The sequence below is a fragment of the Ruegeria sp. C10 genome (assembly GCF_056537805.1).
Genome location: NZ_JBQFSC010000001.1, coordinates 1,420,078 through 1,475,983, shown reverse-complemented (window position 1 = coordinate 1,475,983; position 55,906 = coordinate 1,420,078). Strand labels below are relative to the sequence as shown.

At 57.0% G+C, this 55,906-nt stretch carries 55 protein-coding genes and 1 tRNA gene (2 of these 56 running past the window's edge); 29 read left to right on the top strand and 27 right to left on the bottom strand.

The window, feature by feature from the left end; all coding sequences use genetic code 11:
• From ACR0DE_RS07060 to ACR0DE_RS07045, 4 genes are all read left to right on the top strand, one after another.
• Window positions 1-299 carry the end of an ABC transporter permease gene (locus ACR0DE_RS07060; RefSeq protein WP_170392259.1) on the top strand. The gene continues 658 nt to the left of window position 1, outside the view, so the window shows 299 of its 957 coding nt (coding positions 659-957); its start codon lies off the left edge, out of view; its stop codon occupies window positions 297-299.
• Window positions 299-1,114: an ABC transporter permease gene (locus tag ACR0DE_RS07055; protein ID WP_170402849.1), complete on the top strand. Its 816-nt coding sequence runs from the start codon at window positions 299-301 to the stop codon at window positions 1,112-1,114. Before ACR0DE_RS07060 ends, ACR0DE_RS07055 begins: the two co-directional genes overlap by 1 nt.
• Window positions 1,111-2,748, top strand: coding sequence for an ABC transporter ATP-binding protein (locus ACR0DE_RS07050; protein WP_170801947.1), 1,638 nt, complete (start codon window positions 1,111-1,113; stop codon window positions 2,746-2,748). Before ACR0DE_RS07055 ends, ACR0DE_RS07050 begins: the two co-directional genes overlap by 4 nt.
• Window positions 2,749-2,910: 162 nt before the next feature.
• A complete protein-coding gene (locus ACR0DE_RS07045) occupies window positions 2,911-3,747 on the top strand; it encodes an alkaline phosphatase family protein (RefSeq protein WP_480752393.1) in 837 nt (278 codons plus the stop codon).
• A 6-nt stretch (window positions 3,748-3,753) separates the two neighbouring features.
• Here ACR0DE_RS07045 and ACR0DE_RS07040 read toward each other — a convergent pair whose 3' ends face one another.
• From ACR0DE_RS07040 to ACR0DE_RS07030, 3 genes are all read right to left on the bottom strand, one after another.
• On the bottom strand, window positions 3,754-4,677 hold the full coding sequence (locus ACR0DE_RS07040) for an alpha/beta hydrolase (RefSeq protein WP_480706815.1): 924 nt from the start codon (window positions 4,675-4,677) through the stop codon (window positions 3,754-3,756).
• Window positions 4,678-4,689: 12 nt separating this feature from the next.
• Complete coding sequence (locus ACR0DE_RS07035) at window positions 4,690-6,579, bottom strand: acyl-CoA synthetase (protein WP_480752392.1); 1,890 nt, start codon at window positions 6,577-6,579, stop codon at window positions 4,690-4,692.
• A 160-nt stretch (window positions 6,580-6,739) separates the two neighbouring features.
• The gene (locus ACR0DE_RS07030) at window positions 6,740-8,560 is read right to left on the bottom strand and encodes an ABC transporter transmembrane domain-containing protein (protein ID WP_170392269.1); all 1,821 of its coding nucleotides are present in this window, start codon (window positions 8,558-8,560) and stop codon (window positions 6,740-6,742) included.
• Here ACR0DE_RS07030 and ACR0DE_RS07025 point away from each other — a divergent pair.
• Window positions 8,554-8,748, top strand: a complete 195-nt coding sequence (locus tag ACR0DE_RS07025; RefSeq protein ID WP_170392271.1) for a hypothetical protein — start codon at window positions 8,554-8,556, stop codon at window positions 8,746-8,748. The genes ACR0DE_RS07030 and ACR0DE_RS07025 overlap by 7 nt on opposite strands.
• Here the strand turns inward: ACR0DE_RS07025 and ACR0DE_RS07020 are convergent.
• Window positions 8,717-8,790: transfer RNA gene (locus ACR0DE_RS07020), tRNA-Gly, on the bottom strand. The genes ACR0DE_RS07025 and ACR0DE_RS07020 overlap by 32 nt on opposite strands.
• Window positions 8,791-8,925: 135 nt before the next feature.
• On the opposite strand from ACR0DE_RS07020, the gene ACR0DE_RS07015 reads away from it, so the two are divergent.
• Together ACR0DE_RS07015 and ACR0DE_RS07010 are read left to right on the top strand one after the other, a co-directional pair.
• Window positions 8,926-10,458 carry a hypothetical protein gene (locus tag ACR0DE_RS07015; RefSeq protein WP_480752391.1) on the top strand — a complete coding sequence of 511 codons (1,533 nt, stop codon included), beginning with the start codon at window positions 8,926-8,928 and terminating at the stop codon, window positions 10,456-10,458.
• 142 nt (window positions 10,459-10,600) lie between these two features.
• Window positions 10,601-12,490 (top strand): PhoX family protein, encoded by a 1,890-nt coding sequence (locus ACR0DE_RS07010; RefSeq protein WP_170647887.1) that lies wholly within the window; start codon window positions 10,601-10,603, stop codon window positions 12,488-12,490.
• Between the two features lie 61 nt (window positions 12,491-12,551).
• Here ACR0DE_RS07010 and ACR0DE_RS07005 read toward each other — a convergent pair whose 3' ends face one another.
• Both ACR0DE_RS07005 and ACR0DE_RS07000 read right to left on the bottom strand, forming a co-directional pair.
• Entirely contained in the window at window positions 12,552-13,112 is a 561-nt protein-coding gene (locus ACR0DE_RS07005; RefSeq protein WP_480752390.1) for a tetratricopeptide repeat protein, read from the bottom strand.
• Window positions 13,113-13,152: 40 nt separating this feature from the next.
• Window positions 13,153-13,629, bottom strand: a complete 477-nt coding sequence (locus tag ACR0DE_RS07000; RefSeq protein WP_170392279.1) for an Lrp/AsnC family transcriptional regulator — start codon at window positions 13,627-13,629, stop codon at window positions 13,153-13,155.
• A 103-nt stretch (window positions 13,630-13,732) separates the two neighbouring features.
• Here ACR0DE_RS07000 and putA point away from each other — a divergent pair, with 103 nt between their 5' ends.
• The gene (putA, locus tag ACR0DE_RS06995; RefSeq protein ID WP_480752389.1) at window positions 13,733-17,131 is read left to right on the top strand and encodes a bifunctional proline dehydrogenase/L-glutamate gamma-semialdehyde dehydrogenase PutA; all 3,399 of its coding nucleotides are present in this window, start codon (window positions 13,733-13,735) and stop codon (window positions 17,129-17,131) included.
• Window positions 17,132-17,173: 42 nt separating this feature from the next.
• Window positions 17,174-17,917, top strand: a complete 744-nt coding sequence (locus ACR0DE_RS06990) for a rhomboid family intramembrane serine protease (protein ID WP_480752388.1) — start codon at window positions 17,174-17,176, stop codon at window positions 17,915-17,917.
• Between the two features lie 7 nt (window positions 17,918-17,924).
• Here ACR0DE_RS06990 and ACR0DE_RS06985 read toward each other — a convergent pair whose 3' ends face one another.
• Window positions 17,925-18,746: an IclR family transcriptional regulator gene (locus ACR0DE_RS06985; RefSeq protein ID WP_480752387.1), complete on the bottom strand. Its 822-nt coding sequence runs from the start codon at window positions 18,744-18,746 to the stop codon at window positions 17,925-17,927.
• A gap of 202 nt (window positions 18,747-18,948) precedes the next feature.
• On the opposite strand from ACR0DE_RS06985, the gene bhcA reads away from it, so the two are divergent.
• The 4 genes from bhcA (at window position 18,949) to bhcD (ending at window position 23,335) form a co-directional block, all read left to right on the top strand.
• Complete coding sequence (gene bhcA / locus ACR0DE_RS06980) at window positions 18,949-20,139, top strand: L-aspartate--glyoxylate aminotransferase BhcA (RefSeq protein ID WP_480752386.1); 1,191 nt, start codon at window positions 18,949-18,951, stop codon at window positions 20,137-20,139.
• An 11-nt stretch (window positions 20,140-20,150) separates the two neighbouring features.
• Window positions 20,151-21,122 carry a beta-hydroxyaspartate dehydratase BhcB gene (bhcB, locus tag ACR0DE_RS06975; protein ID WP_480752385.1) on the top strand — a complete coding sequence of 324 codons (972 nt, stop codon included), beginning with the start codon at window positions 20,151-20,153 and terminating at the stop codon, window positions 21,120-21,122.
• Between the two features lie 11 nt (window positions 21,123-21,133).
• The gene (gene bhcC / locus ACR0DE_RS06970; protein ID WP_480752384.1) at window positions 21,134-22,297 is read left to right on the top strand and encodes a 3-hydroxy-D-aspartate aldolase BhcC; all 1,164 of its coding nucleotides are present in this window, start codon (window positions 21,134-21,136) and stop codon (window positions 22,295-22,297) included.
• Between the two features lie 72 nt (window positions 22,298-22,369).
• Window positions 22,370-23,335: an iminosuccinate reductase BhcD gene (gene bhcD, locus ACR0DE_RS06965; protein WP_480752383.1), complete on the top strand. Its 966-nt coding sequence runs from the start codon at window positions 22,370-22,372 to the stop codon at window positions 23,333-23,335.
• 59 nt (window positions 23,336-23,394) lie between these two features.
• On the opposite strand, the gene ACR0DE_RS06960 is transcribed toward bhcD, so the two are convergent.
• Window positions 23,395-24,180 (bottom strand): inositol monophosphatase family protein, encoded by a 786-nt coding sequence (locus tag ACR0DE_RS06960; protein WP_170392295.1) that lies wholly within the window; start codon window positions 24,178-24,180, stop codon window positions 23,395-23,397.
• A gap of 215 nt (window positions 24,181-24,395) precedes the next feature.
• Between ACR0DE_RS06960 and ACR0DE_RS06955 the strand changes: the two genes are divergently transcribed.
• The gene (locus ACR0DE_RS06955; protein ID WP_170420658.1) at window positions 24,396-24,755 is read left to right on the top strand and encodes a hypothetical protein; all 360 of its coding nucleotides are present in this window, start codon (window positions 24,396-24,398) and stop codon (window positions 24,753-24,755) included.
• Window positions 24,756-24,826: 71 nt separating this feature from the next.
• Here ACR0DE_RS06955 and ACR0DE_RS06950 read toward each other — a convergent pair whose 3' ends face one another.
• Window positions 24,827-25,732 (bottom strand): LysR family transcriptional regulator, encoded by a 906-nt coding sequence (locus tag ACR0DE_RS06950; protein WP_170420656.1) that lies wholly within the window; start codon window positions 25,730-25,732, stop codon window positions 24,827-24,829.
• Window positions 25,733-25,826: 94 nt separating this feature from the next.
• On the opposite strand from ACR0DE_RS06950, the gene metF reads away from it, so the two are divergent.
• Window positions 25,827-26,693, top strand: coding sequence for a methylenetetrahydrofolate reductase [NAD(P)H] (gene metF / locus ACR0DE_RS06945; RefSeq protein WP_170661853.1), 867 nt, complete (start codon window positions 25,827-25,829; stop codon window positions 26,691-26,693).
• Window positions 26,694-26,896: 203 nt separating this feature from the next.
• Entirely contained in the window at window positions 26,897-27,559 is a 663-nt protein-coding gene (locus ACR0DE_RS06940) for a J domain-containing protein (RefSeq protein ID WP_170401705.1), read from the top strand.
• Between the two features lie 61 nt (window positions 27,560-27,620).
• Here the strand turns inward: ACR0DE_RS06940 and ACR0DE_RS06935 are convergent, their stop codons facing one another.
• The gene (locus ACR0DE_RS06935) at window positions 27,621-28,139 is read right to left on the bottom strand and encodes a YHS domain-containing (seleno)protein (RefSeq protein ID WP_170392303.1); all 519 of its coding nucleotides are present in this window, start codon (window positions 28,137-28,139) and stop codon (window positions 27,621-27,623) included.
• Between the two features lie 242 nt (window positions 28,140-28,381).
• Between ACR0DE_RS06935 and yghU the strand changes: the two genes are divergently transcribed.
• Complete coding sequence (gene yghU, locus ACR0DE_RS06930; protein WP_480752382.1) at window positions 28,382-29,257, top strand: glutathione-dependent disulfide-bond oxidoreductase; 876 nt, start codon at window positions 28,382-28,384, stop codon at window positions 29,255-29,257.
• A gap of 9 nt (window positions 29,258-29,266) precedes the next feature.
• On the opposite strand, the gene ACR0DE_RS06925 is transcribed toward yghU, so the two are convergent.
• Both ACR0DE_RS06925 and ACR0DE_RS06920 read right to left on the bottom strand, forming a co-directional pair.
• Entirely contained in the window at window positions 29,267-30,055 is a 789-nt protein-coding gene (locus ACR0DE_RS06925; protein WP_480752381.1) for an SseB family protein, read from the bottom strand.
• Window positions 30,048-30,635 (bottom strand): uracil-DNA glycosylase family protein, encoded by a 588-nt coding sequence (locus ACR0DE_RS06920; RefSeq protein ID WP_170636042.1) that lies wholly within the window; start codon window positions 30,633-30,635, stop codon window positions 30,048-30,050. The genes ACR0DE_RS06925 and ACR0DE_RS06920 overlap by 8 nt, the downstream gene beginning before the upstream one ends.
• A gap of 208 nt (window positions 30,636-30,843) precedes the next feature.
• Here ACR0DE_RS06920 and ACR0DE_RS06915 point away from each other — a divergent pair, with 208 nt between their 5' ends.
• Genes ACR0DE_RS06915 through ACR0DE_RS06900 form a run of 4 tightly spaced genes read left to right on the top strand, consistent with a single transcriptional unit; the run spans window position 30,844 to window position 35,418 of the window.
• Entirely contained in the window at window positions 30,844-31,503 is a 660-nt protein-coding gene (locus tag ACR0DE_RS06915) for an ABC transporter ATP-binding protein (protein WP_170392311.1), read from the top strand.
• Window positions 31,481-33,067 carry a KpsE/RkpR family capsule polysaccharide export protein gene (locus tag ACR0DE_RS06910; RefSeq protein ID WP_480752380.1) on the top strand — a complete coding sequence of 529 codons (1,587 nt, stop codon included), beginning with the start codon at window positions 31,481-31,483 and terminating at the stop codon, window positions 33,065-33,067. Before ACR0DE_RS06915 ends, ACR0DE_RS06910 begins: the two co-directional genes overlap by 23 nt.
• A 5-nt stretch (window positions 33,068-33,072) precedes the next feature.
• Entirely contained in the window at window positions 33,073-33,906 is an 834-nt protein-coding gene (kdsA, locus tag ACR0DE_RS06905) for a 3-deoxy-8-phosphooctulonate synthase (RefSeq protein WP_170420645.1), read from the top strand.
• 15 nt (window positions 33,907-33,921) lie between these two features.
• Window positions 33,922-35,418, top strand: a complete 1,497-nt coding sequence (locus ACR0DE_RS06900) for a phosphomannomutase/phosphoglucomutase (protein WP_170512447.1) — start codon at window positions 33,922-33,924, stop codon at window positions 35,416-35,418.
• 51 nt (window positions 35,419-35,469) lie between these two features.
• On the opposite strand, the gene ACR0DE_RS06895 is transcribed toward ACR0DE_RS06900, so the two are convergent.
• On the bottom strand, window positions 35,470-37,398 hold the full coding sequence (locus tag ACR0DE_RS06895; protein ID WP_480752379.1) for an AsmA family protein: 1,929 nt from the start codon (window positions 37,396-37,398) through the stop codon (window positions 35,470-35,472).
• Window positions 37,399-37,491: 93 nt separating this feature from the next.
• Here ACR0DE_RS06895 and rimO point away from each other — a divergent pair, with 93 nt between their 5' ends.
• Entirely contained in the window at window positions 37,492-38,889 is a 1,398-nt protein-coding gene (rimO, locus tag ACR0DE_RS06890; protein ID WP_223116836.1) for a 30S ribosomal protein S12 methylthiotransferase RimO, read from the top strand.
• Between the two features lie 16 nt (window positions 38,890-38,905).
• Here the strand turns inward: rimO and ACR0DE_RS06885 are convergent, their stop codons facing one another.
• Both ACR0DE_RS06885 and ACR0DE_RS06880 read right to left on the bottom strand, forming a co-directional pair.
• Entirely contained in the window at window positions 38,906-39,262 is a 357-nt protein-coding gene (locus ACR0DE_RS06885) for a diacylglycerol kinase (RefSeq protein ID WP_170420629.1), read from the bottom strand.
• A gap of 135 nt (window positions 39,263-39,397) precedes the next feature.
• The gene (locus ACR0DE_RS06880; RefSeq protein ID WP_255611743.1) at window positions 39,398-39,586 is read right to left on the bottom strand and encodes a hypothetical protein; all 189 of its coding nucleotides are present in this window, start codon (window positions 39,584-39,586) and stop codon (window positions 39,398-39,400) included.
• A gap of 215 nt (window positions 39,587-39,801) precedes the next feature.
• Here ACR0DE_RS06880 and ACR0DE_RS06875 point away from each other — a divergent pair, with 215 nt between their 5' ends.
• Window positions 39,802-40,044 (top strand): CDGSH iron-sulfur domain-containing protein, encoded by a 243-nt coding sequence (locus tag ACR0DE_RS06875; RefSeq protein WP_170401738.1) that lies wholly within the window; start codon window positions 39,802-39,804, stop codon window positions 40,042-40,044.
• Between the two features lie 3 nt (window positions 40,045-40,047).
• Here the strand turns inward: ACR0DE_RS06875 and ACR0DE_RS06870 are convergent, their stop codons facing one another.
• The 5 genes from ACR0DE_RS06870 to ACR0DE_RS06850 form a co-directional block, all read right to left on the bottom strand.
• The gene (locus tag ACR0DE_RS06870) at window positions 40,048-40,305 is read right to left on the bottom strand and encodes a DUF6455 family protein (protein WP_170512454.1); all 258 of its coding nucleotides are present in this window, start codon (window positions 40,303-40,305) and stop codon (window positions 40,048-40,050) included.
• A gap of 4 nt (window positions 40,306-40,309) precedes the next feature.
• Window positions 40,310-40,573, bottom strand: a complete 264-nt coding sequence (locus ACR0DE_RS06865; RefSeq protein WP_480586821.1) for a DUF6455 family protein — start codon at window positions 40,571-40,573, stop codon at window positions 40,310-40,312.
• An 18-nt stretch (window positions 40,574-40,591) separates the two neighbouring features.
• Entirely contained in the window at window positions 40,592-40,843 is a 252-nt protein-coding gene (locus ACR0DE_RS06860; RefSeq protein ID WP_170420623.1) for a DUF6455 family protein, read from the bottom strand.
• Window positions 40,844-40,911: 68 nt separating this feature from the next.
• Window positions 40,912-41,280 carry a YigZ family protein gene (locus ACR0DE_RS06855; protein WP_170392333.1) on the bottom strand — a complete coding sequence of 123 codons (369 nt, stop codon included), beginning with the start codon at window positions 41,278-41,280 and terminating at the stop codon, window positions 40,912-40,914.
• On the bottom strand, window positions 41,280-41,981 hold the full coding sequence (locus tag ACR0DE_RS06850) for a M48 family metallopeptidase (RefSeq protein ID WP_170420619.1): 702 nt from the start codon (window positions 41,979-41,981) through the stop codon (window positions 41,280-41,282). The genes ACR0DE_RS06855 and ACR0DE_RS06850 overlap by 1 nt, the downstream gene beginning before the upstream one ends.
• Window positions 41,982-42,102: 121 nt before the next feature.
• On the opposite strand from ACR0DE_RS06850, the gene ACR0DE_RS06845 reads away from it, so the two are divergent.
• The 3 genes from ACR0DE_RS06845 to ACR0DE_RS06835 all read left to right on the top strand — a co-directional run bounded on the left by ACR0DE_RS06845 (window position 42,103) and on the right by ACR0DE_RS06835 (window position 43,761).
• On the top strand, window positions 42,103-42,351 hold the full coding sequence (locus ACR0DE_RS06845; RefSeq protein WP_170392337.1) for a hypothetical protein: 249 nt from the start codon (window positions 42,103-42,105) through the stop codon (window positions 42,349-42,351).
• Window positions 42,352-42,487: 136 nt separating this feature from the next.
• Window positions 42,488-43,066, top strand: a complete 579-nt coding sequence (locus ACR0DE_RS06840) for a nitroreductase family protein (protein ID WP_170512462.1) — start codon at window positions 42,488-42,490, stop codon at window positions 43,064-43,066.
• Entirely contained in the window at window positions 43,063-43,761 is a 699-nt protein-coding gene (locus tag ACR0DE_RS06835) for an EI24 domain-containing protein (RefSeq protein WP_480752378.1), read from the top strand. The genes ACR0DE_RS06840 and ACR0DE_RS06835 overlap by 4 nt, the downstream gene beginning before the upstream one ends.
• Window position 43,762: 1 nt before the next feature.
• Here ACR0DE_RS06835 and ACR0DE_RS06830 read toward each other — a convergent pair whose 3' ends face one another.
• The gene (locus ACR0DE_RS06830) at window positions 43,763-44,038 is read right to left on the bottom strand and encodes a DUF1467 family protein (RefSeq protein ID WP_170392343.1); all 276 of its coding nucleotides are present in this window, start codon (window positions 44,036-44,038) and stop codon (window positions 43,763-43,765) included.
• 5 nt (window positions 44,039-44,043) lie between these two features.
• Window positions 44,044-44,448, bottom strand: coding sequence for a methylmalonyl-CoA epimerase (gene mce, locus ACR0DE_RS06825; RefSeq protein ID WP_010441821.1), 405 nt, complete (start codon window positions 44,446-44,448; stop codon window positions 44,044-44,046).
• 134 nt (window positions 44,449-44,582) lie between these two features.
• Between mce and ACR0DE_RS06820 the strand changes: the two genes are divergently transcribed.
• Window positions 44,583-45,299, top strand: a complete 717-nt coding sequence (locus ACR0DE_RS06820) for a response regulator (protein WP_170512463.1) — start codon at window positions 44,583-44,585, stop codon at window positions 45,297-45,299.
• Between the two features lie 232 nt (window positions 45,300-45,531).
• On the opposite strand, the gene aspS is transcribed toward ACR0DE_RS06820, so the two are convergent.
• The 4 genes from aspS to ACR0DE_RS06800 form a co-directional block, all read right to left on the bottom strand.
• A complete protein-coding gene (gene aspS, locus ACR0DE_RS06815; RefSeq protein ID WP_170392347.1) occupies window positions 45,532-47,307 on the bottom strand; it encodes an aspartate--tRNA ligase in 1,776 nt (591 codons plus the stop codon).
• A gap of 79 nt (window positions 47,308-47,386) precedes the next feature.
• Window positions 47,387-48,058 (bottom strand): CPBP family intramembrane glutamic endopeptidase, encoded by a 672-nt coding sequence (locus ACR0DE_RS06810; RefSeq protein WP_480752377.1) that lies wholly within the window; start codon window positions 48,056-48,058, stop codon window positions 47,387-47,389.
• Entirely contained in the window at window positions 48,055-48,702 is a 648-nt protein-coding gene (locus tag ACR0DE_RS06805; RefSeq protein ID WP_170625209.1) for an aminotransferase class IV family protein, read from the bottom strand. The genes ACR0DE_RS06810 and ACR0DE_RS06805 overlap by 4 nt, the downstream gene beginning before the upstream one ends.
• Complete coding sequence (locus ACR0DE_RS06800) at window positions 48,657-49,784, bottom strand: aminodeoxychorismate synthase component I (protein WP_480752576.1); 1,128 nt, start codon at window positions 49,782-49,784, stop codon at window positions 48,657-48,659. The genes ACR0DE_RS06805 and ACR0DE_RS06800 overlap by 46 nt, the downstream gene beginning before the upstream one ends.
• Window positions 49,785-49,961: 177 nt before the next feature.
• Between ACR0DE_RS06800 and carB the strand changes: the two genes are divergently transcribed.
• Window positions 49,962-53,306, top strand: coding sequence for a carbamoyl-phosphate synthase large subunit (gene carB / locus ACR0DE_RS06795; protein WP_480752376.1), 3,345 nt, complete (start codon window positions 49,962-49,964; stop codon window positions 53,304-53,306).
• Between the two features lie 102 nt (window positions 53,307-53,408).
• Complete coding sequence (locus ACR0DE_RS06790) at window positions 53,409-53,819, top strand: VOC family protein (RefSeq protein ID WP_170512511.1); 411 nt, start codon at window positions 53,409-53,411, stop codon at window positions 53,817-53,819.
• Here ACR0DE_RS06790 and ACR0DE_RS06785 read toward each other — a convergent pair whose 3' ends face one another.
• Window positions 53,820-55,906, bottom strand: partial view of an efflux RND transporter permease subunit gene (locus ACR0DE_RS06785; RefSeq protein ID WP_480752375.1) — the 3' portion only. The gene runs 955 nt beyond the window's last position; the window shows 2,087 of its 3,042 coding nt (coding positions 956-3,042); its start codon lies off the right edge, out of view — the gene reads right to left on this strand; its stop codon occupies window positions 53,820-53,822.

Sequence of the window (55,906 nt, the reverse complement as noted above, 5' to 3'; positions counted from 1 at the left end):
AATTGAAAGGCCTCAGCACATTTCAGGTTATTGCCCGCCATGCCTTTCCCAACGCGATTTCACCGATCGTGAACGTCGTCATGCTGAACCTGGCCTATCTGGTCGTGGGTGTTGTCGTGGTCGAGGTTGTGTTCGTCTATCCAGGTATGGGGCAATACCTTGTGGATGCCGTGACCAAACGTGATGTGCCGGTTGTTCTGGCCTGCGGCGTGGTGTTTGCGGCCGTTTATATCGGTCTGAACATGGTTGCAGATATCGTGTCGATCCTTGCCAACCCAAGACTGAGGCATCCGAAATGATAAAGAACATTCCTCTTTCGGCTCTGATTGGCCTTATCTTCACCTTCGCTTATTTCTTCGTGGCGATCGCCGCCCCGTTGATTGCACCCTATGGAATGGCAGAAGTCGTCGGCGACGTCTGGGAGCCGAGCAGCCCCGAACATCTGCTGGGCACTGACAATATCGGTCGCGATCTGCTGACCCGCATGATCTATGGCGGGCGCACGACAATCTTCATCGCGGCAGCGGCGACGCTGCTCAGCTTTCTGACCGGTACGTCGCTGGGCTTGCTGGCTGCTGTACTGGGCGGATGGGCTGATCAGGCGCTCAGCCGTACGGTGGATCTGATCATGTCAATCCCGACTCTGATCCTGGCACTGGTCATTCTGGCCATCGTTCCGGTGACCGTCCCGATCCTGATCCTTGTTATGGGCTTACTGGATGCCACCCGCCCGTATCGCCTATCGCGATCTGTAGCGGTGGACATCAACGTGATGGACTATGTTGAAGCCGCCAAGCTGCGCGGTGAAGGGCGCGCCTGGATCATCTTCCGGGAAATCCTGCCCAATGCGCTGTCGCCACTTGTGGCCGAATTCGGGCTACGGTTCATCTTCATGGTTCTGTTCATCTCGACCCTGTCGTTCCTGGGACTGGGCGTCCAGCCACCGCTGGCTGACTGGGGCGGTATCGTGAAGGAAAACAAGGATGGCATCGTCTATGGTATCGGCGCAGCGCTTTATCCCGCTGTGGCCATTGCGACGCTGGCAATCTCGGTCAACCTGGTGGCTGACTGGGTCCTGAATCGTACCACATCGCTGAAAGGAGGCCGGGGATGAGTGATATCCTTCTCAAGGTCCGCGACCTCAAAATCGGCGCGACCGTCTATCCGCCGGGTGAAAAGCCCCATGACATCGAGATCGTGCACGGGGTCAGCTTTGACCTCGCTCCAGGCAAGGTGCTGGGTCTGATCGGCGAATCCGGGGCTGGCAAATCTACCATCGGTCTGGCCTCGATGGCCTATGGCCGTGGCGGTGTGAAAATCACCGGGGGCGAGGTTTGGGTAAACGGGCGTGATATCCTCAAGACATCTCATGGGGACATCCGCAAACTGCGCGGTGGTGAGGTAACATATGTTTCCCAATCCGCCGCCGCATCGTTCAACCCCGCAAAGAAGATCATGGATCAAGTGGTCGAGGCCGCAGTTGAGCAGAAGAAGTTTTCGCGCAAAGAGGCTGAATCCCGCGCGCGTGAGCTTTTTGCCAAGCTGGGTCTGCCCGACCCTGACAATATCGGTGATCGTTACCCGCACCAGGTTTCGGGCGGACAGCTGCAGCGCTGCATGACGGCGCTGGCGCTTTGCCCTGAGCCTGATCTGGTGGTTTTTGACGAACCTACCACGGCACTGGACGTGACTACCCAAATCGATGTGCTGATGGCCATCAAAGACGCCATTCGCGACTCGGGCGTTGCCGCCTTGTATATCACCCATGATCTGGCAGTTGTGGCCCAGGTCAGTGATGACATCATGGTGCTGCGGATGGGCGATACGGTCGAATACGGAAATACCGACCAGATCATCAACCGCCCGCAAGAAGAGTACACACAGGCGCTGGTTTCGGTCCGCTCAATCGAGCACGAAGAGAAAAAACCAACTCCTGAACCCGTGCTGAGCGTCGATGGTATCACCGCGCGCTACAAAGGCTTGAACTTCGACGTGCTGCATAATGTCAACGTCGAGCTTCATCCGGGGCAGACACTGGCGGTTGTGGGTGAATCCGGGTCGGGCAAGTCTACGCTGGCACGGGTCATCACCGGGCTTCTTCCGCCCCGCGATGGTGAGATTACCTTTGCGGGCCGCAAGCTCAGCTCTGATCTGAAAGGCCGCACGCGTGAAGACCTGCGTGAGCTGCAAATGATCTACCAGATGGCCGACGTGGCAATGAACCCGCGTCAGACCGTCGGTACGATTATCGGCCGCCCACTCGAGTTCTACTTCAACATGCGTGGCGCCGAGAAACGCAAGCGGATCGTTGAGCTGCTGGATGAGATCGAACTGGGCGAGAAGTTCATCGATCGTTATCCGGCGGAACTGTCAGGTGGTCAAAAACAGCGTGTCTGTATCGCGCGATCGCTGGCAGCCAAGCCAAAGATGATCATCTGTGATGAGGTCACCTCGGCGCTCGACCCGCTGGTCGCGGACGGTATCCTCAAGCTGCTGCTGGATCTGCAAAAGATCGAGGATGTGGCATACCTGTTCATCACCCACGATCTGGCGACAGTCCGTGCGATCAGCGATAGTATCGCGGTGATGTACCAGGGTCGGGTGGTTCGCTACGGTCCCAAGAGCCAGGTGCTAAGCCCTCCATTCGACGACTATACAGACTTGCTGCTTAGCTCGGTGCCTGAGATGCATCTTGGCTGGCTGGAAGAGGTTGTCGCTCACCGCAAAATGGAGAGCGCGGGGAACTGATCCGCGCCCTTCTCATAGAAACACCGAAGACCATTCAAATTCCCGGCGCTGTGAACACAAGCAGACGTCGGGATTTTGCTATTTGAGGCGCAAATGCGCAGCCATAGCCGGACGAATCTCATAGGTTCGCCGGAACGAATACTCAGAAACAAGGGCCGGAACATGGACCGCAAACTGCTTTTGATCATCCTCGACGGCGTCCCCTGGCGCAACTTTCGTCGACTGTTTGGCAATCTTGAAGGATGGATCGACAGCGGTGCTGCCCGGGTTTGGAAACTCCGCTCTGTACTGCCTTCGACCTCTGCCAGTTGCTATGCGTCGATCCATACCGGCGTCACACCGCAAGAGCATGGCTGCACCGGCAACGGCAACGTCTTCCGGCTAAGCCACAAGGATGTGTTCAGCCAGGTGCGTGAGGCAGGCGGCATAACCGGCGCGGTCACCCACAGCTATTGGTCTCAATTCTTCAATCGCCACCCATTCGACTACGTCCGCGACGTTGAATATGACGAGCCCGACAGCCTGACCATCAACCATGGTCGATTTCATTCGATGACGGGATACGGCAAAGCGAACCAGATGACGCCCAGTGATGTCGATCTGTTTGCCTCGCTGACCAATCTGTGTCTGCGCTTTGGGCTGGATTATGGCATCCTGCACACCTGCACACTGGATAGTATGGGGCATCGTTTCTTCCACGATTGCGCCGAGATGGACCATGCCTGTTTTGTCATGGACGAAATGCTGGCCCCGTTCATTCCGCGCTGGCAGCAGTTGGGCTATGACGTCATCGTGACGGCTGATCATGGACAAGACGAACGTGGCCACCACGGAGGGCGCAGCCCGTTGCAGCAGGAAACAGCGCTTTACTACTTTGGAGAGGCCAAAGGCCCTGATCCCGATACCGTGATAGACCAGCTACAGCTTGCACCAACCATACTTCAGCGCATGGGCGCACCGGTGGCGGATACGATGAAAGCCAAGCCCTTCCTGACCTGACGCGGTTCAGTCGTAGGACCAAATCCCCTGCCCCAAAGCCTCAATCGCCACGGAAATCCGCTCAAAGCTGTCAGCGGCGCGCCTGACCGATGTTCGGGCGCGCAGGTATCCGTGGACCAAACCGGCCTCGTTGATGCAATGTGCTTGCCCACCTGCGGCTGTGATCCGGTCACAGTAAGCTTGCCCGTCATCGCGCAGCGGATCGCAATCGGCGGTCACCACCACCGTCGGCGGTAGCCCCGAGAAATCGACGTCATGCAACGGTGCATAGGTAGGATCGTTCTGGGGCGTGGTCCCTTGATACCGAACAGTCTCATAAAACCGGATATCGTCCAATGTCAGCAGCGGGGCATTGGCATGTTCGATATACGACCCCTGCGACATATCTCCGCCTAAGCCGGGATATATGAGGACCTGCCCCAGCACATTTTCCAACCGCCCCCGACCATGGTGCGAAACGGCTGCTGCCAGATTGCCACCCGCGCTGTCACCGGCCAGCACGATCGGCTCTCCGTATTCCTGAACCACCCAGTTCGTGGCGGTCCAGCTATCCTGAAACTGCGCCGGGTGCACATGCTCAGGGCACAACCGATAGTCGACCGAAACGATCCGATAGCCCGTCTGGGCGCAGAGTTCCGCACAGACATCATCGTGGCTATCCAAGCCCCCGACGACGAACCCACCACCATGTATATAGATGACGGTCCGGGTGGGGTCACCGGCACTATAGATGCGAACAGGTACGCCATCGGCGGACCTGTCGCGCACCTCGATGCCAGGTGGGCGCGGCTGGCGGAAGTCCTGACACATCGCGTCATAGACCCGGCGTTGGTCAGCAATGGACATCTCTACTGTATCATCCGGATAGCTCTCGGCTGTGCGCCGGATGAAACCCCAGGTCTCCTCGTCGATCAGACGTTCATAGTCCATTGTTCCTCCGAATTATTCAGACCACTCCCATGGCCGGGTAAACGAACCCAACACTTTTGAGACATCGTCTTCGGAAGACCCATTCGCGTCAAGCTGCGCGACAAGACCCCTCTTCTTGTCGTCGATTACCGAAACGACACGCGCTTCAATGCCTGCGGCGTCCAAAGTACCGTTGTAGATGCGAGTGATGGCCTGCTTGCGCAGTTCGGGTTTGAAAACCTTGCCAACGGCGGTTTTCGGCAATTCATCCAGAATGGTCATATGCTTGGGCTGTGCCGCACGTTCATGGACGTGAACCTTGCAATAGTCCATCAGCTCCTGTTCAGTGACCGAGGCCCCCTCGACCAGTTCAACAAAGGCGCAAGGCACCTCACCCGAATGCGCATCAGGCTGACCGATGGCCCCTGCAAAGGCGACCGCGTCATGGCCCAGCAAAGCCTCTTCGATTTCAGCAGGGTCGATATTGTGTCCGCCCCGAATGATCAGATCCTTCGCGCGACCGGTGATCCACAGATAGCCGTCCTCATCAAACCGTCCCAGATCGCCCGTGCGCAGGTATTTATCGAAATGATAGAGGTCCGTATTCTTGTCGGTCTCGGTATAAGTATTTCCCGCGTATACGCCGGGGTTCGAGATGCAAATTTCACCGATCTGATCTACGCCGCACTCGGTTGGTCCATCCGGCCCGTCCTGCAGGATTTTGACGTCCGTATAGGGGAACGGGATGCCGATCGAGCCGATCTTCTTTTCCCCATCCACGGGGTTGCATGACACCAGACAAGTGGCCTCGGTCAGGCCGTAGCCCTCGACGATAGTAACGCCGGTCGCTTCTTCAAACCGACGGAACAGTTCGACCGGCAACGGAGCTGATCCCGAAAATGCTGTTTTAACGCTGGATATATCCGCATCCACAGGTCGCTGCATTTTGGCTGAAATCGCTGTCGGCACTGTGATGATGAACGAAACCTTCCAGCGTTCGATCAGTTTCCAGAAATTGTCGAATACGCCATCACCGCGATACCCGGCAGGCGTCGGGAATACCACATGTGCACCAGACGACACCGCCGCCATCACGATGACATGCACCGCAAAGACATGGAACATCGGCAGTGGGCACATGATGACGTCGTTCTCGTCAAAGAGCAGCGTGTTGCCCAACCAGCCATTGTAGATAAGGCCCGAGTATTTGTGCTGCGCCACTTTCGGCATGCCCGTGGTGCCGCCCGTGTGGAAGTAGCACGCCACCCGATCTTCCTGGCTATCCTCAAAGTTCAGCGTTTTAGGCTGCTTGTTCAGCTCATCAAGGAAGTTCTTGTAGTCCGCATGGGCCAGCTTTTCTTTATCACCCATCTTTGGGCGCAAGAACGGTACAAGCCAGGATTTGGGCGGCGTCAGATAGCGATTCAGGTCGATCTCAAGGATCGTGTTGACACCCGGAGCGTGACGCACAGCCTCTTCAACCTTTTGGGCCACATCGGTTTTGGGAAAGGATTTCAGGGTGACGACAACCTTGGCCTTGGTCTCACGCAGGATCGCCGCGATCTGCTCTGGCTCCAGCAACGGGTTGATCGGGTTCACGATCCCGGCCACCGCACCGCCCATCATGGTGACCAGCGTCTCGTTGCAGTTGGGCAGCACATAGGCCACCACATCGTTTTCTCCGATGCCAAGGGAACGGAATAGGTTGGCGGCCTGATTGACTTTGCCCAGCAGTTCGGACCATGTCAGCGTCTCGGCCTTGTCGCTCGGGCCGGACAACAACTGAAAGCTGATCGCTTTATGGTTCGGGAACTTGCCCGCCGTCCGCGACAACAGTTGATGGAAGGTGACGGGTACGTCCCGATCTTCCCACGCCATCTCCTGCTCGATGCGCGCCTTGTCTTCCAATCCCACAAAGGCCATGTGGCTCCTCCCCTGATCTGTCTCCCGTGTCGCGCACAGGCTTGTTTGTCACCTCCAAGATGGAAGCAAAACACACCATGCGCAAGCAAGGGCTTAGCGATCAGGTCCGGGAATATGTAGAATGACGCTACGGCGAAACGAGATGTGCCGGAGCGTCACTTTATTCTGCAGCCACCCCGTCGGTGAACTGCAAGCGTGCGAGGCGGGCATACAAACCGTCCTGCGCCACCAGATCGTTATGGGTACCCTGCGCCACAATGCGCCCGGCTTCCAGCACGACAATCCGGTCTGCCTTCTTAACGGTCGCCAGACGGTGCGCCACGATCAGAGTGGTGCGCCCTGCCCTCATGTTATCAACCGCACCCTGCACCGCACGTTCGCTTTCTGCGTCCAAAGCCGAGGTCGCCTCGTCCAGCAGCAGCACCGGTGCGTCGCGCAGGATGGCACGTGCGATGGCGATACGTTGCTTCTGACCACCCGACAGCATTACGCCCCGTTCGCCCACAAAGCTGTCATACCCTTCGGGCAAAGCCGAGATGAACTCATGCGCGGCGGCGGCTCGGGCGGCGGACTCGACTTCGGCATCTGAGGCGTCCAGACGGCCAAAGCGGATATTCTCGCGCGCCGAAGCGGCAAAGATCACGGGGTCTTGCGGGACCAGCGCGATGTGCTGACGGAAGTCGTCACGGTTCAACTCGCGCAGGTCGAGCCCATCAAGACTGACCTGTCCCGCATCGGGATCATAGAACCGCTGAATCATCTGGATAACTGTTGTCTTGCCCGCACCAGACGGGCCGACAAAGGCCACTGTCTCCCCGGGTTTGATTTGAAGTGACAAGTGATCCAGCGCAACGACGTCCGGGCGCGCGGGATAGTGGAATGTCACATCGTCGAAACGTATCTCTCCGCGTACGGGTACAGGCAAATCCTTGGCCTGCGACGGATCATTGACGGTATCCTCAGCGTTCAGCAGCTCGACCAAACGCTCCGTCGCACCTGCAGCGCGCTGCAACTCGCTCCAGATTTCGGACAACGCCGCGACTGAACCCGCCATGATGATCGAATAGATCACAAACTGGATCAACACGCCCTCGGTCATAACCCCGTTACGCACATCATTCGCACCCATCCACAGCACGCCAACGATGCCCGAGAAGACGAGAAAGATCACAATGACGGTCAGAATCGCACGGGTCTGGATCCGACGCAGAGAAACTTCGTACGAAGTTTCTGTCATCTCTCCGAACTGCGTCCTGCTGGCGTCCTCATGAGTAAAAGCCTGCACGGTTTGCACCGCACCCAACGCCTCGCCGGCATTTCCAGAGGACGCCGCAATCCAGTCCTGATTTTCCCGGCTGATCACCCGTAACCTGCGGCCCAGTACCAATATTGGCACAACCACCAGCGGAATCAGCAGCAACACCATCCCAGTCAGCTTGGCCGATGTCAGCAGCATCAGCACCAGTCCGCCGACGAACATCAAAAGATTGCGGAGCGCGATGGACACAGACGATCCCAGCACCGATTGGATCAGCGTTGTGTCGGTGGTGATCCGGCTCAGAACTTCGCCGGTCATGATGCGCTCGTAAAACTCGGGGCTCATCCCGATCACGCGGTCAAAAACCGCCTTTCGGATATCGGCTACCACACGTTCACCCAACCGGGTCACCAAAGCATAGCGAATACCCGTACCCACGGCGAGAATCCCGGCAATACCGAGGGCGGCCAGAAAGTACCATTCAAGCAAATCACCATCTTCGATGCGGAAATTGTCGACCACACGCCGCACAGCCAAGGGCAATGTCAGCGTCATGCTGGCCGTCAGGATCAACGCCAGTGTCGCGCCGATCATCAGCAGTCGATAGGGCTTCATAAACGGCCACAATGACCGCAGCACGCCAATTTTTTTAGACCTAGCCCGTTCATCGTAGGCGCCGGGCGCTTGTGCATTTGCTGGATTGGCGGAGCGTGTTCTTGCCATATCTGGCCCTTGTATTCTGGTCGCAGCCCTTATCAGGCGTCAATCAACGTTTCATGGCGGCGTGGGACAATGGGGTCAAGCTTTGGGCGCAATTCGGGGCACGATCCGGGCCTTTTGACGCATTCGACCGGAATGTTAGAGATGGAGGGGCTGAGTTGGAGCGGGTAGACGGAATCGAACCGACATAGCCTGCTTGGAAGGCAGGGGCTTTACCATTAAGCTATACCCGCTCAGTGCTTGCGCTGATTATTTTATGTACCAACCATCGTCAAGCGCGAAGTTGTGTTTTCAGCCTCAGATACGGCGCACGACATCAATGACACGATCTTCAAGAAATTTTCAGATGGGCGGCAAAAAGGGAAGTCGTGGCAATTCAATGGTCGTTAATTAGCGATGGAAAACAGATCTGGGTCACCACCAAACGCAAGGGAAGTAACTTGATTCCGGCATCTAACTCACACTGGAGAAAAACACTATGTATGCTTATCCCAGCCTTAGTGTTCACTTGCCTGATCGTGTTGACACTCTCGCAGCAGTCGCCCGTATGGATGCCTTTGGATGATGCCTATATAACAATCGGAAACGTGGATCTGTTTCTTTCGGGGCGCTCAGATCTTTACGGCAATGATGGTCCGACTGGCGCAAGTAGCTTGGTTCATTTTCTCGTGCTGGCCTTTTTATCGCAATTCACCACTACACCAGAGGCCAGCTTGGCCTTGAGCGTTCTAAGCGCCGGCGCATATATGATTGGGTTATGGTTGTTACTGTGTTCCGTGTCAGGCTCTCGGATTGTTGCAGCATCTGGGTCGATTGCGGGTCTCTTATTAGGATTCGCGTGGCTCCACCTTATGAATGGCCTAGAGACCGGTATGGCAATGGCAGCCATCACGTGGGCCTTTTTTCTACGCCAAACCAATAGCCACGTCGCACTATCGATATTGATTGGCATAATGCCTTTTATCAGACCGGAGTTTTACGTTCTTTCTGCTCTCTTGTTCATTTCTATCATCGTCGTGAAGCCGATCAACTACGCGTACTGCGTCAAGATTTTTTTCATTTCCGCATCCGCCTATATAATCTTGGCACTTGTGAGCGTTCTGCTTCTAGGCAGTGTTTGGCCTGATACTGCCGGCGCGAAAGAGGCTTTTTTTGCAGAGAAAGGTGAAGTTTTCTCTAGTCGACTGATGGTCGCTCTGCGCGCCGTGGTCGAGACCAATCTGCTTGTGGTTTTCTCGGGCTTGGTCTTCGCACCATTCCTTAGGGGAGGCTGGGTTGCCTTAGCTTTTTTCGGAATTTTTGTGCTCTCATCAGCTCTGAAACTACCGGGTGCTCTGTATCACAATGATTTCCGCTACCTGTATCCGTTGCTACCAATTGCAATTGCATCTTGGACAGCGGTCCTGACGGCGCGTCAAGTTTCTTCGGCCCCGGTCTTTGTGATCGGTGCCCTCCTGTCGGTATACGCTTTTGCGACAAGCAGTTGGCCAGTCTACACCATACAATGGAAATCGGGTAGCGAAGAGCGTCTTATTACAGCGGAATGGATGACTGAGAATTTACCGTCGAATTCTGTAGTAGGTGTTCACGACGCAGGCTTTATACCCTGGAAAATCGCCTCGACAGCCTCGAATCAAAACATTCGGTTCGTTGATCTTGTCGGCTTGAAATCGCCTTCTGCGATCAAATTTCACGAGGAATTCACTGCCCCCTCGAATGGTAAAGAACGATGGCGAGCATTTAATGTGTTGGGGCGGCAACGTAAGATTGATTATATCGTTGTTCTGGATCGACCGTTTTGGCGTCGTATCGAAGACAGTTTCAAGACTGCGGGCTGGGATATCAATCTTATTTTCGCCAACGAGGGCGGATATCAAGTGTTCTCAGCCAACCCAAATTGAGCGGAGCAATTGAAAACTGCCTGTTTTGAACTGATGTTTTCGAAATGGAGAATAACTCAACCTGCGGTTTGAAAACAAACTGTCATGTTACGTGAATATACGCTGTTCACCAAAACCCAATTCAGACAGCCAGGAGCTATCCATGACAGACGTCGATCTCACCACCCTTTCCGCCGACGATTGGGATGAGTTGCACTTCCCCCGCCCGGATGAACACGACTTCGACCGCGTGGTTGAAAGCGCTATCTCGCGACGGGGTTTCCTGTCAGGAGTAGTGGCATTTGGGTCGGGCGCTGCGGCGATGGGCGCTGGTTTGTTGGGCTCAACTTCAGCACAGGCGGTCGATGCACAACGCTTTGCCTTCACGCCGATTCCCGCCCAGACCGATGGGACAGTCCACGTTCCGGAAGGTTATGAGTGGAAGATGCTAATGCGCTGGGGCGATCCGCTGTTTTCCGAGGCCGATGGATACGATTTGACCGATGGCGGTAAGGTTGAAAACTCGGACAAGGTTTTTGGCGAGAATACGGATGGGATGGAGACATTCTCGTTCCGGGGTCACGAGTTGATTGCGATCAACCACGAGTACCCGAACCGCAAGATCAACCTGCCTGCCGCGCAGGAAGGTGTTCCAACCCGTGCCGATGACGTTCTGAAATTGCAGAACATTCAGGGTGTGACCGTGATGGAGATCAAGGAAAGCCCGGAGGGCTGGTCTGTGGTGAAGGACAGCCCCTTCAACCGCCGAATCCACCACAACACTCCAATGAAGATCGTCGGCCCCGCCGCCGGTCATGACCTACTGAAGACCGAGGCCGATCCGACAGGCACCGCGTCGCTGGGCACCATGAACAACTGTGGTTCCGGCAAGACACCGTGGGGCACCTACCTGACCTGCGAAGAAAATTTCAACGGCTACTTTGGTTCGTCCGACAAAAACGCCAGCTACGATCAGAAGGTCGCGGACGGCATGAAACGCTATGGCATCAAGGCTGAAAGCTGGAACGGTTACGAACTGTTTGACCCCCGCTTCGACACCTCGAAAAACCCCAATGAGCCGCACCGCGCAGGCTGGATCGTTGAAATCGACCCGACCAAACCCGACAGCACTCCGGTCAAGCACACCGGCCTTGGTCGCTTCAAGCATGAAAATGCTGAGGTCGCGCTGGCTGCGGACGGTCGTGTCGTGGTCTATATGGGCGACGATGAACGTGGCGAGTATCTTTACAGGTTCGTCTCGAACGCGGCCTATGCGCCCGGTGTCGACACTCAGGGCTTGTTGAATGACGGCACGCTATATGTCGCCAAGTTCAATGACGACATGAGCGGCGAATGGCTGCCGCTGACGCCGGAAACAACCGGCATGGACGCGGCTGAAATTCTGATCTTTACCCGTATGGCCGCATCGGCTGCGGGCGGCACCACAATGGACCGCCCGGAATGGGTGGCCTCAAGCCCTGTTGCGGTCGAGGCATATTGCTGCCTGACCAACAACAAGAACCGTGGAGTTAAGCCAAATGCTGGGGGTGATGACACTGCAGTCAACGGCCCTAACCCGCGCGAGGCCAACAAATACGGCCAGATCGTGCGCTGGCGTCCAGCGGATGAAGATCACGCGGCCACTGGCTTTGATTGGGATCTCTATGTCATGGCCGGAAACCCAACTGTTCATTCGGATAACCGTGGCGGATCGGCAAATGTGAACGAAGGCAACCTGTTCAACTCACCCGACGGCATGGCCATCGATTCGACCGGTCTGGTCTGGATTCAGACAGACGGGAATGATGACAACGAGGAAGAATTCGCAGGAAACGGCAATAACCAGATGCTAGTCGGCGATCCCGTGACCGGGGAGATTGTGCGCTTCATGACCGGCCCGAATGGCTGTGAAGTCACCGGTCTGGCCTGGTCGACCGACCTGCGCACCATGTTTGTTGGCATCCAGCATCCGGGCAGCAATTGGCCCGATGGCGGTACGCCGCGTTCGTCGGTGATTGCGATCAAACGCACCGACAACGGGCTGGTCGGCTAATCAAGCCCTTGCATCAAAAGCGCCCCTGAACTTCGGTTCCGGGGCGCTTTTTCGTCTCAATTCAAATGTCCTCACCCGGTGGATCAAGCAGCCCGCCCGGCGCAAGCAAGGCACGTTCTGAAAGCCACGGGTTCAGTTCGAGTGCATGGTTCAGCGCCGTTCGCGCTTCGTCCAGCCGCTTGAGACCCAACAGCGATAATGCCCGCCCGCTAAGCGCCGCTACATGGTTCGGGGACAGCTCAATGGCCCGATCCAGATCGATCAGGGCCGCACCGTAATCCTGCTGCAAATAGTTGACGAATGCCCGTTGATTGTACCCCTCGGCATAATCCGGGCAATAAGCGACCAGAGCGTTAAACTCGGCCAGCGCACCGGTCAAATCCCAAGACTCGCGCAGAGACATCCCGCGATCCAACAGGGTTTGAGATCGGGCGTCCGGCGCATCGGTCCAGAGTTGCCACATCCGTCCCGAAATGCCCCGCGCCTCGCGCTCAGACGACGCGGTTTGGGCTTGCGCAATCAGGGCGTCGACGCCAGAAATATGATCCGGCGCAATCGGGCAATCTGCAGAAGCCTGAGCGGCAGAACCAGCGAGTATGGCAACGATAAGTACGTTTTTCATCCTCTCTAACCTGATCCATCAGGCGTTTAGGTCAACTGCTTTATAGCGGAGCCAGCAACCCGGTTTCTTTCACCGCCTCCATCGCAACGAAGGTGGAGGTGTTGGCAACATGCGGCAGGGATGAGATTTTCTCGGCTAGCACCGTGCGGTATTCCGTCATCGATCGGGTCCGGATTTTAAGCAGATAGTCAAAGTTGGACGCGATCATATGAGCCTGTTCAATCTCAGCAACTCTGCGCACCGCTGAATTGAACTCGGCCAGTGCTTTTTCACGAGTATCTGTGAGACGCACCTCGACAAAGGCCACATGATCAAGGCCCAGACGGATCGGGTCCAACATGGCGCGATAGCCTGTGATGATCCCGTCAGCCTCAAGCCGCTTGAGCCGCGCCTGTGTCGGCGATTTTGACAAGCCGATCCTGCGCGCAAGGTCCGTCACTGAGATGCGGCCATCTTCAGCTAATGCCGTAAGGATCGCACGGTCAAAGCGATCAAGGCTGGACAAGTCGTTTTGCATAATCAGGCTCCTATATTTCAGTCAATTCGACCAGAATTCGAGAAAATTCGGTCCATTCTCCTGACTATAGGCGGTTATATTAGGCAAAAGCCCCGGAGTACACATGTCACACAGCCTACGCACCAAAATCGACACTCAGACTTATGCCGACCAGTCCACTGTACTGGACGCGCTGATCTCTCAGGCCAAGCTGTCAGAGGCCGACCGAACGGCCATTTGTGAGGCTGCAGCACAGCTGGTGCGCGACATCCGCTCAAGCACGTCGCCTGGCATGATGGAAGTGTTTCTGGCTGAATACGGCCTATCCACAGATGAAGGCGTTGCGCTTATGTGTTTGGCCGAGGCGCTGTTGCGTGTGCCAGATGCGGATACCATTGACGCACTGATCGAAGACAAGATCGCCCCGTCAGATTGGGGAAAACATCTGGGACAATCATCCTCGTCACTGGTGAACGCGTCGACATGGGCGTTGATGCTGACAGGCCGGGTTCTGGACGAAGACAAATCCTCGCCCGTCGGCGCGCTGCGCGGGGCCATCAAGCGGCTGGGTGAACCAGTGATCCGCACCGCCGTTGGTCGTGCGATGAAAGAAATGGGGCGTCAGTTCGTTTTGGGCGAAACCATTCAATCCGCCATGAAGCGCGCCAAAGGAATGGAAGACAAGGGCTATACCTACTCGTACGACATGCTGGGCGAGGCGGCACGGACCGAGGCCGATGCTGCCCGCTATCACCTGTCTTACTCGCGCGCGATCGCCGCTATTGCCGAGGCTTGCACCCATAAAGACATTCGCGAAAATCCGGGCATCTCGGTCAAGCTGTCGGCCCTGCACCCCCGTTATGAGCTGGCACAAGAACAACGGGTGATGGACGAACTGGTGCCCCGGCTGCGCGCGCTGGCTTTGCTGGCCAAGGCGGCGGGCATGGGGCTGAACGTTGACGCGGAAGAGGCCGATCGCCTGTCGCTCTCGCTACAGGTGATCGAAGAAGTTATGGCAGAGCCTGCACTGGCCGGTTGGGACGGGTTCGGCATCGTCGTGCAAGCCTACGGCCCACGCGCCGGGTTGGTGCTGGATACGCTCTATGACATGGCCCAGCAACACGACCGCAAGCTGATGGTGCGGCTGGTAAAGGGCGCTTATTGGGATACCGAGATCAAGCGCGCGCAAGTCGAGGGCGTCGATGGTTTTCCGGTCTTCACCGATAAGGCAGCGACGGATGTGTCCTATATCGCCAACGCCCGCAAGCTGCTGGGAATGACCGACCGTATCTATCCGCAATTTGCCACGCACAACGCCCATACCGTCAGCGCCATCCTACATATGGCGGACGGCCAGCCATTCGAATTCCAGCGCCTGCACGGGATGGGTGAGACCCTGCATCAGATCGTGCGCGACAAGCGGACCTCGCGCTGCCGTATCTATGCTCCGGTCGGTGCGCATCGGGATCTGTTGGCCTATCTGGTGCGTCGCCTTCTGGAAAACGGGGCAAATTCCTCGTTCGTCAATCAGATCGTTGATGAGGAAGTCGCCCCAGAAACCGTTGCCGCAGATCCGTTCGTGGCCGTTCAAACGCCTAGCAAACCGCTGCCAACCGGGCCTGAGTTGTTCGCACCGGAACGCCCAAACTCGAAAGGCTTTGATCTGCACCATACGCCGACGCTAGACAAGATTGACATCGCGCGCGACGCCTTCCGCGCCCATCATTGGTACGCCCGACCTTTGCTGTCGGATGATGCACAGCCTTTGGCAGACACTCCCGTGATCAATCCCGCGCAACCACTGGATCGTCCCGGTTCGGTTGCTGCGGCCAGCCCCGAAGACGTGGAACTGGCGTTGGCCAGCGCTTGCCCATGGCAGGCCTCAGCCGAGAAGCGCGCTGAAATTCTAAATAAAGCAGCCGATCTCTACGAAGCGCATTTCGGAGAGCTGTTTGCCCTGCTCGCCCGCGAAGCCGGAAAATCCGTGCCCGATGCGGTAGCCGAGCTGCGCGAAGCGGTTGATTTCCTGCGCTACTACGCCGCCAATATTCCTGCCGCCAAACCCGCCGGAATATTCACCTGCATCAGCCCGTGGAACTTCCCTCTGGCGATCTTCACCGGGCAGATATCGGCTGCGTTGGCCACCGGCAACGCTGTGCTGGCAGCCCCTGCCCCGCAAACGCCATTGATCGCCCATCGTGCCATTCAACTGTTGCATGAAGCAGGCGTTCCACGCGATGCGCTGCAACTTCTTCCGGGCGGGCCGAAAGTGGGCGCGGCGTTGACGTCGGACGAACGCGTCTCTGGTGTGGCCTTTACCGGTTCCACCGCGACCGCGCTGAAAATCCGATCAGCAATGGCGCAGCACATGCGGACAGGTACGTCATTGATCGCCGAGACCGGCGGTCTGAACGCCATGATCGTAGACAGCACCGCTTTGCCGGAACAAGCGGTCCAATCGATTATCGAAAGCGCGTTCCAATCGGCAGGCCAGCGGTGCTCGGCCCTGCGTTGTCTTTATCTGCAAGAGGACATTGCCGAGGACGTTCTGACCATGTTGCAAGGGGCGATGGACGCTTTGCATGTGGGCGATCCTTGGCTGATTTCAACTGATTGCGGCCCGGTCATCGACGCGCAAGCCCGGCAAATCATCGCGGACCACGTGGCCCAGGCCCGCTCAGAAGGACGGGTACTGAAGGAGATGACAACGCCTCCTGAGGGTACATTTATCGCACCGACCCTGATCGAGATACCCGGTATCTCGGTGCTAGAGCGCGAGGTGTTCGGTCCGGTTCTGCATGTCGTCCGGTTCAAGGCGCAAGATATCGACAAGGTCATTGCGGATATCAATGCCACGGGATACGGCCTGACTTTCGGCCTGCACACGCGGATCGACGACCGGGTGCAGCATGTGACCGAGGCGATCCATGCCGGTAATATCTACGTCAACCGCAACCAGATCGGCGCAATCGTCGGCTCGCAACCCTTCGGTGGCGAAGGTCTGTCCGGCACCGGCCCCAAGGCGGGCGGTCCGAACTATATGGCACGGTTCTGCGCGCCTGATCGGCAGAATGCTTCGCGACGCTGGGACAGTTCGGCTGAACCAGGTGCGCCCGAAGGGCAACCTGCAACGCCCAGCACCCAATCGCTGCCCGGCCCCACCGGTGAATCGAACCGCCTGACCGAATATTCCCGCTCCCCGCTTTTGTGCATGGGTCCGGGGGACGAGGCCGCCAAGGCTCAGGCGGATGCGGTCAAAGCGTTGGGCGGCACAGCGATCCGTATGACGGGCATGCTGGATCTGCACCGGCTTGAAAACCTGACCGGTTTCTCGGGCGTTCTGTGGTGGGGCGACGACGACACTGCCCGCCAGATCGAGCAGCATTTGGCCCGGCGCGATGGCCCGATCATCCCGCTGATCCCCGGGCAGCCCGACCGTGCTCGGGTGCTGGGGGAACGCCATGTCTGTGTCGACACCACCGCCGCCGGAGGCAACGCCGCCCTTCTGGGAGGTGCGGCATAACCGGACCTTGACGCTGGGCGGCGAAAAGCCCAGCGTCGCGCCATGTTTCCGATCCGAGACCATAACCCTTCGGGGCGTACTCCGTTTGTTGTTTATGCCCTTATGGCTGCGAACATCCTGATCTTCCTCAGCTATGTGGGTGTCATGGAGGATGCGCGGCTGATCAATCAGCTTTATATTGACTACGCGGTCATTCCTGCCCGGATAACTGACGGCTATGGATTCGAGACACTCGTGACGTCAATGTTCCTGCATGGGGGCTGGATGCATCTGGCGGGAAACATGCTGTTCCTGTGGATATTCGGCGACAACCTCGAAGACGAAATGGGGCATGTGCTGTTTCTCGTGTTCTATCTGCTGGCAGGAATCGGAGCAGGGTTGATTCACGTCTTTTCGGCACCGGATTCGGTGGTGCCAACAATTGGCGCGTCCGGAGCGATAGCCGGTGTCATGGGCGGCTATCTTCTGCTTTTCCCAAAAGCGCGCGTAGATATCCTGTTGATTCTGATCGTCTATATCCGGATCTTTACCATCCCGGCCTTTATCATGCTGGGTGTCTGGCTGGGCCTGCAATTCCTTGGCAGCCTCTCCAGCAATCCCGATGAAGGTGGCGTTGCCTATTGGGCGCATACCGGAGGGTTCTTTGTTGGTTTGATCCTGTGCATCCCCCTATGGCTCAAGCGCGGAGGGACTGGGTTCTGGAACCGCACCCACGGCCATCCACCGCATCCGGAACACAGGTACAAACTCTCGCAATCACGCATCCCCAGAGTGCCGCGCAAATAATCAAGCGTCAGCTCTTGGGTAGCCTACCGCCGCTCAGTTGGGTGATCTCTTGCGCCGCGCGCATGACCAGATCGCCCAACTCGGGCGCGCGTTCGAGGCTGAACCTTACGGTCGGTCCGGATACCGAGATACCGGCGCAAGGCTCAGCCCTGTCATTGAAGATGGCCGCACCAATGCAAGACATACCTTCATACCGTTCTTCGTGATCGTAAGACCAACCTCGGGTACGAGTTTCAGCCAGATCTGCATACAGGCCCGAAGCGGGCAACTGCGTATTTTCAGTGAAAGCAACCGGATCAATCCGGCCCAGAACTTTGCCTAAACTCTCTTCGCTCAACGCAGCGAGAATAGCCTTTCCTGTACCGGACGCATACATGGGCGTCCGCGCACCGGGTGGAAAGAAGGCCCGGATGGGGTTCTGAGTTTCGACCTGCCCGACAAAGACCACCTCTGCTCCATCGGGTACGGCCAGATTTGCGGTCTCACCGCTGTCTTGCATCAGACGCCGCAGGATCGGCCTGCCGATTTCCAGAACGCTGTTGCGCCGCAGGAAAGACGCACCGGTCCGATAGGCTTCGATCCCGACCAGCCATTCTTGCCGTTCCTCATCAAAGGATACGAACCCGTGTTTTTGCAGTGTCACCAGAATGCGATGCGTGGTGGCTGTCGGAACATCAACCTCGCGGGCAAGATCGCTTAGCGCGACGCGCTCTAGCCGGGCAACAGTGGTCAGTACGCCCAGCGCCCGATCCAATGATTGCATGGTCCCGGCCGAACTTTCTTTAAACAGCGATTTGGGTCTGCCGCGCGGTCGCTTTTGCGTTTCCATTTCTCACCTGGCTTTCGGACTTTCCCCCGAAAACCCGAACCATTTTTCTGGCCCGGAATTCTCCGAGATCATTTTGATAAACTGAATTCCTATCCGTTTCAGCATCTTATTAATTTAACGGATGAAATGAAAATATTTTTCAAGAAAATTGCAACACGCAACCGTTCAAGCGACACTTGCGCCCAAAGCAGAGGATTGAGTTATGTCGCATCAAAACCCGGTCTTTATCCCAGGCCCAACCAATATTCCTGATCGTTTGCGCCTTGCCATGCAGGTTCAGACGCAAGACCACCGCGCCCCGGATTTCGTTGAAACCTTCGCCCCGGTACTGGAAGACACAAAACAGGTTTTCGGCACCACCGAAGGCCAGATAATCACTTTTCCAGCCAGCGGAACGGGCGGTTGGGAGGCAGCGATTACAAATACGCTCAGCCCCGGTGACAAGGTTCTTGTCGCCCGCTACGGCGTCTTCAGCCATCGCTGGATCGATCTGTGCGAAAGACACGGGTTGGACGTTCAGATCGTTGAATGCCCATGGGGAACAGGCGCGCCAGCCGACAGGTTCGAGGCCATCCTGTCCGCAGATAAAGCGCATGAAATCAAGGCCGTACTGGTGACGCATAACGAGACCGCGACAGGTGTGCGTTCCGATATCAGCGCTGTGCGCGATGCGATGGATGCGGCACATCACCCGGCCATGATGTATGTGGATTGCGTGAGCTCTTTGGCCTCAATGCCGTTCGAGTTTGACCGGTGGGGCGTGGATATTGCAGTCTCGGGGTCGCAAAAGGGGTTCATGCTGGCCACCGGCATGGCGATCCTGTGCGTCAGCCCCAAGGCTCTGGCAGCAATGGATACCGCCCAACTGCCCCGCACCTTCTTTGATTTCCGTGATATGATGTCGGCAAATGCGTCTGGCGGCTTTCCCTATACTCCGCCTTTGCAGCTGATCTACGGTATGCGCGAAAGCCTTAAGATGTTGTTCGAGGAAGGGTTGGACAATGTCTATGCCCGCCACACCCGTCTGGCCGAAGGTGTGCGCCGCGCGACTGCGGCCTGGGGCCTGAAGTTGGTCGCACAATCTCCTGACCTCTACTCGGATACCGTCAGCGCCATTTTTGTGCCCGAAGGCTTCGACAGCAACGAACTGACTGACCATGCCTTCAACACCTATGGGGTATCCTTCGGCATTGGTCTGGGTGAGTTGAATGGCAAAGCGTTCCGTATTGGCCACTTGGGCAGCCTGACCGATGTTATGGTCCTGTCGGGGCTGGCCACGGTCGAGATGGCCATGGCCGATCTTAACTACCCGGTGAAGCTTGGCAGCGGGGTTGCTGCGGCGCAGGAATTCTATCGCGCCAGCTCAACCAGCCACGCAAAAGCCGCAGCTTAGGGAGGACAGTCATGTTGGATCAAATCCCCGTCGCCGACCTGACGTATGACGACGTACAGGCTGCGCATGAAAGGATCAGGCCGCACATCCGACGCACACCGGTAATGACCTCGGACTATCTGAATGAATTGACCGGTGCACAGCTGTTCTTCAAATGCGAGAACTTTCAGGAAGCAGGTGCATTCAAAGTGCGCGGTGCCAGTAATGCGGTCTTCGGCCTAAGCGATGAAATGGCGACCAAGGGTGTTTGCACCCACTCAAGCGGGAACCACGCCCTGTCGCTGTCATATGCGGCTGGTCGCCGGGGCATTCCATGCAATGTGGTGATGCCGCGCACCGCGCCGCAGGCCAAGAAAGACGCGGTACGACGCTTTGGTGGTACGATCACTGAATGTGAGCCATCCACCTCTTCCCGCGAAGCGACCTTTACCGAGGTGCAGGCCCGAACAGGAGGAGAGTTCGTGCACCCGTACAACGACCCTCGTGTTATCACTGGTCAGGCCACATGTTCGGCTGAATTGCTTGAGCAGACCGATGGCCTGGATGCAGTGATCGCGCCAATCGGCGGTGGCGGGATGGTCTCAGGCACCTGTCTGACGGTCTCGAACCTGGCACCAGGAACGGCGATCTATGCGGCTGAGCCTGAGCAGGCGGACGATGCGTACCGTTCCTTCAAAGCGGGTCATATCATTGCGGACGATGCCCCCAAAACGGTGGCGGACGGGCTGTTGGTCCCGCTCAAGGAAAACACATGGCACTTTGTGTCGAACAATGTGACCGACATCTTCACGGTGTCCGAGCAAGAGATCATCGACGCAATGAAACTCACCTGGAAATACTTGCGCGTGGTGATGGAGCCGTCTTCGGCCGTTCCTCTGGCCACCATTCTTAAGAACCCCGACACCTTCCGGGGCAAGCGCGTCGGCGTCATCATCACCGGCGGCAACGTGGATCTGGACAAGCTGCCCTGGCTGAAAGGGTAAGGAGAAACAGGATGAACAAACCGATGAACAGTGATCAATTCGAAGTTGGCTATGACATCCCTGCCGCAATCGGCATGGATGAATCCGAAATCCAGACGCCTTGCCTGATCCTTGATCTGGACGCGCTCGAGCGTAACATCAAGAAGATGGGCGACTATGCCGAGGCACATGGGATGCGGCACCGGGTGCATGGCAAGATGCACAAATCCGTAGACGTCGCGAAGCTGCAGGAACAATTGGGCGGCGCAGTCGGCGTCTGCTGCCAAAAGGTTTCCGAGGCCGAGGTGTTTGCGCGCGGAGGCATCAAAGACATTCTGGTCTCGAATCAAGTGCGGGACCCGGCCAAGATTGACCGTCTGGCGCGCCTGCCGAAGCTTGGTGCACGCACAATCGTTTGCGTCGACGATGTGGACAACGTCGCTGATCTTTCTGCTGCTGCCGCTAAGCATGGCACTGAATTGGAGGTTTTTGTCGAGATCGACTGCGGCGCGGGCCGCTGTGGTGTCACCACGACCCCCGCCGTGATCGAAATCGCCAAGGCGGTTGAGGCCACCCCTAACCTGAAATTTAACGGCATTCAGGCCTATCAAGGCGCGATGCAGCATCTGGATACGTATGAGGCACGCAAAGAAAAACTGGATACCGCAATCGCCATGGTCAAGGATGCCGTCGACGGATTGAAGGCTGAAGGGATCGAATGCGAGCTGGTTTCGGGCGGCGGTACGGGGTCTTATTACTTCGAAAGCAACTCGGGCGTTTATAACGAGCTGCAGTGTGGCTCTTATGCCTTCATGGATGCTGATTACGGTCGGATTCTGGACAAGGACGGTCAACGGATCGATCAGGGTGAATGGGAAAACGCCTTGTTCATTCTGACCAGCGTGATGAGCCACGCCAAAGCGGACAAGGCAATCTGCGATGCGGGTCTGAAGGCGCAATCCGTCGATAGCGGCCTGCCCTTCATCTTTGGGCGGGACGATGTGGAATACCTGAAGTGTTCGGACGAACACGGCGTGATTGGCGACCCGGATGGGGTGTTGAAGGTTAACGACAAGCTGCGGCTGGTGCCCGGCCACTGTGACCCGACCTGCAACGTTCATGACTGGTACGTCGGTGTGCGCGACGGCAAGGTTGAAGCGCTTTGGCCGGTCTCTGCCCGTGGCAAGGCCTATTGAATTACAGATGAATGCAAGGGCGGGCGTTTAGCACCGCCCTTACTAATGCCATCAAAAAGAAAGACAAACGCGATGATCATCGTTCCTGAAAAGGAAATCGGCGCTCTGTTAGGCCGACAGGAAAGCTATACTTCGGTTGAGCAGGTGTTTGCCGCGATGGCGGCTGGGGACGCCTACAACTTCCCGGTCGTGCGCGAGGCCATAGGTCATGCGGATGCGCTCTATGGGTTCAAAGGCGGGTTTGATCGCGCGAGCATGAACCTTGGCCTGAAAGCAGGCGGGTATTGGCCAAACAATCTGGAAACGCACGGGCTGATCAATCACCAATCCACCGTGTTTTTGTTTGATCCAGATACGGGTCGCGTTCGGGCCATCGTTGGGGGCAACCTGCTGACCGCACTGCGCACGGCTGCAGCCTCGTCGGTTTCGATCAACCATTTAGCACGCAAGGATGCCAAGGTGATCGGAATGGTTGGCGCCGGGCATCAGGCGACATTCCAATTGCGCGCGGCATTGGAACAGCGGGACTTTGAGAAAGTCATAGGCTGGAACTTGCATCCAGAAATGCTGCCAAATCTCGAAAAGGTCGCGGCTGAAGCGGGGCTGCCTTTTGAGGCTGTGGATCTGCCCGGCATGGTGCAGGCGGACGTGATTGTCACCATCACCTCCTCCTTCGCGCCAACACTGATGTCCGAGCACGTCTCCGACGGCACACACATCGCCTGCATGGGCACCGATACCGTCGGCAAGCAAGAGGTCGCCACAGACCTGATCGCGCGGGCAAGCGTCTTTACCGACGAGGTCGCGCAGGCCGTGACACTTGGTGAAAGCCAGCATGCCGTGGCTGCCGGAACCAAAACCGAAGGCGAAATCCGGCAGATCGGAGAGGTCATCAACGGCACCCATCCCGGACGTGTATCCGAGGCTGAGGTGACCGTGTTCGACGGTACTGGCGTGGGGCTGCAAGATCTTGCGGTTGCCAGCGCGGCAGTTGATCTGGCGGTCCAGCAAGGGATCGCGATCGAGGTCGACTTCTAAACCAAAACGCGCGCCCGGACCGGACGCGCGTACCATGATCAAATGACCGGGGTTGAATATCAGCCCCGAATTACCTTTGCGAAATTGTCAAAGATCGGTTCATTGGCGCAGATCACTTCGCCATCCTCAAGCACGCTGCCTTCGGGGTTCAGCGCCTGAACAAAGCCGCCCGCCTCTTTCACGATGATGATGCCTGCGGCCAGATCCCAGGCGTTTAGGCGACGCTCCCAAAAGCCTTCGTAACGACCGGCGGCCACATAGGCCATGTCCAGCGCGGCAGCACCCCAGCGACGAACACCGGCACAGGCAGGCATCAGACGGGCGAGGTCCTGCAAGGTCGCAGGCAGATCCGAACGGCCACCGAATGGCAGACCTGTCGCGAAGATCGACTCGATCATGCGATGGCGGCCCGACACACGGATGCGCATGTCGTTCATCCACGCACCTTCGCCTTTTTCAGCAAAGAACATCTCATCCTTGGCAGGGTCATAGATCACACCCGAAACGATCTTGCCCTTATGTTCCAACGCGATTGAAACGGCCCAGTGCGGCAGCCCGTGCAGGAAGTTGGTTGTCCCATCCAGCGGGTCGACGATCCAGCGACGAGTCGGGTCTTCGCCGTCAATCGCGCCGCCCTCTTCGGCCAGCCAACCATAGGTCGGACGGGCACCCAGCAATTCCTCTTTCAGGATGGCTTCGGCCGCGATATCGGCCTTCGACACAAAGTCGCCCGCACCTTTCATCGACACCTGCAGGTTCTCGACTTCACGAAAATCCTTGACCAGAGAACGCCCCGCCTTTCGCGCGGCCTTGATCATGATGTTGAGATTTGCACTGCCAACCATTTTCCAAAGGCTCCTGTCCGGTCAAGCCGCGCGTATACTGGGGCAACGCGCCCTTGCCAAGAGGAATGATGTTCAATGTGAAATTGGACACTGACAGCTATTCGTCGTTAGGCAATTGTTGATCCGCGCTGGAGGTCGAATCGCTCTGGTCCGTCTGCCAGCCCGCACATTGAACTCGCACAAATCACTGTGATGCAATTCTAAGGAGATCTCATATGGCTACGTATCACGAGTTTCCCCAAAGAGAAATTGACCAACTTATCGAAACTGGGCGCGCCAATTTTGATGAACAAAACATAGCAGCGCGTTCATCAAAGGACGCAGTGCTTGGTGCTTCTCCGCTCATTGTAGGTGAAGTCTGCATTTCGGTAACCGTCGAAGATGGAAAAGTTTGTCTGAAAATTCCAATTGTGGACATTGAGGAATGCTTCAAAGTGCCGGGCTGGATTCCCGATGGGACGGTAGTGAAAGCTTGTTTAAAGATTTGCTTTATTGGCCCTGTACCCAGCGGAGTATGCGTTCTGGTAACCGCGCTTGACAAGGAGGTCTTTCGACGGTGCTACGGAGCTTGCTAGTAAAATTGAAGCCGTGTTGTTGAAGAGTTTTCTGGCTTGGTTTAACAAGTTAATTCCATGCATGCTGCAGGCTACTGTGCCTGCAGCTTGTGTGCTTCGGCTCGTGCGAGTTCTACCAACTCTTGTACAAAGGGCTTTTCAAGGTCGTCGCAACGCACTGCAGCGTATAGTCCGCGGGTAACGCCCTGCTTGGTCAGAGGACGTGTGACATAATCAGAGTTGTACTTCACTTCGCGCACCACCCAATCGGGCAGAACTGAGATGCCCCGGTTCGAGGCGACCAACAACAATATTACTGCGGTCAGTTCGACCTGCCGGACCGAGGCCGGCTCGACCCGGGCCGGGATCAGCAACTGACTGAAAACATCCAACCGGGTTCGTTCGACCGGGTAGGTAATCAGTGTCTGACCTCGGAAATCTTCAGCTTCGATATAGGGCTTTTCAGCCAATGGATGCGAAGACGCCGCGACAAATACGGCCTGATAGTCAAAGAGTTCGACAAATTCGACACCCGGCAGATCTTCGGGGTCAGAGGACACCACCAGATCAACCTCTTCCTTCTGCAAGGCGGGCAACGCGTCGAATGCAAGGCCCGGGCGGATATCCACATCAACGTCTGACCAGGATTTACGGAAAGCTTCAAGCACCGGAAACAGCCACTCGAAACAAGCGTGACATTCGATCGCAATGTGCATCCGACCGGTGCGACCGTCGCGCAGCGATGAAAACTCATCCTGCATCGCCTCGACCTGAGGCAGAATTTGTTCAGCGAGCCGCAGCAGCCGCAAACCAGCTGCCGACAACTTCATCGGCTTGGATCGACGTAAAAACAGCTCGACCCCGGCCTGATCTTCCAACCCCTTGATCTGGTGACTTAGTGCGGATTGCGTGATGTTTAGCTGATCAGCTGCACGCGCAAGCCCACCGCATTCGTGGATGGCTTTGATCGTCCGTAAATGGCGAAATTCGATATGCATTACTCACGCAACTCATGTTGTTGTTGAACAATATGAGTTTGTCTCACAATGCATCTGATGGCACAAGGGCATAAATGACAGCTACGAGGCCACCATGACCAAGCCTGAGATTTCATTCGAGTTCTTTCCGCCGCAGACTCTGGAGGCCTCGTTTCGCCTTTGGGATACGGTCCAGACCTTGGCGCCGCTGAACCCGCGGTTTGTATCGGTGACTTATGGTGCTGGTGGTACAACACGTGAGTTGACGCGTGATGCAGTTGCAACCTTACACAAATCCTCGGGGCTGCCTGTTGCTGCGCATCTGACCTGTGTCGATGCCTCGCGTCAGGAGACGCTTGAGATCGCAGACACATTCGCGCGCGCAGGCGTTCAGGATATCGTTGCCCTGCGTGGCGACCCACCTAAAGGTCAAGACCGGTTCGCCCCCCACCCTGATGGTTTCACCAACTCGGTAGAATTGATTTCTGCACTGGCCGAGACCGAGATGTTCAGCATCCGTGTCGGCGCTTATCCGGACAAACATCCCGAAGCAAGCAATGCCCGCGCTGATGTGGATTGGTTAAAGGCCAAGCTAGATGCGGGCGCGGACGAGGCGTTGACCCAATTCTTCTTCGAGGCTGAAACCTTCTTCCGGTTTCGCGATGCCTGCGAAAAAGCGGGGATCGACAAGCCTATCGTACCGGGCATTCTTCCAATCGAGAACTGGAAGGGTGCGCGTAACTTTGCAAAACGCTGTGGCGCCCACATTCCCGACTGGATCGAGAACGCATTTGACAAAGCAATCCGGGACGATCGCGAAGATCTTCTGGCGACGGCGCTATGCACCGAACTCTGCTCGGACCTGATAGAAGGCGGCGTGGACAAACTGCATTTCTATACGCTCAACCGACCTGAGCTTACTCGGGATGTCTGCTTTGCCCTGGGCATTACACCCCAGGCCGAATTGCAGAACGTCGCCTGATCCCACAGTTTTTGCGTTTGCCCTGTATCGCCGGGCATGGCAGTCGTCTGCCATGCTCATTTGCGACAACCGCTGCGCAGGCGACAATCTCGATATGCACCCGTCAACTGTTGCCCTACCTCAGTCTAATTCCTGAAAAAATTTGACAAAAATGTGATCAATGGCAATCTGACCCCGTTGTAGTTTTAATGAGTGTTTTGAGTATGAAGCCAGTGAGCAAGGTACAGGCTCGGGCCGAAGCGTTGCAGGTTCTTGGTCTGCCCCCAAATGCAAATGCAAACGAGATTCGTGAAGCCTGGCGCAAAATCGCGTTCCACGATCATCCTGATCATACCGACGGTGATTATTCCGGTTTTTCGGATGCTAAATCAGCCTATGATTTTTTGCGTAAAGAAGGGATGACACGCAAAAACGGTTTAGATTCTTCTACACCGCGTCGTCCTCGTCTGAAGAAACGCGTAATCGAACTGGCCGCAGATGAAATCAAAGCTTGTCACGATCTGTTAAAACCCGAACGCGCGCTGAAGGATTTATCGGAACTAGGTGAACCGGACGCCGCCAAAAGCGCCCGCGAATCTTCGGACCATGTTCCTGATGCAATCGGATGCTTCGGGCGCGATCTTACCTACTTCGTTGCATCGTCAGTCTGCGAAGGGTCTAACCGCGTTGCATTGCCAACCTCGGTCCTTTCCGGCTACCGCAAGTCAGAAACAGAGATTCTGACCTTTCGGTCCAAGGGCTCGGGCTCCGGTGAGATTGTCATTCCTGACCCGATACGCGAGAGGAAATTTCCCGGTGCCAAGAGTGTAACAATACGGTTCGAAGCGGATCAACACATGCGGGATATGTTCGAGTTGGCGGGGTGAGAGAACCCGCCAGCGAAAAAAGCCCGGCCTTAGTGGCCGGGCTTTCTTTCATTAATCGGAATCAGTTGGAAATCGGGCCTTCTGATGTGAATTTCGGGATCACGCTGGTCGAAGCGGCATCCCCTTCGATTCCGGGCCAGTTGCCTTCCGCCAGGTCGATGTTGGCCGGAACATCCTCTTCCCAGAAACCAACAACAACATCAGTGATGTTCAGATAGAGCTTGTCATCGACAATACGCCACAGATTTGGGTTGCCCGGAACCTTGCCGCCTTTCGACACGCCGTATGCACAATGGCCATCATATTGCGGTGCGTAAAAGGCCGGGTTTTCCAGAAACTTGTCACGGTTCTCTTCGGTCGCAAACGCCCAGGTAACACCATTATAGTCTGCGGTGATGTCGGCCCGACCGCGAACAGCCTCGGGTTGCGACTGGCCTACAGGAACCTGATCCAGGCTGCGGTAAGCAACAACGTCGTATCCCGATACGGCAAATCCGGTGCCATCAACATATTGTTCTCCGGCGAACGCGGGCACGGCAAAAGCCATCGTCGCGGCAAGGGTCAGCGCAAAGCGTTTCATGTGATTGGTCCTCATGTCCTTACGGTTTCTGGTCACCCGAACTGCGGGTCTGGTCAAACAATAGGTAATTTTGGCCCGGCGCGAAGACCCCCTCGCGCCGCTGTGAAAACCAGAGGGGTTTTGTGAGGTGAACGAGGCGCAATGTTACAAATATCTCGCCACATCCGGGGTTGGACTTTGAGTTTTGCAATATTAGCTGTGAAGGCGGCGCGTTTTGGCCAAATGATGCAGAAAGGCAAAAGATGAGCGAACAATCCACTTACACACCCCCAAAGGTCTGGACTTGGGACAGCGAAAGCGGAGGACGCTTTGCCAATATAAACCGGCCCATAGCCGGTGCGACCCACGAAAAGGATCTTCCGGTCGGGAAGCACCCGCTTCAACTGTATTCGCTCGCCACCCCGAACGGCGTCAAGGTTACGGTCATGCTGGAGGAGCTTTTGGCATTGGGCCATTCCGGGGCCGAATACAATGCGTGGCTGATCAACATCGGTGAAGGTGATCAGTTCAGCTCGGGCTTTGTCGGGGCCAATCCTAACTCGAAGATACCGGCGCTGTGGGATCATTCAGGTGAAACACCTGTGCGCGTTTTCGAGAGCGCCTCCATCTTGCTGCATCTCGCTGAGAAATTCGGTGAGTTTCTGCCCGCCAGCGGTGCCGAGCGGACAGAAGTGATGAACTGGTTGTTCTGGCAAATGGGCAGCGCGCCATATCTGGGCGGTGGCTTTGGCCACTTCTACGCTTATGCGCCTGAGAAATGGCAATATCCGATCGACCGTTTCGCGATGGAGGCCAAACGCCAGTTGCATGTGCTGGAACTGGAACTTGCCGAAAAGCCTTATATTGCAGGTCAGGACTATACGATCGCCGACATGGCGATCTGGCCGTGGTACGGGCAGCTTGTTCTGGGCCGTCTATACGATGCGGCAGAATTCCTGGATGTCGAAAGCTATGAAAACGTGATGCGGTGGGCCAAAGCCATCGATGCTCGCCCCGCCGTTCAGCGCGGCCGGATGGTCAATCGTGCGTTTGGAGAGCCGCATACGCAATTGCACGAACGGCATGACGCCAGCGATTTTGAGACGCGCACGCAGGATAAACTGGAAGCGGCAGACTAACGTCCTGCGCTACTTCAATATTGGGGGCCGCTCGGGATCACTGCCCGGCGCGGCCCTTTCCATTTTGGGCGCTTGAGGCTGGGGCAAATCGAACCGCAGCCCAACCTTTGCCAAGGCAGAAGTAGCCGGATCCTGCACTTCAAAAAAGCCAACATCCAGCGCTCCGGCCTCGATCCCCGAAAAGGTCAATGCCTCGGATACGGCGCGTGCAAGCGCTGGCTGCGCGCCTTCGACCGCTGAAACAAAACCCAATAAATGGCCCTGCCCCCCATCTTCAGTCTTTGTCCCAACCAGAAACGCCGCCGCAGCCAGACCTGCAGCCGTCGCCAGCTTTGCATCAAGCGCGGTCAACAGAACATCAGGCAAACCGGAGGGCGGATAGAATTCGGCAAGTCGCTGCTGCACCTCCTTAGGACCATGCTGCAGCGTGTCAGACAACCAACCGAGCGCTTCAGCGGGGATCAACATCGACGACGGTGCAACATCAAGGTTCAGACCCAGCCCGACCCCCTGCCCCGACAACATCCCTGAAAGAACACGACCCGACAGAGCGACATAGGGGACCGGTCGACCCGCAAATGCCGCCAGTCGTTCCTCAAGATCAAACACCAGAACAAAACGACCATCCGCCACATCGAACAGCTCAGGCGAAATGCTTTCATCCTTCGCTTCCTCGGTCAGCATCAGGAACAGCTCGCTATCGGCCAGTCTTTCGAAAAAGCGTAGTCGAGCGTTGTCGTCTTCCGGGGCCGCCTGCATGGAGTTATGTGCAGCATCCAAAGCTGTGGCTTCAGTCATTCAGAACCTCATTCACCCGTTTCTGTAGCACCGGCAACAGCTCGGCCTCGAACCAGGGGTTTTTCTTCAGCCAAGCCGTATTGCGCCAGGACGGGTGAGGCAAGGCAAACACGCGCGGTGCATGGTCTCGCCAAAGACTAACAGTCTCGGTAACCGGTGTTTTTACGCCAAGATGGTATTTATGGGCATGACCCCCGACGAGGATCGTCAACGGTACTTCTCCCAACGCAGCCATCACCTTGTCATGCCAGGTGCGCCCGCATATCGGCGGCGGAGGCAGGTCGGCCTTGCGCTCATTGTATCCGGGGAAGCAAAACGCCATCGGCACGATGGATACGCGCGAACGGTCATAAAATGCGTTCTCATCCAGTCCCAGCCAATCCCGCAACCGGTCACCCGAAGGGTCGGTGAAAGGCTTCCCTGAAGCATGGACGCGCGCGCCCGGTGCCTGACCTGCGATCAAAATGCGCGCACCGGGGCGAAACCAGACCACCGGGCGCGGCTGGTGCGCAGTCGTGGTCTGCGCGAACCTATCCGCGCACAAACGGCAGGCTTGGATGTCCTCAATCAGCGAATTCATCGGATCAACAGGCTTTTGCAATGTTCATCGATGAAGATAGGCATCATCTACCCTCGAGCCAATGAAACCGTCCTTGCAACACATCAATGTCATGAACTCGGATGCGCATTGATCATTTGTTTCATATTTCGACATAATGTGGCCAACATGGATCGGTAGCACACCGATCCTCAAACCGTCAAAACCCCGAGCGATCTGCAGGCCGCACATGCTGGAATTCGAAAATGTCAGCAAGTCTTTCTGGACCGGAACCCGCCGCAAGGTGATTCTGGATCGGGTCTCGTTCCGGGTCGAGCTTGGAACATCTCTTGGCGTGCTGGCCCCGAACGGAACCGGCAAGACCACGTTGATCAACATGATGGCAGGGCTGGAAAAGCCCGACGAAGGCGTGATTCGGCGCGACTGCCGCGTATCCTTCCCCATGGGCTTTGCAGGAGGTGTGGCCAAGCGCCTGTCCGCGCTGGAGAACGCACGCTATATCGCGAAGATCTACGGCATGGATCCCGACTATGTCGAAGCCTACTGCAAATGGCTGTGCAACTTGGGTGAGTATTTCGACCAGCCGCTCGGAACCTATTCGTCCGGAATGCGGGCCCGGTTTACATTTGCACTGATGCTGGCCCTGGATTTCGATATGTATCTGATTGACGAGGGGATGCCCTCGACAACCGATGTTGAGTTCAACAAGAAGGCGGGCGACATTCTGAAAGAGAAGCTGCGCACGACAACCTTGGTGATCGTATCGCACAACCCTTCGCTTCTTGAAAAATTCGCGCGGCAGGCTGCGGTATTGGTAGACGGCCAGCTTTACATGTTTGAAACCTTGGAAGAGGCAAAGCAGCTCTATGACTACCAAACCCAAGGCTAGGAAATACAATCCCGACCGCACGGCACGCGGTTCTGGCACTGCCGAGGCACGCTCGGACGCCATTTCGCGCATCCGAAAGGCGACCCAAGGCACAGACTCGGCTGAAGACACTCAGCAACCGGGCAACGAGTTGGATGCGATCAAACGCGAAGGTCTGACAGGGCGGCAATTGCGCGTCGCGCGGCGTTTGGCGCACAAGAACGGGCTTGCGGCGACGTCTGACTACGATGCGGTCCGGCTGTTACGAAAGAAAGGAATTGATCCGTTTCAGCGCACAAACCTGCTTGATCTGGCAGCTCCTGACAAAGGCAAGCCAACTGGTGATGACGCCGCGCAAGACAATATAAAGATTCACCTGCCGCAAACGACCAGAGACTCGCAGAAGAACCTACCAGGACCCAAACTCAGCCCGGCCGAACGTCGTGAATATGAAATCGGGCAGATCCAGAAAGACATCGCCCGCCGCCGCCGCCGCAAGCTTGCCGGGCTATTCGCACGATTGACGGTGTTCGTATTCATTCCAACGTTTATCGTGGGCTACTATTTCTATCGCGTGGCGACGCCGATGTATGCCAGCGACTCGGTGTTTTCGATCTTGCAAGCGGATGGCGGCGGTGCCTCGTTCGGTGGATTTCTGGCGGGCACGCAGTTTGCGACGGCGCAGGATTCCGTGTCCACTCAGGAATTTCTGGAATCCAAGGATGCATTGGAACGGCTTGAGCGTGATGTCGGATTTACTGAGTTTTTTCGGCAGGATTGGATAGACCCGATCCAACGATTGCCGGCTGATGCGACGCTTGAAGAAACCTACAAGCTTTATAAGCGTATGATCACAATCGGATATGATCCTAGTGACGGCGTCATCCGAATGGAGGTCGCAGCGCCGAGCCCCGAGATAGCGGTCGATTTGTCCAGGCGGCTTATCTCTTACGCGGAAGAGACCATCAATGGTCTGACTGAATTGAAACGCGAAGACCAGATGCGCGATGCCTTGGCGAGTTTTGAGGCTGCGCAAGAGGCACGCAGACAGGCTCAGGAAGACCTGATCGAACTGCAGCTACAAGGTGCGATACTGGACCCGCAAAGTGTGATCGCCAGCCTGCGAGGAAGGATCGATCAGTTCGAATTCGAGCTGCAGGACAAAGAACTACAATTGGCCGCGCTTCTCGATAATACGCGCCCCAACCAGGCCAAGGTGGATGGTACACGGGCGGATATCGCGCGGCTGCAAGCGGTCCTTGATGAGTTGAATGCCGAGATGCTGGATGTGTCGGCGGGCGAAAATTCGCTGGCGCGTTTGAGCGTGCGAATCCAGATGGCTCAGGCCGATCTGGCGGCGCGTGACATGATGCTGCAAACGGCAATGCAGCAAATGGAAGCCACGCGGACCGAGGCCAATCGGAAAGTGCGGTATCTGACCGTCTCGGTGAACCCGGTCGCCAGCCAGGAACCCAGCTATCCGCGCAAGTTCGAAAATACGATTTTGGCATTCCTGTTATTTGCTGGTATCTACCTGATGATCTCGCTTACCGCGTCGGTCCTTCGTGAACAGGTATCCTCGTAAGACTCATGAAACATGTAAAAATAGCCGACCTGACGGTTGGCAACGACCTTCCGCTGACAATCATTGCCGGCCCTTGCCAGCTTGAAACCGCCGATCACGCCCAAATGATCGCCGGCACCATGAAAGAGGCATGCGACGCCGTAGGTGCGCAATATGTGTTCAAGGCCTCGTATGACAAAGCCAACCGGACCTCGCTGTCCGGCAAGCGCGGCATGGGCATTGAGTCCGGGCTGCAGGTGCTGGAAGATATCCGCAAGACCATGGGCATACCGGTACTGACCGATGTCCATACCGAGGCCCAATGCGCGATCGCGGCTGAGGCCGTCGATATTCTGCAAATCCCTGCGTTTCTGTGTCGTCAGACGGACATGCTGCTGGCGGCGGGCAATACCGGCAAAGCGGTCAACGTAAAAAAAGGGCAGTTTCTCGCCCCGTGGGAAATGCCGAATATCGTCACTAAGATCGAAAGCACTGGCAATCAGAACATCCTGCTGACCGAGCGTGGAACTTCGTTTGGCTACAATACGCTGGTCGCGGACATGCGATCGCTGCCGCAGATGGCGCAAACCGGATATCCGGTCGTCATGGACGCGACCCATTCGGTGCAACAGCCCGGCGGCCAAGGTGGTTCCTCGGGTGGACAGCGTGAGTTTGCGCCAGTGATGGCGCGCGCCGCTGTATCTCTAGGCGTCGGGGCTGTTTTCATAGAAACCCATCAGGATCCCGACACCGCCCCCTCAGATGGGCCGAACATGATCCCTCTGGATCAAATGGGCCATCTGGTTGACACATTGATGCGATTTGATGCGCTGGCCAAAGAAAACCCAATTCAGATTTAACGATTGAGATTTGTGATGACCAAGCCTTTGCCTGAGGTGACCCCAAACACCTGGAGCTTTCTACGCGATCCGATGATCAAGCCCACGGGCTTTCGCGAATATGACGCGCGGTGGAAATACCCCGATGAGATCAATCTGCCAGGCATGACGGCCCTGGGTTTGGGTCTGGGCACACAGATGCTCAAACGCGGGATCGAACCCGTGATTGCAGTGGGAAATGACTATCGCGATTATTCCCTGTCGATCAAAAACGCTCTGATCGTTGGACTTATGCAGGCGGGTATTCAGGTGAAAGATATCGGCCCAGCGCTCAGCCCGATGGCGTATTTCGCGCAATTCCATCTGGACGTACCGGCGGTTGCGATGGTCACGGCAAGCCATAACCCGAACGGTTGGACCGGCGTCAAAATGGGCTTTGACCGCCCATTGACCCACGGCCCTGACGAAATGTCGGAACTGCGCGACATCGTCTTGAATGGGGAAGGCGTCGCGCGCCCGGGCGGGTCATATGAATTCGTCGACGGTGTGAAAGAAGCCTATATCGACGATCTGGTCGGTGACTTCAGAATGTCACGTCCGCTGAAAGTGGTCTGCGCCACCGGAAACGGCACCGCCGCCGCCTTCGCGCCCGAGATTTTCGAAAGGATCGGGGTTGAGGTTGTGCCCAGCCACACACGGCTGGATTACACATTCCCCAATTACAACCCGAACCCGGAAGCCATGGAAATGCTGCATGACATGTCCGACACAGTCAAATCCAGCGGCGCGGACCTGGCGCTAGGGTTTGATGGTGATGGCGATCGTTGCGGTGTTGTGGATGACGAAGGCGAAGAGATATTTGCCGATAAGGTCGGCGTCATCATGGCCCGTGATCTGGCCAAGCTGCATCCAGGTTCGACCTTTGTAGCCGATGTGAAATCCACTGGGCTGTTCGCCAGCGATCCCGAGTTGCAAGCGCTTGGAGTCAAAGCCGACTACTGGAAAACCGGCCATAGCCATATGAAGCGCCGGGTCAAGGAAATCGGTGCGCTGGCTGGGTTTGAGAAATCGGGACACTATTTCTTGGCGGAACCGGTCGGGCGCGGATACGACTGCGGAATGCGCGTGGCGGTGGAAATCTGCAAACTGATGGACCGCAACCCGGACAAAAGCATGTCAGACCTTCGGAAAGCACTACCAAGGACATGGTCGACACCCACCATGTCTCCGTACGCAGCGGATACGGAGAAATACGATATACTGCAGCGCCTGGTCGGAAAATTGGTTGCCAAGGCCGACGCCGGCGAACACTTCGCAGGGCGGGCTATCAAAGAGGTCGTGACCGTCAATGGAGCCCGGGTCATTCTGGACAATGGCAGTTGGGGCCTCGTTCGCGCGTCATCCAATACACCCAATCTGGTCGTCGTCTGCGAAAGCAGCGAAAGCGAGGATGAAATGCGCGCGATCTTCGCAGATATCGACGCCGTCATTCGAACTGAACCCGGCGTGGGCGAATACGATCAGACAATCTAAATGACACTATGAAGGGCGCCCATTTCGGCGCCCTTTGTTATCGCGTTTAGATCAATCCCCGCCAAACAGCTTGAGCAGGCCTTTCTTGGCCTCATCCTCTAGCTTGTTCTTCAGCGCGTCTTCGATGTGACCGGAATCCGTCACCGTGGTATCCAGTTCTTTACCAACCTTTTCCAAAACCTTCTTCTTTGCGTCGTCTTCCAGTTCTTTAACTTTGCCTTCGGCTGCCGCCTCAATGACTTTGGTAAGGTCCGGCTTGATCGACGGGTCGCTCCACGGTCCTTTAATTCGGACGGGTACCGATATCCCCTGCCCTGAGTTGGCGCGCAGGGCGACCGGTGTAAACAGATAATCGATATCGCGAGCTCCTAAGCCAATGCGGCCCGTACCGTCCGCCCGGAAATTATCCAGCTGCATCAACAGGTCCTTGTTGGTCAAGTCGCCATTCTTCATCGTAAAGCTGGCCGTAAGGCTGTTGAATACGGTCGTACCACCCGATCCCTTTCCCCGCCCCATAAGGCGGTCAAGATCCAGCCCCGAGATAACGCCCCGCCCGACCTCGATATCTCCTTTACCGCTGAGCGATCGCATGATCTGATCTTCGCTCTGTCCGACGCCCAGAAATTCAAGATTGCCTGAACCGGTGCCCGAAAGCCGTTTGATATCCCCAAGCGTTTCGAGCGCTTCGTTGATATCGATATTGGCGGCTTTCAGATTTCCACCAACCGACAGACCGTTGCGATTATTGGCGACCACCTGGCCGTTCAATTGCCCCGAGAACAGCGAGGCCGGGTGCATCTGCAATACAGCCCGCGACCGATCAAGGCTGAGTGTCAGATCACTTTTCCCAAAGGTCATACCCGGAACCGCAATCGAGGTGGCTTGCAAGCGGATCTTGCCATTTGCCAGCGCCAGAAACGACGCATCAATTGGGGCTTTTGACCACCCTTCCGTATCTGAGGTGCCGTCAGAAGCGTTGCCTCCGCTTACTTTCGATAAGTCGAGATCGCCTGCGTTCAGACGCGCAGTCATCTGGGGCGGATTTGAAATCTGGATGTCAGCTTCGCCCTCAAGCCGGTTTTGATCCAGAACCGCGATCATGTTGCGCAATGAAATCCGCCCGTCCCGGGTATAGGTCATCTGCCCGGATACGCTCGCGACCTGTCCTAGTCCCTCGGGCACGGTGACTCCTCCGTGACCAAACGCGGCCAGCATCTTTTGAGTGTCCTTGGCCGTGACCGTCGTCTTGCCATCCATTTCGCCGGCCAGATTCACCCGGCCCGAGAACTGAATATCTCCGCCAGGCGCGGTTAGGCTCAGCTGCAACGGCGTGACAGCGCCGCTGGAAAATGCGGGCAAGTCGGGGATGGTAAGGTCCACTGCGACGCTGCCTCCGGGGACGGACATACTGGCTTGCATTTCCATTGGGGCCGTCACGTCAGGCCAGCGGGCCGAAAGATCGACATCGGCAAAATCCATACTAACCGCGCCATTCTCAAGATAGATTAGGCGCGCATTGGTCAGTTCCAACCGCTCGAGCGTGATGGGTCGGCTTTCAACGGCTTGCGCCGTAGCGCCCGTTTGCGAGGAGTTACCTGGCTGATGCAGCTCCCAGTTGCCGCGCCCATCGGCGCGTTCAAGGCGTAGAACCGGGCTATCGGCCAACACCCGTTTGATCCGGATATTCCCAGACAACAACGCCGAGGCATCGACCCCAACCGCGAGGCTTTGGGCACGAAGCATCGGTTCCGGCCCGGCCCAAGGCGCATTGCCAAATGTCACAGGGCCGGTTTCCATCCCCAATACCGGCCAAAATGACAGTTTGACGTCACCGGTCAACGCGAGATCGCGGCCTGTTTGCGCCTTGACTTGTTCAGCGAGTATTGTCGCCAGTTTTTCGCCTGGCATCAGCAGCAAGGCACCAATGACCAGCCCGAAGGCTGCAACTATGAGAAATAGAAAACGAATGAGCCACTTCATGGGTCTGCCTTTCCGGCCTTTCTGCTCTGTTTCAAGTCAGCCCCGAGCGGGCGGGATTTGCAAGGGGAAGCTTTCCCCTCTATATGCCCGGCCATGAGCACGAACCCACCGAACCTCCGCCCCGATCTAGCCCCCGAGGCCCGGATCGCCGAGACGCCCCGCCGTGGCCAACCGACCCTTGGAATGGTGTCGCTGGGTTGTCCAAAAGCGCTGGTTGACAGCGAACGTATCCTGACCCGGTTGCGGGCCGAGGGGTACGGTATTTCGCCGGACTACACGGGTGCTGATGCCGTTATTGTGAATACCTGCGGGTTTCTGGACAGCGCCAAGGCCGAGTCGCTGGACGCAATTGGCGAGGCATTGGTTGAAAACGGCAAGGTCATTGTGACCGGCTGTTTGGGGGCTGAGCCTGACTATATCCGGGAACACCATCCGCGCATTCTGGCGGTTACAGGACCGCATCAGTACGAACAGGTGCTGGACGCAGTACATGCAGCCGTACCACCCGACCCAAACCCTTATGTCGATCTGCTGCCCGCTTCGGGCGTCAAACTTACCCCGCGCCACTATAGCTATCTCAAGATTTCCGAGGGCTGTAATCATAAGTGCAAGTTTTGCATCATCCCCGACATGCGCGGTAAACTCGCAAGCCGCCCGGCCCATGCAGTGCTGCGCGAGGCTGAGAAACTGGTCGACAGCGGTGTGCGCGAACTGCTTGTGATCTCACAGGATACCTCGGCCTATGGGCTGGATCGTAAGTATGACGTGAACCCATGGAAAGATCGGGAGGTGCGCAGCCATATCACCGATCTGGCACGGGAACTCGGCCAATTCGATGCGTGGGTCAGGCTTCATTACGTCTATCCCTACCCTCATGTGCGCGATTTGATCCCGCTGATGGCAGATGCGGGTAGCAATGTGCTGCCGTATCTCGACATTCCATTCCAACATGCGCATCCCGATGTTCTGAAACGCATGGCCCGCCCTGCCGCAGGGGCAAAAACTCTGGACGAGATTGCCAACTGGCGCGCTATTTGTCCGGATATCACTTTGCGGTCCACGTTCATCGTCGGCTACCCCGGAGAAACCGAGTCAGAGTTCCAGACGCTTCTGGACTGGATGGACGAAGCGCAGTTGGATCGTGTCGGCTGTTTCCAGTACGAAAATGTCGATGGCGCCCGCTCGAACGACCTGCCGGATCATGTCCCGGCCGAGGTCAAGCAAGAGCGATGGGAGCGTTTCATGGAGAAAGCTCAGGCCATTTCTGAGGCCAAGCTTGCAGCAAAGGTTGGCCAAAAACTCGATGTCATCGTAGACGAGGTGGATGAAGAGGCCGCGACCTGCCGCACCAAGGCCGATGCTCCAGAAATCGATGGTAACTTGTTTATCGACGAAGGCTTCGAAGGCCTGAAACCCGGGGATATCGTCACGGTCGAGGTAGATGAAGCCGGAGAATACGACTTGTGGGGGCGTTTGCACCCCTCGGCGTAACGAAAGGCGTCTGTCCCTAGAACAAGCCGATCAAAATCACGATCCACGCCACTCCGGCAGCGACTGCAGACAACGCCACCGCTGCACTTGCTGCATCCTTGGCTTGCCCCGCCAACGCGTGGTGCTCGGTCGAGGTGTGATCGACGGCACGCTCGATGGCCGTATTAAATAACTCGGCCACCAAGACCAGAATGCCCAAAGCAAGGATCAGCGCCCGTTCTGCCGTACCTAGAGGGAGTGCAAGCGCCAATAAAGCCGAAATCAGGTTGGCCCAAACCCACCCACGAAACGAATACTCTTGCCGCCAGGTTGCAGCCAGGCCCTGCCAGCTCCAGCGGGTACGATCCTTTAGGTGGTCAAAGAATTTGCGCATGGGGTTTCCGATCAGTCGTCCTGCAAGAAGACGTCCGCGACCCACAGCAGAAAGGCAAGAAAAAACCGCCTCGAGGGCGGTGTTCTTTTTAGAGGTGTGCAGGCGGCCCTGCGATCAGAACCGCCTGCTTAATACTTATTGGGTGACCGGGTTACATACGGTCTGGCCTGCTTCGGTTGTGGCCAGTTCATAGCCTGCCGAGCAACTGGGTGTACCAAACTTGTCATAGTCGGGCTGGATGTAAACCGGGGTCGGTTCCTCTTGCTGCGAGCACGCAGTCAATACAACGGCCGTGGCGCAGATAGCAGCAAATTTCAGTTTCATGTCCATCAATCCTCTATTACTTTTCTGATATTGCCCAGTTTTTCGGGGCCGGTATCAGAATAGGACCAAGAATTTCATATGGCAACCGAATCGATAACGCATTCGTGAATAAAGGCGAAACCACGCTGGAAGGCGGGTTTTCATTCGCAGTCTACCTTTTTTGACAAAGAGCCCTAAACTTTGACTTCGACATCAGCCAAAGACGGAGTAGCCACATGTCAGACGCCCCGATCATCGCCCAGAAATCGCCCTATCCGGTCGAAGTGACCGAAGGAAAAACCTATTTCTGGTGCGCCTGTGGCAAATCCAAGCGGCAACCGTTTTGCGATGGTTCGCACAAAGATACGTCGTTTGAACCCGTAAAATATACTGCTGATGCCAGCAAGAAGGTCTTCTTCTGTGGCTGCAAGCACTGCGCCAATCCGCCGTTGTGCGACGGAACGCACAATAAGCTCTGAAAGTCAGGTCAAGTCGTTCAAAACCTGAGCATTGGCACAAAAATCAGGTGCTTTCTCAGCCATTCCTTGTTGTGCGGCAAGCCATATCTGACAACGTTCGTCGCATATTGCGCCCCGGCATCGGGTCACCATCTGAGCGTAGTCGGCAGGTGTCAGTTTCCCTTCGGCCATTGCTTCGGTCAGAGAAATCCCTAAGGATCGCGCGACCGAGCGTGTCAGCCAAAAGTGTTTTTCGATCTCGCCCAGTGATGTTCGATCCATTTGATCACCTTTGCTTGCTGACCCTCAAGGTGGCGAACCTGTGCCGGTTTGGGCAGGTGCAGGGCGCGCTTTCCGCCGTTTCGTTCTCGTTCAACCAGTCTGGGCATGCCCGCGCCCATTCGCACCCGCGGCAGAGCTGAACCATATCTGCCCATTCCTGTTGGCTCAGGTGCCCGTCGCGATGTGCGGTGGCAAGGTCGGCTCCCGTCGCCTGTGCCATTCGCAATACAAGGCGAAAATGGGTCATGATCCGTCCAAGTCGTGGCACGGTACCCCCCTTTTGGCGTTACGGCTTGAGCCTGTTCAGCAGCTCGTGATTGCGGCAGTATTCAGGTGTGTCGGGCGCTGTCAGGTTCTTGGCCAGAAACGCCTTGCAATGGCCCGGATTCGGGCATTCCGTGCACCGCAATACCGCGTCCGAGATTTCGTCGAACTGTAAGGCCCCTTCGATGGCAACTTCTTGCAAATCTACGCCCAGCGTCGTGGCCATCCGATCTACAAGGTCGGCGTGACGTCGCAGCGTTTCACGATCAGACATGCAGTTTCCTTTTCCATTCACTCTATGGAAAGGGTAACGCATGCCCCGCACAGTGCCCTTGACTCAGGTCAATGCCCGGTTGCCAGCTGGTCCAGATAGGCCCGCGTGGCGTCCTGCACGCGGCGAAAGCGGTCCCCGCCCAGCTTCTTGCCACCGTACCAGCGTGTCACGATGATTACGTGATCCGTCAGCTCGGCCCGCTCCATCATCCGCAAAATGACCATTGCCGCGCCAGACTCTCCGTCATCGGCCTTGAGCGCACCGTTTGGCAAGATGGCTGCCCACGTGTTGTGAGTTGCCTTCGCATATGCCTTGTCGGATTTCAGTTCCGCCAGTACCGCATCGACATCAGCACGACTGGTGACCCCCGCGCCGGTTACAGCATATTTCGACCCGCGATCACTGAGAACGACACCCAATCGGGTTAAGTTGACCATTACCGTAATCCCAGTTCCCGCGCCGTTTGCAACACAACTTCGACCCGCTGGGCATTGGGAGGGTGCGTGGCAAGGAAACGATCACCCGGATCAGGAATGCGTTGGAAGAAAGCCATCCCGGCCAGCGGGTTATACCCCGCCGCGTAAGTGATCTGTGTCCCCAGACGATCCGCTTCCAATTCGAACTCACGCGTGTAGTTCTGCACACCGACCTCCGCGCCCAGCGCCTGTGCGCGCTCAATACCTGCATCGTCCGCGCCCTGATTGCGCGCGAGTTCACCGAATATCCGCGCGCTCTCTTTGGCGTTCTGCGCCTGCCGGGCGATGTGACCCAAAATATGGTGGGCGGCCTCATGGCTCATGACAAAGGCCATCTCGTCCGCGTTCTGCGTTGCATCGATCATCGGCTGTGTAAAAACGACTAGCGGCCGCCCATCCTTGTCCAAGGTCTGAAACGCATTCGCTGGGGCCTTTGACGAGAGATCAACCAAAATCACAAAATCACAATTGGCAGTCCTCGATTGGCGGCGGCATTCCCGGCTTGCGGTCGTTCCGACAGCCCGGCTGACCTGCTCGAATACGCGCGCCCTGTCCTTTTGTTCGGATGACGATGGCTGCCATTGATCGGCCGGGATCGCGATAACAGGCGACATATCGCAAGCCGCCAAGAGCATCACCAGCAACAGGGCAAGACGGCGCATTCACATTCCTTTCGGTCACTCTGTCGGCAGACAAGCATAGCGCGGCATTTAAGGCCGGGCCACAGCCGATTACAGCTTGCAACGGGTTGCATTGCGATCTTATGCCCTGCACTCTGCACATATGTTTTCAATTGAACACGAATTCGACTCGACGGTGATTACGCTGGTGGACGAAGGCGCAAAGCCTTTGCAAGAGGATGTCGTCATCAACAACTTCGCTGAATGCGTCACACTTGAGCAGTTGGACCCGCGGACCGATCAGATTCAGAAGATTACCCTATCACCAGAGCAGGTACGCGATCTGGCCGCTGCGCTGGATTTGCCCGAGGGCGTTTATCAGATACGTGAGTCCGAGAGCACCAAAGACTAGTGGTTCCTTTTGGATCTTGCGTCTGATCACAAGCAGCAATTCAGATTGAATTTGTCGCCTTTTGATGAGCAGTTTGCCCTTGAAAGAGAACAGTATGCCTCCGACATACAGACTGCCATGTGAAGGAAGTTAACATATGACCCTGAAGAACCAAGCTGCGCTGGATTTTCTGCACGCGCGCCGGTCTCGTCCGGCCAAAACGCTAGTATCCCCGGCCCCGACCCGGGAAGAGCTGAGGCCGCTGCTAACTGCTGCAGCGCGCAGCCCGGACCATGGAAAGCTGGAACCCTGGCGTTTTGTTGTTGTCGAGCATGGGGCCATGCAACGCCTTGCAGATCTTACAGAAACTTGTGGTCTCGCCTTGGGAAAATCGCCCGAAGATATCGCCAAGGCGCGCAGCCAATTCGAAATGGGCCATTTGGCGGTTGCTGTTATTGAGGTGCAGAAACCTTCTGACAAGATACCGGCAATTGAACAGACCTATTCAGCGGGTGCGGTATGTCTGGCTCTTCTGAACGCAGCGCTGGCCGCAGGTTGGGGGGCCAATTGGTTGTCCGGCTGGCAATCGCATGATCGCGAGTTTTGCGAACAGGGGCTTGGCTTGGCCGAAAACGAGAAGATTGCAGGCTTTATCCATATCGCAACCGAAGGTACGACCCCTCCCGAACGACCGCGCCCCAATGTGGCGGCACTAACCCAATGGGTTTCCGAATGATCATCATCCAGTCGTTTCTACAGGCGCTGGGACAGATCGGCGACCCAAGATTCCGCAAGGTACTTCTGTTGGGTGTTGGCCTGACATTCGCGTTGTTGGTGGCTGCCTATGCCGGATTTTTGTGGCTGATCAACGCGCTGGTCGGCGATCAGGCCACCTTGCCAATACTGGGTGAGGTGACATGGTTGAACGACCTGCTCAGCGTGTCATCATTCCTGCTGATGATGGTGCTGTCGGTGTTTCTGATGGTCCCCGTTGCGTCAGCCATCACCTCAATGTTTCTGGATGAGGTCGCACAGGCGGTTGAGGATAAGCATTACCCCGGTCTGCCGCCGGCTCAGCGCATCCCCTTTGGCGATGCGCTAAGGGATACGCTCAGTTTTCTGGGAGTACTGATCGTTGCCAACCTGTTTGCATTGATCCTCTATGCACTCTTCACGCCATTCGCGTTGTTTATCTTTTGGGGTATGAACGGGTTTCTTTTGGGGAGAGAATATTTCACCCTGGCTGCGATGCGCCGACTGGGGCGCGAGGGGGCGCGAAAGCTGCGCGCGAAGCACGCGACAACCATTTGGGTCGCCGGTATTCTTATGGCGGTCCCGCTCTCTGTTCCATTGGTCAACCTGTTGATCCCGATCCTAGGAGCGGCGACTTTCACGCATATTTATCACGGTCTGTCGGGTAGCCGAACCTGAGCTACTCGCGCGGTTCCAGTTGGTTCAGCCAATCGAAATCGCGCACACTGATTACGCCGGAGATAATGATGCCTGCAATGATCGCCCACAGCACCACCGATATCCCGGTGGTAATCCACAGCTTCTTCTTCATGTGATGGACTTCCGGCGCACCCGCATGAGTGCCCGGAACAATATCCCCCAGATCCCCCTGCGTTTTGATGCGCACAGGCAGAACAATCAGCAAGGTCAGAAACCAAATTACAGCGAAAAGAACCAGAGCGGCGGTAATGGTCATCGACTTCAGACCTGCTCCAGCTCAACGAGGCATCCGTTGAAATCCTTCGGGTGCAGGAACAACACCGGTTTGCCATGCGCTCCGATCTTGGGTTCACCCGATCCCAGAACGCGCGCACCGGTCTCTTTCAGATGATCGCGGGCTGCGATGATATCCTCGACCTCATAGCAGACATGGTGGATACCGCCTGATGGGTTCTTTTCCAGAAATCCGTTGATCGGGCTGTTCTCACCCAGCGGATACAGCAATTCGATCTTGGTGTTGGGTAGTTCAATAAAGACCACGGTGACCCCATGATCCGGCTCATCCTGTGGAGCGCCGACTTTGGCGCCAAGCGCATTGCGATACTGGGCCGATGCGGCCTCCAGGTCGGGAACAGCAATGGCTACGTGGTTCAGGCGACCAATCATGGGACTCTCCTTCCTTCTGCGTTGCAGCGGTTATGGGGGCAGTATACCCAAAGGACAAGTGCGCCAAATCGTCGTTAACCCTGTATTAGCCAGAAGTTCCTAGCGTGAGGCATCTGCTAAACAGGAGTTCTGCCATGGACGATTCGGGACCTTTCGCCTCTCCAGCGCTGGCCACCAAGATGCGACCGCTGCTGGGCCAAACAATCCTTGTGGTCGAAGACAGCCGCTATGCGTGCGATGCAGTACGATTGATGTGCTTGCATAGCGGTGCGCGTATCCGTCGTGCGGATTGTCTGAAATCAGCGCGGCGCCATCTGCAAATCTATCGTCCCTCGGTCCTGATCGTCGATATGGGTCTTCCTGACGGGTCCGGCGCTGACCTGATAGCCGAAATGACCCACGCTGTACCCCGCATCGGTGTCATTCTCGGGCTGTCTGGCGATGACAGCATGCAGGTTATCGCCAGACGCGCAGGTGCAGATGGGTTTCTGGCCAAACCCCTGACCTCGGTCGCTTATTTCCAGACCTCCATACTTGAACTTCTGCCCGAAGATCGCCGCCCAGGAGGTCTGGATTCCGTCAGGGATAATATCGTTCAGCCCGATCCGCTGGCCTATCGGGACGACATGGCCCATATCGCCGACGTGCTTACCGGCCCCACTGATCAGCGCACGTTGGATTATGCGGTACAATTCCTGCAAAGCGTTGCGCGAGACGCCGAAGATACTGTGCTTGCCGAAGCAGCCCGGGACCTTGCCCAATCTCGTGCGCAGGGGACACCGGTCACCGCCCAGGCTGCACGGATTGCGGGTCTGGTTCAGGATCGGCTCGAGCGGCAAGAGGCGATCTGAGATGCTGACCGCGTACTTTATTACCGCATCGATCCTTTGCATCTGGGTCTACCGCCTGACACGACAGACGGCCAGGAGCATCCGCAATCGTCGGGATGCCGCAAATCCACTGGATTGAGTTGAGCTTGTTTTGAGACCACCACGCAACTCCGATTTGCGTGGCGCGGCGAATACACCGATTGTATTGCACTGCCCCAAACGTAAACCGCCCGCTCAGGGCGGGCGGCTAGACTTAGTCTTGCGGGATGATCCTGAGACCCAGTTCCATCAACTGATCCGAGGTCGGATCGGATGGCGCATCCATCATCAGGTCTTCGGCGCGCTGGTTCATCGGGAACATCATGACCTCGCGGATGTTGGCCTCATCCGCCAGCAGCATCACGATCCGGTCGATACCTGCGGCACAGCCGCCGTGCGGCGGGGCGCCGTAGTGGAAGGCATTGAACAGTGCGCCAAAGCGGGACTTCACTTCGTCCTCACCATAGCCCGCCAGTTCAAAGGCTTTCAGCATGATCTCGGGTTTGTGGTTCCGGATGGCACCCGAAACCAATTCGTAGCCGTTACAGGCCAGATCATATTGGTACCCGCGTACGTCCAGAGGGTTGCCCTGCAAAGCTTCCATCCCGCCCTGCGGCATCGAGAAGGGGTTGTGTTCGAAATCAATCGCACCGGTTTCTTCGTCCTGCTCGTAGATCGGGAAATCGACGATCCAGGCAAAGGCAAAGCGGTCTTTCTCGGTGAGGTTCAGTTCATCTCCGATCACGTCACGGGCCTTACCGGCCACCTTCTCAAAGGCTTTTGGCTTACCACCCAGGAAGAACGCGGCATCACCGACGCCCAGACCCAATTGCTGACGGATCGCCTCGGTTCGTTCGGGGCCGATGTTCTTGGCCAGTGGACCTGCGGCCTCCATACCCTCGCCCTGATCACGCCAGAAAATGTAACCCATACCGGGCAGACCTTCTTTCTGGGCAAATGCGTTCATACGGTCACAGAATTTGCGGCTGCCACCGCTCGGCGCTGGGATAGCGCGGATTTCGGTACCTTCCTGCTCCAACAGTTTCGCGAATATCGCGAAGCCAGAACCGCGGAAGTGGTCAGAGACCACTTGCATCTTAATGGGGTTCCGCAGGTCAGGCTTGTCGGTGCCGTACCACAGGGCTGAGTCCTTGTAGGAAATCTGCGGCCACTCTTGATCGACCTTGCGCCCCCCCCCGAACTCTTCAAACACACCGGTCAGCACGGGCTGGATGGTGTCGAACACATCCTGCTGCTCGACAAACGACATCTCTAGATCGAGTTGATAGAAATCGGTGGGCGATCGGTCTGCACGCGGGTCTTCATCGCGGAAGCAGGGTGCAATCTGGAAATACTTGTCGAAGCCCGACACCATGATCAGCTGTTTGAATTGCTGCGGGGCCTGCGGTAGGGCGTAGAACTTGCCCGGATGTAGTCGCGAGGGGACCAGAAAGTCGCGTGCGCCTTCGGGCGACGATGCGGTAATGATCGGTGTCTGATATTCACGGAATCCCTGATCCCACATCCGGCGGCGCATAGATGCGACAACGTCCGAGCGAAGGGTCATGTTTTGCTGCATCGCCTCGCGTCTTAGGTCGAGGTAGCGATAGCGCAGACGTGTTTCCTCGGGGTATTCCTGATCGCCGAACACCATCAACGGCAATTCGTCGGCAGCACCAAGAACCTCCAGCTCACGCACATAAACCTCGATCTCGCCTGTCGGCAATTTCGGGTTAATGAGATCAGCGTCGCGGGCTTTGACAGTGCCGTCGATGCGGATGCACCACTCGGACCGTACCTTTTCCAGTTCAGCAAATGCCGCACTATCGCCGTCGCACAAAACCTGGGTCACACCGAAATGGTCGCGCAGGTCGATGAACAGTACGCCGCCGTGATCTCGGACACGATGCACCCAACCGGACAGGCGGACGGTTTCACCGACATTGGCGGCGGTCAGAGCGGCGCAGGTGTGGCTGCGATAGGCGTGCATGGATCATATCCCTTCGGGCGCAGAATTCGTCGCGCCGATACACCCCGTCAGGCTTGGAAAGTCAAGGCGGGTCGCGCCGTCAAAACGGCCTTTGCACGTTGCCCGAGTAGAAATAGACGCCCAGCCCTGCCGCAAAGATAATATTACCGGCAATTGCGTGCAGAAGAACTGCATAAAAGAATGATCCGCGCTTGCGGTAGGCCCAGGTGAACAGGAGGCCTCCGACGAAAGTCATGATGGCTACGACCCAGCTCCAGTACATGAGGTGCGCAAGCGAAAACAGGCCAGCGTTCAAAAGGTATGCGGCCCGCCCTTCAGGTAGGATCGCGTGATAGCGTCGGAAAAAGAGAGAGCGGAAAAGCAGCTCTTGTGGCAGAGCGGACAACAACGGGTAGCCGATACAGATGAATATCAACATCTCTGGCCGATGCAGCAGCAAAACAAAGGCTGCATCCGGTCGCGCCCACAGCACCAGGGCGGAACAGAAGGCAGCCATGAACAGGGTAAATACAAAGACTTCGGTCCACGACCAGTTTCGCCAGCCATACCGAAGCTCCGCCCAGGAAAAACCGGGCGTATCTTGCAGCAGCAGTATGCCCAGTCCGGTAAACGCAAAAAGCGAGGGGAACATCCAGTTTGGCGGGAACATTGTCGCGATGGCTATGGGAACCGCCACAAAGAAGAGCACAAACTCAATCCTGAGGCGTGAGTTGGTAACAGGGGTCTCCACCCATTCGGTATTTTTGCTCAAGGTGCCACAAGCTCCGCACGGATCAGCCCCCGAAGGGAATTTCCACAGTGGATAGATTGCGCGTTTTTTAGATCGGTCAAGGTCAGAACGGATTCGGTAACTTCTTTATTATCCAACAATTCCTCGCGCAAAACCCCGGGAAGCAATCCGCATCGCAGTGAGGGCGTCAGTCGTCTGCCGTCGGGCATGGTCAGGAACAGGTTCGTGATAGTTCCCTCGCAAAGCTCATCCCGTTCGTTCAAAAACAAAAGCTCATCAACACTTAGCGGCAAGCCCGCCCGCGCCATGTCATAGACGGCCCGTCGGGTCGTTTTGTAACCCAGCCAGATATCCGATGATGATAGTCTCTGTTTGGCCAAATCCACACGCCAGACGGACGGATTGGCAGCCAATTCTCCGGACGTCAGTTCAAATTTGCCATCCGCGTCCAAGGTCAAACGGCAGCGCAATGCAATCTCACCCAAACTCGCATCCAAAATCGTCCAAGCGGCGGTTCGGTCAAAATCAATGCCGAACTTCTGTGCTGTGCGCGCCATGCGGGCCAAATGACGATCAAGCCTGACGAACCCCTGCCCCGGCCTGTAGGCCAAAGTTTCGATCAGACGGAAATCAGGCTCAGTTGGTGGGCGAAGCGGGCTTTCCATAGCGCCTCCTCATATTCCGATGGCGCGGTGCTGTCCCAGACCAGCCCGCCGCCTACGTTAAGGGTCGCCTTGCCACCTTCAACCATGAGGGTCCGGATGGCCACGTTGAATTCCGACCGACCGTCCGGGGCCGCCCAACCGATGGTTCCGCAATAAACTTCGCGAGGCCAAGGTTCCAGTTCGGACAGGATCTCCATCGCGCGAATCTTTGGCGCTCCGGTGATTGATCCGCACGGGAACAGGGCGGTCAGAATATCAGAAAGGCCTACGCCAAGGTGTAACTGCGCCTGCACAAGCGAGACCATCTGATGGACAGTCGCATAGGTCTCAACCTTGAACAGCTCGGGTACTTTCACCGATCCGGCCAGCGCGACCCGGCTAATATCGTTGCGCAGCAGATCGACGATCATCAGATTTTCGGCCCGGTTCTTTTCATCCGAAGACAGAAAAGCGCGTCGACGCTCGTCTTCGACCGGGTCCTCACTGCGCGGTTGCGTTCCCTTCATCGGGCGCGTTTCGATCTTGCCCTCGGCGTCGGTTCGGAAAAAAAGTTCCGGCGAACGGCTCAGCAGATCAGGCAGCCCCTCCTGCTCAACCAAGGCGCCGTGGCCGACGGGTTGACCAGCCGCAAGCGCCGCATAAAGCGCGACGCTGTCTCCGGTTACATCGAGATCAATTGGGAAGGTCAGATTTGCCTGATAAATGTCACCCGCACCAATCGCCTCATGCACCGTACGAAAGGCCTGCGTATATCGCGCCTCGTCCCAGCGGGGCTGAAACGCAGTGACACTGCCCGACGCCTTTGGCAGTCCAACGCGATCCGGTGCGTCAAACACACCGAAACACAGTAGTGGCAGGCGTCGTCCTTCTGGCAGCCGGTCTGCCAGACGTGGTTCTAGCACGTAGCCCAGCTCATAACTTGCGTACCCTGCCAGCCAGGCCCCATCCGCACGCGCCTGATCCAGCGCCGCCAGAGCCTGGGGCACCTCTGCCGCGTTATCCGCGCGGATAATCCGGAACGGACGCTCAAACCGGGTTCCGCGACCGGCAGGTCCTTGATCGAAACGAATACGCAATTGCATCCTCATTTGCCGTGCTGCGCGGTATAGAGAATAGCGCGCCAAGGGAAAGAGGGGAAAGCGGCAATTTCAAACCCGTTTCCGATACCTCTTGCACCTTTTCGCGCGGTCCCTATAACGCAGGACAATTTGGGCGCTGGGGCGGTGCCCTGACTCGCGGACAATTGAAGGGGCCAAGCCATGCCGAGAAGAACCGACATCCAGTCGATCATGATCATCGGGGCAGGCCCCATTGTTATCGGTCAGGCCTGCGAGTTCGACTATTCCGGCGCTCAGGCGTGTAAGGCGCTGCGCGAGGAAGGCTATCGGGTCATTCTGGTGAACTCGAACCCTGCAACGATCATGACCGACCCGGGGCTAGCCGATGCGACCTATATCGAGCCGATCACGCCCGAAGTTGTCGCCAAGATCATCGAAAAAGAACGCCCCGATGCCCTACTGCCCACTATGGGCGGACAGACCGGCCTGAACACCTCGCTGGCGCTGGAAGAGATGGGCGTGCTGGATAAGTTCAACGTCGAGATGATCGGCGCCAAGCGCGACGCGATCGAAATGGCCGAAGACCGCGCCCTGTTCCGCGAGGCGATGGATAGGTTGGGCATCGAAAACCCCAAGGCCGAGATCGTGACGGCCCCCAAGGATGAGAACGGCAAGAAAGATCTCGACGCCGGTGTGGCACTGGCGCTTGAAACCCTCGAAACAGTTGGTCTGCCCGCCATCATCCGCCCCGCCTTTACGCTGGGCGGCACCGGCGGCGGTGTCGCATATAACCGCGAGGATTATATCCATATTTGCCGCTCGGGTATGGATGCGTCCCCCGTCGGTCAGATCCTGATCGATGAAAGTCTTCTGGGGTGGAAAGAATACGAGATGGAGGTGGTGCGCGACACCGCTGACAACGCCATCATTGTCTGCTCAATCGAGAACGTTGATCCGATGGGCGTGCACACAGGTGACTCGATCACCGTGGCCCCTGCCCTGACGCTGACCGACAAAGAATACCAGATCATGCGCAATCACTCGATTGCCGTGCTGCGCGAAATCGGCGTCGAAACCGGCGGCTCGAACGTGCAATGGGCGATCAACCCGGTTGATGGCCGCATGGTCGTGATCGAGATGAACCCGCGTGTGTCCCGCTCTTCTGCGCTGGCCTCGAAGGCGACCGGTTTCCCGATTGCCAAGATCGCCGCGAAACTGGCTGTAGGATACACGCTGGACGAGCTAGACAATGACATCACCAAGGTCACCCCGGCCTCGTTCGAGCCGACCATCGACTATGTTGTCACCAAGATCCCGAAATTTGCCTTTGAGAAATTCCCCGGTTCCGAACCCTACCTGACCACCGCGATGAAGTCGGTGGGTGAGGCCATGTCCATCGGCCGCACCATTCACGAATCGATGCAAAAGGCTCTGGCCTCGATGGAGTCGGGTCTGACAGGCTTTGATGAGATCGAAATCCCCGGTCTGAACGTCGGAGTCTGGGAAGAAGCCGACGACAAGGCCGCCGTGATCAAGGCGATCAGCCAGCAGACCCCCGATCGTCTGCGCACAATCGCGCAGGCCATGCGTCACGGCCTGACCGACGATGAGATTTTCGGCGTCACCAAGTTCGACCCGTGGTTCCTGGCCCGCATTCGCGAGATCATCGAGGCCGAGCGCACCGTGCGTAAAGACGGCTTGCCGGTAACCGAAGACGGTATCCGCAGGCTGAAAATGCTGGGCTTCACCGACGCGCGTCTGGGCAATCTGACCGGCCGTGACGAAGACAACGTCCGCCGCGCCCGCCGCAATCTGGGTGTGAACGCCGTCTTCAAACGCATCGACACCTGTGCGGCTGAGTTCGAGGCGCAGACCCCCTATATGTATTCGACCTACGAAGCCCCGATGATGGGTGAGGTCGAATGCGAGGCACGTCCAAGCGACCGCAAAAAGGTCGTCATCCTTGGTGGTGGTCCGAACCGGATCGGCCAGGGCATCGAGTTCGATTACTGCTGCTGCCACGCCTGTTTCGCGCTGACCGAAGCCGGATATGAGACCATCATGGTCAACTGCAACCCCGAGACGGTCTCAACGGACTATGACACCTCGGACCGTTTGTATTTCGAGCCGCTGACCTTCGAACACGTCATGGAAATACTGACGAAGGAACAGGAAGCCGGTACGCTGCATGGAGTGATCGTTCAGTTTGGCGGGCAGACCCCGCTGAAACTGGCCAATGCGTTGGAGGCTGAAGGTATCCCGATCCTCGGTACCACGCCCGACGCGATCGACCTCGCCGAAGATCGTGAGCGTTTCCAGGCGCTGGTCAATGAACTGGGCCTGAAGCAGCCCAAGAACGGCATCGCCTCGACCGACGAAAAGGCGCTGGAGATTGCCGAAGATATCGGCTTCCCGCTGGTCATCCGCCCCTCCTATGTTCTGGGCGGCCGCGCGATGGAAATCGTGCGCGATATGGATCAGCTACGCCGCTACATCAATGAGGCCGTAGTGGTCTCGGGCGACAGCCCGGTTCTTCTGGACAGCTATCTGGCCGGTGCGGTCGAACTGGACGTGGACGCGCTGTGCGACGGTAACGACGTGCATGTTGCAGGCATCATGCAGCACATCGAAGAAGCGGGCGTTCACTCGGGCGACTCGGCCTGTTCGCTGCCGCCTTATTCGCTGTCGAAAGAGATCATCGAACAGATTAAGGATCAGGCGTTCAAGCTGGCCAAGGCGCTGAATGTCGTCGGCCTGATGAACGTGCAGTTCGCCATCAAGGATGACGAGATTTACCTGATTGAGGTCAACCCTCGTGCCAGCCGCACCGTGCCTTTTGTGGCCAAAGCCACTGACAGCGCGATTGCCTCTATCGCTGCGCGTGTGATGGCCGGTGAGAAACTGGCGAATTTCCCGAAACGCCCCCCTTACAAAACTGTCGATGACACCAAAATCGCTGACCAGATGACGCTGGCCGACCCCGACATGCCGTGGTTCTCGGTAAAAGAAGCCGTTTTGCCTTTCGCCCGCTTCCCCGGCGTTGACACCATCCTGGGCCCTGAAATGCGTTCGACCGGAGAAGTCATGGGCTGGGATCGCGACTTCCCGCGCGCTTTCCTGAAAGCACAAATGGGGGCCGGTATGGTGCTGCCCAGCGCAGGTCGTGCGTTTATCTCGATCAAGGATGCTGACAAAGGGCCGGATATGCTCGAAGCAGCGCGTGTTCTGGTTGAGCAAGGCTTTGAGCTTGTTGCGACCCGCGGCACACAAGCCTGGCTGACTGAAGAAAGTGTGCCGTGCGGCGTGGTCAACAAAGTGTACGAAGGCCGCCCGGATGTGACCGACCTGATGAAGGACGGCGGCGTGCAGCTGGTCATGAACTCGACCGAAGGCGCACAGGCGGTGGAAGACAGCCGATCAATCCGGTCGATCGCGCTGTATGACAAGATCCCCTATTACACCACAGCCGCAGCAAGCTATGCCGCCGCGCTGGCGATCAAGGCGCAGGCCGAAGGCGATGTTGAGGTGAAATCGCTGCAGGGCTAAGCCCCGGCAACGGTATGAATGAATGGACCCCGGCCTCGGCCGGGGTCTTTTTTCTTCCCCTCCTTGCCCATCGCCCACATGATGGGCGGGGAAGGAGTGCTCATGGACCTCTACACCACATACGGAAGCAACGACCTGCCTCGGGCCATCCGCTTTTATGATGCGATCTTCGCAGTTCTTGGTCAGCCACGCCTGCCCGGATGGATCGACGGTTGGGCCGGATGGGGTACCGACCCCGACAGCGGGACCGGCTTTTGGATCTGCAGACCTTTTGATGGAGCCCCCGCCAGTACCGGCAATGGCACGATGATCGCCTTTCCTGCCAGAAGTGCCGATCAGGTTCGGCATTTCCATGCCACGGGTCTGGAAAACGGCGGCACGGATGAAGGCAAACCGGGCGTCCGACCTCATTACGAGCCCGGATTCTATGTGGCCTATCTGCGCGACCCCGATGGCAACAAGCTATCCTGTTTTTACTACCATTATGATCCAAAGGAGGATTCGGGCGGATGATCAACCAGCAGCCAGACGTCGCTTTTCCTCACGGTTGAAAAACAACATGTAGAAGACAGGTGCGGCAACCATGGTCAGGATCGTGGCAAAGGCCAGACCGCCCATGATCGTGACTGCCATGGACACAAAGAACGCATCCGTCAGAAGCGGTGCCATCCCCAGAATCGTCGTGATCGCCGCCAACATTACCGGGCGCAGACGCGAGACAGAGGCCTCAACAATCGCAGGACGCAGGGCTTTACCAGTAGCGCGGACCAGATCGATTTCTTCGACCAGTACGATGCCGTTCTTGATCAGCATCCCTGACAGACTTAACAGCCCCAATAGCGCTGTGAAGGTGAAGGGCAGGCCTGTTCCAAGCAGACCGATAACCACGCCATTTACGGACATCGGGACCAGTAGCCAGATAATGACCGGTTGCCGGATTGCATTGAACAGCAATACGGAAATCAACACCATAATCAGCAAGCTCAGCGGCAACTGCCGCCCAAGGCTGGCCTGCGCATCGCCTGAATCCTCGAACTCGCCCCCCCATTCCATACGATAGCCGATCGGCAGTTCCATCGCTTCAATGGCACTGCGTACTTCGGAGTGGACCTGCGCGGCGGTCATGTCAGGGGGGATGTCCGCTCCAACCGTGATGGTCAACACCCGGTCACGGCGGTGAACCAACGTATTGAGCGCCTTGTAGTCGAAGCCATCCACCATCTGCTCGATTGGAACGAAACGTTCCGACTGATCGGAGTAAACCACCTGATCGACGATCGAATAGTCCCCATCCGCTGGACGGCGCAAGATGATCGGGATCTGGCGGTCGCGCTCGCGCAAAACGCCGCCCGTGATGCCATCGGTCGAAAACTGCAACGTAGCCGCAATGTCTTCGCGCGATACGCCTGCTGTTTGGGCGCGCTCCGTGGCATAGATCGGCTGCACGGCCAATTCCTGCTCACGCCAGTCGTGATGCACATGTAGCGCATTCGGAGATGCGGCTGACATGCGCTGTACCGCTTCTTCGGCCAGTTGACGCAGAACAACCGGATCACTACCCGAGAACCGAGCCTGGATTGGATCGCCGCCACCGGGACCAAAAATCAGGCGTTTGGTGCGGAACTCGCCTTCGGGGAACTGGGCTGAACCGAACTCCTCAAGATCGGCTTGCAAGGCAGGAATGTCGTCCAAAGCCTCGGTGCGGATGATCATATGTCCATAGCTTGGGTTTGGCTTCTCGGCAGCGTAGGTCAACATGAACCGCGTGGCACCCTGCCCGACGAATGTGGCAACCGAGACGACGTCATCACGTTCGGCCAGCCAGTCCTCGAATACGGCCATATCTTGCGCCGTGCGGGCGATCGGCGTGCCTTGTGGCAGCTTGTAGTGCACGAAGAACAACGGCGTGTTCGAGTTTGGGAAGAATTGCTGTTTCATCAGTCCAAAGCCCGCAAAACAGACGACTGTGACCCCGATCAACCCGGCCACTACCAGCCATCGGAACCGAAGCGCCCAGTTCAGGATTGCACCGTAGACGCGGAACAGGATGCCGCCATAGGCATCCACCTCACCCTCTTTGCCCTGCTTGAAGAAATAGTGCCCAAGCAAAGGTGTCACCGTGATGGCCAGAACCCAGCTCAGCAGTAGTGAAATGCCGATCACGGCAAATAACGAGAACAGGAATTCCCCGGTCGCGTCAGGACTGAGCCCGATCCCGGCGAAAGCCATGATCCCGATCACCGTCGCGCCCAGAAGTGGGATCTGCGTTTTTGACGCAACCTCTTCCGCAGCATCGCGCGAGGATTTTCCCCGCAACATCGAAATCTGCATTCCTTCGGCCACCACGATGGCGTTGTCGACCAGCATCCCCATGGCGATGATCAGAGCGCCCAGCGAGATCCGTTCCATCTCGATCGAGAACATCGACATGAAGAGCAAAGTACCCACAACGGTCAGCAACAGTGTGGAACCCACGACGATGGCCGCACGCCAGCCCATGAAAATGCCCAGAACCGCGACCACGATGCTGACTGACATGGCGAGGTTCAGCAGGAAGGCGTTAGAGGCCTCATCGACAACAACATGCTGCTGATAGATGG

Excerpts from the sequence above, each read along its gene's own strand:
- ACR0DE_RS07050 (WP_170801947.1), top strand. The coding sequence starts at position 1,111 with ATGAGTGATATCCTTCTCAAGGTCCGCGACCTCAAAATCGGCGCGACC.
- ACR0DE_RS07045 (WP_480752393.1), top strand. The coding sequence starts at position 2,911 with ATGGACCGCAAACTGCTTTTGATCATCCTCGACGGCGTCCCCTGGCGC.
- ACR0DE_RS07040 (WP_480706815.1), bottom strand. The coding sequence starts at position 4,677 with ATGGACTATGAACGTCTGATCGACGAGGAGACCTGGGGTTTCATCCGG.
- ACR0DE_RS07035 (WP_480752392.1), bottom strand. The coding sequence starts at position 6,579 with ATGGCCTTTGTGGGATTGGAAGACAAGGCGCGCATCGAGCAGGAGATG.
- ACR0DE_RS07030 (WP_170392269.1), bottom strand. The coding sequence starts at position 8,560 with ATGGCAAGAACACGCTCCGCCAATCCAGCAAATGCACAAGCGCCCGGC.
- ACR0DE_RS07010 (WP_170647887.1), top strand. The coding sequence starts at position 10,601 with ATGACAGACGTCGATCTCACCACCCTTTCCGCCGACGATTGGGATGAG.
- ACR0DE_RS07005 (WP_480752390.1), bottom strand. The coding sequence starts at position 13,112 with ATGAAAAACGTACTTATCGTTGCCATACTCGCTGGTTCTGCCGCTCAG.
- ACR0DE_RS07000 (WP_170392279.1), bottom strand. The coding sequence starts at position 13,629 with ATGCAAAACGACTTGTCCAGCCTTGATCGCTTTGACCGTGCGATCCTT.
- putA (WP_480752389.1), top strand. The coding sequence starts at position 13,733 with ATGTCACACAGCCTACGCACCAAAATCGACACTCAGACTTATGCCGAC.
- ACR0DE_RS06990 (WP_480752388.1), top strand. The coding sequence starts at position 17,174 with ATGTTTCCGATCCGAGACCATAACCCTTCGGGGCGTACTCCGTTTGTT.
- ACR0DE_RS06985 (WP_480752387.1), bottom strand. The coding sequence starts at position 18,746 with ATGGAAACGCAAAAGCGACCGCGCGGCAGACCCAAATCGCTGTTTAAA.
- bhcA (WP_480752386.1), top strand. The coding sequence starts at position 18,949 with ATGTCGCATCAAAACCCGGTCTTTATCCCAGGCCCAACCAATATTCCT.
- bhcB (WP_480752385.1), top strand. The coding sequence starts at position 20,151 with ATGTTGGATCAAATCCCCGTCGCCGACCTGACGTATGACGACGTACAG.
- bhcC (WP_480752384.1), top strand. The coding sequence starts at position 21,134 with ATGAACAAACCGATGAACAGTGATCAATTCGAAGTTGGCTATGACATC.
- bhcD (WP_480752383.1), top strand. The coding sequence starts at position 22,370 with ATGATCATCGTTCCTGAAAAGGAAATCGGCGCTCTGTTAGGCCGACAG.
- ACR0DE_RS06960 (WP_170392295.1), bottom strand. The coding sequence starts at position 24,180 with ATGGTTGGCAGTGCAAATCTCAACATCATGATCAAGGCCGCGCGAAAG.
- ACR0DE_RS06955 (WP_170420658.1), top strand. The coding sequence starts at position 24,396 with ATGGCTACGTATCACGAGTTTCCCCAAAGAGAAATTGACCAACTTATC.
- ACR0DE_RS06950 (WP_170420656.1), bottom strand. The coding sequence starts at position 25,732 with ATGCATATCGAATTTCGCCATTTACGGACGATCAAAGCCATCCACGAA.
- metF (WP_170661853.1), top strand. The coding sequence starts at position 25,827 with ATGACCAAGCCTGAGATTTCATTCGAGTTCTTTCCGCCGCAGACTCTG.
- ACR0DE_RS06940 (WP_170401705.1), top strand. The coding sequence starts at position 26,897 with ATGAAGCCAGTGAGCAAGGTACAGGCTCGGGCCGAAGCGTTGCAGGTT.
- ACR0DE_RS06935 (WP_170392303.1), bottom strand. The coding sequence starts at position 28,139 with ATGAAACGCTTTGCGCTGACCCTTGCCGCGACGATGGCTTTTGCCGTG.
- yghU (WP_480752382.1), top strand. The coding sequence starts at position 28,382 with ATGAGCGAACAATCCACTTACACACCCCCAAAGGTCTGGACTTGGGAC.
- ACR0DE_RS06925 (WP_480752381.1), bottom strand. The coding sequence starts at position 30,055 with ATGACTGAAGCCACAGCTTTGGATGCTGCACATAACTCCATGCAGGCG.
- ACR0DE_RS06920 (WP_170636042.1), bottom strand. The coding sequence starts at position 30,635 with ATGAATTCGCTGATTGAGGACATCCAAGCCTGCCGTTTGTGCGCGGAT.
- ACR0DE_RS06915 (WP_170392311.1), top strand. The coding sequence starts at position 30,844 with ATGCTGGAATTCGAAAATGTCAGCAAGTCTTTCTGGACCGGAACCCGC.
- ACR0DE_RS06910 (WP_480752380.1), top strand. The coding sequence starts at position 31,481 with ATGACTACCAAACCCAAGGCTAGGAAATACAATCCCGACCGCACGGCA.
- kdsA (WP_170420645.1), top strand. The coding sequence starts at position 33,073 with ATGAAACATGTAAAAATAGCCGACCTGACGGTTGGCAACGACCTTCCG.
- ACR0DE_RS06900 (WP_170512447.1), top strand. The coding sequence starts at position 33,922 with ATGACCAAGCCTTTGCCTGAGGTGACCCCAAACACCTGGAGCTTTCTA.
- ACR0DE_RS06895 (WP_480752379.1), bottom strand. The coding sequence starts at position 37,398 with ATGAAGTGGCTCATTCGTTTTCTATTTCTCATAGTTGCAGCCTTCGGG.
- rimO (WP_223116836.1), top strand. The coding sequence starts at position 37,492 with ATGAGCACGAACCCACCGAACCTCCGCCCCGATCTAGCCCCCGAGGCC.
- ACR0DE_RS06885 (WP_170420629.1), bottom strand. The coding sequence starts at position 39,262 with ATGCGCAAATTCTTTGACCACCTAAAGGATCGTACCCGCTGGAGCTGG.
- ACR0DE_RS06880 (WP_255611743.1), bottom strand. The coding sequence starts at position 39,586 with ATGAAACTGAAATTTGCTGCTATCTGCGCCACGGCCGTTGTATTGACT.
- ACR0DE_RS06875 (WP_170401738.1), top strand. The coding sequence starts at position 39,802 with ATGTCAGACGCCCCGATCATCGCCCAGAAATCGCCCTATCCGGTCGAA.
- ACR0DE_RS06870 (WP_170512454.1), bottom strand. The coding sequence starts at position 40,305 with ATGGATCGAACATCACTGGGCGAGATCGAAAAACACTTTTGGCTGACA.
- ACR0DE_RS06860 (WP_170420623.1), bottom strand. The coding sequence starts at position 40,843 with ATGTCTGATCGTGAAACGCTGCGACGTCACGCCGACCTTGTAGATCGG.
- ACR0DE_RS06855 (WP_170392333.1), bottom strand. The coding sequence starts at position 41,280 with ATGGTCAACTTAACCCGATTGGGTGTCGTTCTCAGTGATCGCGGGTCG.
- ACR0DE_RS06850 (WP_170420619.1), bottom strand. The coding sequence starts at position 41,981 with ATGCGCCGTCTTGCCCTGTTGCTGGTGATGCTCTTGGCGGCTTGCGAT.
- ACR0DE_RS06845 (WP_170392337.1), top strand. The coding sequence starts at position 42,103 with ATGTTTTCAATTGAACACGAATTCGACTCGACGGTGATTACGCTGGTG.
- ACR0DE_RS06840 (WP_170512462.1), top strand. The coding sequence starts at position 42,488 with ATGACCCTGAAGAACCAAGCTGCGCTGGATTTTCTGCACGCGCGCCGG.
- ACR0DE_RS06835 (WP_480752378.1), top strand. The coding sequence starts at position 43,063 with ATGATCATCATCCAGTCGTTTCTACAGGCGCTGGGACAGATCGGCGAC.
- ACR0DE_RS06830 (WP_170392343.1), bottom strand. The coding sequence starts at position 44,038 with ATGACCATTACCGCCGCTCTGGTTCTTTTCGCTGTAATTTGGTTTCTG.
- mce (WP_010441821.1), bottom strand. The coding sequence starts at position 44,448 with ATGATTGGTCGCCTGAACCACGTAGCCATTGCTGTTCCCGACCTGGAG.
- ACR0DE_RS06820 (WP_170512463.1), top strand. The coding sequence starts at position 44,583 with ATGGACGATTCGGGACCTTTCGCCTCTCCAGCGCTGGCCACCAAGATG.
- aspS (WP_170392347.1), bottom strand. The coding sequence starts at position 47,307 with ATGCACGCCTATCGCAGCCACACCTGCGCCGCTCTGACCGCCGCCAAT.
- ACR0DE_RS06805 (WP_170625209.1), bottom strand. The coding sequence starts at position 48,702 with ATGGAAAGCCCGCTTCGCCCACCAACTGAGCCTGATTTCCGTCTGATC.
- ACR0DE_RS06800 (WP_480752576.1), bottom strand. The coding sequence starts at position 49,784 with ATGCAATTGCGTATTCGTTTCGATCAAGGACCTGCCGGTCGCGGAACC.
- carB (WP_480752376.1), top strand. The coding sequence starts at position 49,962 with ATGCCGAGAAGAACCGACATCCAGTCGATCATGATCATCGGGGCAGGC.
- ACR0DE_RS06790 (WP_170512511.1), top strand. The coding sequence starts at position 53,409 with ATGGACCTCTACACCACATACGGAAGCAACGACCTGCCTCGGGCCATC.